The 40,919-nt window shown below is 64.2% G+C and carries 41 protein-coding genes; 13 read left to right on the forward strand and 28 right to left on the reverse strand.

Annotation, left to right across the window (positions count from 1 at the left end):
* Positions 1 to 330 precede the first annotated feature (330 nt).
* From AUJ55_08955 to AUJ55_08965, 3 genes are all read right to left on the reverse strand, one after another.
* Entirely contained in the window at positions 331 to 2,811 is a 2,481-nt protein-coding gene (locus AUJ55_08955; GenBank protein OIO56121.1) for a hypothetical protein, read from the reverse strand.
* A gap of 39 nt (positions 2,812 to 2,850) precedes the next feature.
* On the reverse strand, positions 2,851 to 3,252 hold the full coding sequence (locus tag AUJ55_08960; GenBank protein OIO56122.1) for a hypothetical protein: 402 nt from the start codon (positions 3,250 to 3,252) through the stop codon (positions 2,851 to 2,853).
* Positions 3,253 to 3,453: 201 nt separating this feature from the next.
* Positions 3,454 to 4,512, reverse strand: a complete 1,059-nt coding sequence (locus AUJ55_08965) for a hypothetical protein (protein ID OIO56156.1) — start codon at positions 4,510 to 4,512, stop codon at positions 3,454 to 3,456.
* Positions 4,513 to 4,681: 169 nt separating this feature from the next.
* On the opposite strand from AUJ55_08965, the gene AUJ55_08970 reads away from it, so the two are divergent.
* The 3 genes from AUJ55_08970 to AUJ55_08980 all read left to right on the forward strand — a co-directional run bounded on the left by AUJ55_08970 (position 4,682) and on the right by AUJ55_08980 (position 7,530).
* The gene (locus AUJ55_08970; GenBank protein ID OIO56123.1) at positions 4,682 to 5,896 is read left to right on the forward strand and encodes a hypothetical protein; all 1,215 of its coding nucleotides are present in this window, start codon (positions 4,682 to 4,684) and stop codon (positions 5,894 to 5,896) included.
* A complete protein-coding gene (locus AUJ55_08975; protein ID OIO56124.1) occupies positions 5,785 to 6,237 on the forward strand; it encodes a hypothetical protein in 453 nt (150 codons plus the stop codon). Before AUJ55_08970 ends, AUJ55_08975 begins: the two co-directional genes overlap by 112 nt.
* A gap of 141 nt (positions 6,238 to 6,378) precedes the next feature.
* Positions 6,379 to 7,530 carry a cell filamentation protein Fic gene (locus AUJ55_08980; GenBank protein OIO56125.1) on the forward strand — a complete coding sequence of 384 codons (1,152 nt, stop codon included), beginning with the start codon at positions 6,379 to 6,381 and terminating at the stop codon, positions 7,528 to 7,530.
* Between the two features lie 12 nt (positions 7,531 to 7,542).
* On the opposite strand, the gene AUJ55_08985 is transcribed toward AUJ55_08980, so the two are convergent.
* From AUJ55_08985 to AUJ55_09055, 15 genes are all read right to left on the reverse strand, one after another.
* Entirely contained in the window at positions 7,543 to 8,376 is an 834-nt protein-coding gene (locus AUJ55_08985) for a mechanosensitive ion channel protein (protein ID OIO56126.1), read from the reverse strand.
* A gap of 9 nt (positions 8,377 to 8,385) precedes the next feature.
* Entirely contained in the window at positions 8,386 to 9,198 is an 813-nt protein-coding gene (locus AUJ55_08990; GenBank protein ID OIO56157.1) for a hypothetical protein, read from the reverse strand.
* 157 nt (positions 9,199 to 9,355) lie between these two features.
* The gene (locus AUJ55_08995) at positions 9,356 to 10,531 is read right to left on the reverse strand and encodes a hypothetical protein (protein ID OIO56127.1); all 1,176 of its coding nucleotides are present in this window, start codon (positions 10,529 to 10,531) and stop codon (positions 9,356 to 9,358) included.
* 17 nt (positions 10,532 to 10,548) lie between these two features.
* Positions 10,549 to 11,409 (reverse strand): hypothetical protein, encoded by an 861-nt coding sequence (locus AUJ55_09000; protein OIO56128.1) that lies wholly within the window; start codon positions 11,407 to 11,409, stop codon positions 10,549 to 10,551.
* A 9-nt stretch (positions 11,410 to 11,418) separates the two neighbouring features.
* Positions 11,419 to 12,450 (reverse strand): hypothetical protein, encoded by a 1,032-nt coding sequence (locus AUJ55_09005; GenBank protein ID OIO56129.1) that lies wholly within the window; start codon positions 12,448 to 12,450, stop codon positions 11,419 to 11,421.
* A gap of 434 nt (positions 12,451 to 12,884) precedes the next feature.
* Positions 12,885 to 13,658 (reverse strand): imidazole glycerol phosphate synthase subunit HisF, encoded by a 774-nt coding sequence (locus AUJ55_09010; GenBank protein OIO56130.1) that lies wholly within the window; start codon positions 13,656 to 13,658, stop codon positions 12,885 to 12,887.
* Positions 13,659 to 13,782: 124 nt separating this feature from the next.
* The gene (locus tag AUJ55_09015) at positions 13,783 to 14,508 is read right to left on the reverse strand and encodes a 1-(5-phosphoribosyl)-5-[(5-phosphoribosylamino)methylideneamino]imidazole-4-carboxamide isomerase (GenBank protein ID OIO56131.1); all 726 of its coding nucleotides are present in this window, start codon (positions 14,506 to 14,508) and stop codon (positions 13,783 to 13,785) included.
* A 5-nt stretch (positions 14,509 to 14,513) separates the two neighbouring features.
* Positions 14,514 to 15,299: a DNA polymerase III subunit epsilon gene (locus AUJ55_09020; protein ID OIO56132.1), complete on the reverse strand. Its 786-nt coding sequence runs from the start codon at positions 15,297 to 15,299 to the stop codon at positions 14,514 to 14,516.
* Between the two features lie 6 nt (positions 15,300 to 15,305).
* Positions 15,306 to 16,307, reverse strand: a complete 1,002-nt coding sequence (locus AUJ55_09025; protein ID OIO56158.1) for a sodium:proton exchanger — start codon at positions 16,305 to 16,307, stop codon at positions 15,306 to 15,308.
* A gap of 11 nt (positions 16,308 to 16,318) precedes the next feature.
* Complete coding sequence (locus AUJ55_09030; GenBank protein OIO56133.1) at positions 16,319 to 17,422, reverse strand: hypothetical protein; 1,104 nt, start codon at positions 17,420 to 17,422, stop codon at positions 16,319 to 16,321.
* A gap of 42 nt (positions 17,423 to 17,464) precedes the next feature.
* Complete coding sequence (locus AUJ55_09035) at positions 17,465 to 18,100, reverse strand: imidazole glycerol phosphate synthase subunit HisH (protein OIO56159.1); 636 nt, start codon at positions 18,098 to 18,100, stop codon at positions 17,465 to 17,467.
* Between the two features lie 18 nt (positions 18,101 to 18,118).
* Entirely contained in the window at positions 18,119 to 18,706 is a 588-nt protein-coding gene (locus tag AUJ55_09040) for an imidazoleglycerol-phosphate dehydratase (GenBank protein ID OIO56134.1), read from the reverse strand.
* A 129-nt stretch (positions 18,707 to 18,835) separates the two neighbouring features.
* Complete coding sequence (locus tag AUJ55_09045; GenBank protein ID OIO56135.1) at positions 18,836 to 20,125, reverse strand: histidinol dehydrogenase; 1,290 nt, start codon at positions 20,123 to 20,125, stop codon at positions 18,836 to 18,838.
* Between the two features lie 20 nt (positions 20,126 to 20,145).
* Positions 20,146 to 20,790, reverse strand: coding sequence for an ATP phosphoribosyltransferase (locus AUJ55_09050; GenBank protein ID OIO56136.1), 645 nt, complete (start codon positions 20,788 to 20,790; stop codon positions 20,146 to 20,148).
* A gap of 70 nt (positions 20,791 to 20,860) precedes the next feature.
* Positions 20,861 to 22,120 carry a UDP-N-acetylglucosamine 1-carboxyvinyltransferase gene (locus tag AUJ55_09055; GenBank protein ID OIO56137.1) on the reverse strand — a complete coding sequence of 420 codons (1,260 nt, stop codon included), beginning with the start codon at positions 22,118 to 22,120 and terminating at the stop codon, positions 20,861 to 20,863.
* 296 nt (positions 22,121 to 22,416) lie between these two features.
* Here AUJ55_09055 and AUJ55_09060 point away from each other — a divergent pair, with 296 nt between their 5' ends.
* The 5 genes from AUJ55_09060 to AUJ55_09080 all read left to right on the forward strand — a co-directional run bounded on the left by AUJ55_09060 (position 22,417) and on the right by AUJ55_09080 (position 26,248).
* Entirely contained in the window at positions 22,417 to 23,415 is a 999-nt protein-coding gene (locus AUJ55_09060; protein OIO56138.1) for a type I glyceraldehyde-3-phosphate dehydrogenase, read from the forward strand.
* A 165-nt stretch (positions 23,416 to 23,580) separates the two neighbouring features.
* Positions 23,581 to 24,789 (forward strand): phosphoglycerate kinase, encoded by a 1,209-nt coding sequence (locus tag AUJ55_09065; protein OIO56139.1) that lies wholly within the window; start codon positions 23,581 to 23,583, stop codon positions 24,787 to 24,789.
* A 4-nt stretch (positions 24,790 to 24,793) separates the two neighbouring features.
* Positions 24,794 to 25,564 (forward strand): triose-phosphate isomerase, encoded by a 771-nt coding sequence (locus AUJ55_09070; GenBank protein ID OIO56140.1) that lies wholly within the window; start codon positions 24,794 to 24,796, stop codon positions 25,562 to 25,564.
* Positions 25,565 to 25,590: 26 nt separating this feature from the next.
* Positions 25,591 to 25,815: a hypothetical protein gene (locus tag AUJ55_09075; GenBank protein OIO56141.1), complete on the forward strand. Its 225-nt coding sequence runs from the start codon at positions 25,591 to 25,593 to the stop codon at positions 25,813 to 25,815.
* Between the two features lie 85 nt (positions 25,816 to 25,900).
* Positions 25,901 to 26,248, forward strand: coding sequence for a preprotein translocase subunit SecG (locus AUJ55_09080; GenBank protein OIO56142.1), 348 nt, complete (start codon positions 25,901 to 25,903; stop codon positions 26,246 to 26,248).
* A 213-nt stretch (positions 26,249 to 26,461) separates the two neighbouring features.
* On the opposite strand, the gene AUJ55_09085 is transcribed toward AUJ55_09080, so the two are convergent.
* Positions 26,462 to 28,405, reverse strand: a complete 1,944-nt coding sequence (locus AUJ55_09085; GenBank protein OIO56143.1) for a hypothetical protein — start codon at positions 28,403 to 28,405, stop codon at positions 26,462 to 26,464.
* Positions 28,406 to 28,552: 147 nt separating this feature from the next.
* Here AUJ55_09085 and AUJ55_09090 point away from each other — a divergent pair, with 147 nt between their 5' ends.
* Entirely contained in the window at positions 28,553 to 28,969 is a 417-nt protein-coding gene (locus tag AUJ55_09090; protein OIO56160.1) for a hypothetical protein, read from the forward strand.
* Between the two features lie 41 nt (positions 28,970 to 29,010).
* On the opposite strand, the gene AUJ55_09095 is transcribed toward AUJ55_09090, so the two are convergent.
* Entirely contained in the window at positions 29,011 to 29,637 is a 627-nt protein-coding gene (locus tag AUJ55_09095) for a hypothetical protein (GenBank protein OIO56144.1), read from the reverse strand.
* Here AUJ55_09095 and AUJ55_09100 point away from each other — a divergent pair.
* Entirely contained in the window at positions 29,609 to 30,307 is a 699-nt protein-coding gene (locus AUJ55_09100) for a hypothetical protein (protein ID OIO56161.1), read from the forward strand. The two genes, AUJ55_09095 and AUJ55_09100, sit on opposite strands and share 29 nt — an antisense overlap.
* Before the next feature lie 21 nt (positions 30,308 to 30,328).
* On the opposite strand, the gene AUJ55_09105 is transcribed toward AUJ55_09100, so the two are convergent.
* The 5 genes from AUJ55_09105 to AUJ55_09125 all read right to left on the reverse strand — a co-directional run bounded on the left by AUJ55_09105 (position 30,329) and on the right by AUJ55_09125 (position 36,831).
* Entirely contained in the window at positions 30,329 to 31,675 is a 1,347-nt protein-coding gene (locus AUJ55_09105; GenBank protein OIO56145.1) for a hypothetical protein, read from the reverse strand.
* A 101-nt stretch (positions 31,676 to 31,776) separates the two neighbouring features.
* A complete protein-coding gene (locus AUJ55_09110) occupies positions 31,777 to 32,649 on the reverse strand; it encodes a hypothetical protein (protein ID OIO56146.1) in 873 nt (290 codons plus the stop codon).
* Between the two features lie 9 nt (positions 32,650 to 32,658).
* On the reverse strand, positions 32,659 to 33,399 hold the full coding sequence (locus AUJ55_09115; GenBank protein ID OIO56147.1) for a hypothetical protein: 741 nt from the start codon (positions 33,397 to 33,399) through the stop codon (positions 32,659 to 32,661).
* 285 nt (positions 33,400 to 33,684) lie between these two features.
* Positions 33,685 to 34,926: a hypothetical protein gene (locus AUJ55_09120; protein OIO56148.1), complete on the reverse strand. Its 1,242-nt coding sequence runs from the start codon at positions 34,924 to 34,926 to the stop codon at positions 33,685 to 33,687.
* Between the two features lie 549 nt (positions 34,927 to 35,475).
* A complete protein-coding gene (locus AUJ55_09125) occupies positions 35,476 to 36,831 on the reverse strand; it encodes a hypothetical protein (protein ID OIO56149.1) in 1,356 nt (451 codons plus the stop codon).
* Positions 36,832 to 37,174: 343 nt separating this feature from the next.
* Between AUJ55_09125 and AUJ55_09130 the strand changes: the two genes are divergently transcribed.
* Positions 37,175 to 37,891 carry a sugar fermentation stimulation protein SfsA gene (locus AUJ55_09130; protein ID OIO56150.1) on the forward strand — a complete coding sequence of 239 codons (717 nt, stop codon included), beginning with the start codon at positions 37,175 to 37,177 and terminating at the stop codon, positions 37,889 to 37,891.
* A gap of 286 nt (positions 37,892 to 38,177) precedes the next feature.
* On the opposite strand, the gene AUJ55_09135 is transcribed toward AUJ55_09130, so the two are convergent.
* A complete protein-coding gene (locus tag AUJ55_09135) occupies positions 38,178 to 38,516 on the reverse strand; it encodes an alkylphosphonate utilization protein (GenBank protein OIO56151.1) in 339 nt (112 codons plus the stop codon).
* A gap of 169 nt (positions 38,517 to 38,685) precedes the next feature.
* Positions 38,686 to 39,027, reverse strand: coding sequence for a hypothetical protein (locus tag AUJ55_09140; protein ID OIO56152.1), 342 nt, complete (start codon positions 39,025 to 39,027; stop codon positions 38,686 to 38,688).
* A 175-nt stretch (positions 39,028 to 39,202) separates the two neighbouring features.
* Between AUJ55_09140 and AUJ55_09145 the strand changes: the two genes are divergently transcribed.
* Positions 39,203 to 39,796, forward strand: a complete 594-nt coding sequence (locus AUJ55_09145) for an RNA polymerase subunit sigma-24 (protein ID OIO56153.1) — start codon at positions 39,203 to 39,205, stop codon at positions 39,794 to 39,796.
* A 2-nt stretch (positions 39,797 to 39,798) separates the two neighbouring features.
* Positions 39,799 to 40,164, forward strand: coding sequence for a hypothetical protein (locus AUJ55_09150; protein OIO56154.1), 366 nt, complete (start codon positions 39,799 to 39,801; stop codon positions 40,162 to 40,164).
* A 124-nt stretch (positions 40,165 to 40,288) separates the two neighbouring features.
* Here AUJ55_09150 and AUJ55_09155 read toward each other — a convergent pair whose 3' ends face one another.
* The gene (locus tag AUJ55_09155; protein ID OIO56155.1) at positions 40,289 to 40,639 is read right to left on the reverse strand and encodes a hypothetical protein; all 351 of its coding nucleotides are present in this window, start codon (positions 40,637 to 40,639) and stop codon (positions 40,289 to 40,291) included.
* Positions 40,640 to 40,919: the final 280 nt, after the last annotated feature.

Raw genomic sequence — 40,919 nt, forward strand, 5'->3', positions numbered from 1 at the left:
CGGGTAATCGGTCCAAATTCCCCCGGTTTTTCGTCACATAGCCACCACTATGATCCTCAAAACCGTGAAAATTTGGCCTCGATTCCCCACTCGGCTCGCTACGGACGCTCAAGCCCGACAGACTCCTAGACAAGCGCTGATTGATTAAGGAAACGTTGATTAAAGACCTCCTGCCTTGAATCGGCACGCTGCGCCAAAAAAGCCGCATCGAGACGTCTGGGTTTTTCAGCCTAACCCGGATTTTTCAGCAATGTGCTCAATGATCGCGTAGGAGCTTGTTCGCACTGAGGCGAGAAGCGCGGGCGGAACAATATTGATGAGAAATCCGGGCTAAGCCCCCTCCCGCAGCAATGCCACTGGCGGGGTGCGCAGGGCGTGACGGCTGCCCCATAGCCCCACCAGCACCGTCAGCGCCACCGCCATCACCCCCCCCAGCAGCAACACCCCCATGTCGGGCAGGTAGTCGACCCCCAGAATCGCCCGGCTTACCCCCCAGGCGGCCACCCCCGCCCCCGTACTTCCCAACCCCGCCGCTGCCAACCCGAGCAGGGTTAGGCGCAGCGCCGCAAGCGACACAATCCGCCGTCGTGAGGCGCCCAGGGTGCGTAGCAGCGCGGTCTCTCGGGCGGTGCGGGCATGTTCGGCGGCGACCACCGCCACCAGCACCGCCAGCGACGAAGCCAATGCAAACCCGGCCAGCAGGGTCGCCGCTCCGGTCAGCCGCCCGACCAACTCTTGCAGGGTGGTCGCCACCGCCGCCACGTCGATCAAGGTGACATTGGGGTACTGGGCCACCAGCTCTTGTTCGATGGCGGCCTCCTTGCCGGGGGGCAGGCGCAGGGCGGCGATGAAGGTGGCGGGGCGATCCTGTAAGGCGGGGGCCGAGAAGATGGCGAAGAAGTTGGTCCGCATCGTCCCCCAGTCGACCTTGCGGATAGAGGTGACCTCCCCCTGCACCGCAAAACCCTGGGCGTCGAAGGTGAGTTGGCTGCCGAGCTTGAGCCCCAAGGTCTGCGCCCACCCCTCCTCCACCGAGATCTCTTGAACCTCGCTTCCGGCCTGCCACCACCGCCCGGCAATCAGATCCTCCCGCAGGTCGGGGGCGTCGAGCCAAGTCAGGTTGGTCTCCCGCTCGGCCATGCGCTGCGCTCGATCGGAAGAAAAGCTCTGGGCATCGATCGGCTGGCCGTCGATGGCGGTGAGCCGCGCCCGCACCACCGGGCGCAGATCGGGATCCACCACCCCTTCGCGGCGCAGCAGGGCAGAGATTCCCGCGACCTGATCGGGCTGCGCGTCGACCAGAAAGCGGTCGGGGGCGTTGGGGGGGACCTGGGCCTCCAGATGGCGGACCAGATCGGCCCGGGTCAGGGTCAGCACCAGCACCGCCATCAATCCCAACGCCAGGCAGGCGACCGCCAGCACCGGACCGCTCCCCCCCCGCACCAGACTGCCCACCGCATGGGCGGTCCACACCCGGCGGATTGGGATGCGGGCGGCCAGATTGCGCATCAGCAAACCACCCCCGGCAAAGAAGAGGATCGCACCGCTTAAACCGGCCAGGGTTGGCCAGGCAAGCTCGGGGGATCCGGCTACCAGGGCGGTCAGCGCGGCGATCAGCAGCGTCGCAACACCGCTGGCAGCCCACACCGCCTTATCGCCTCGTTGATCGGTTGCTCCTTGGCGCAACACCTGCACCGGGGCGACCCGGCGTAGCTGGAGTAGGGGAGGAAGGGCGAAGGCGAGGGTCACGGTCAGCGCCGCCAGCACCCCCCAGAGGGCGGGAAGCAGGGTGGGTGGGGGAAGGTCGGTGGGGACCAGTCCGGCCAGCAACCAGGGAAGCGCCATTTGAATCGCATAGCCCAAGGCGGCGCCGAGCAGGCCGCCGATCAGCGCCACCCCCAGCGCCAGCCAGAGCTGCATTCCCAACACCACCGAGCCCGAGGCCCCCAGGCAGCGGAAGATGGCAGCGACCGGCACCTTGGCCCGTGCCTGACTGCCCGCCGCCACCGCCACCGCGCCGCCTGCGATGAGCAGCCCCGCCAGCGCCCCCAAACGCATAAAGTCGGCCGCCTGCTGCAAGATGCCTGCGGTCTGGCGCAGGCCATCTTTGGCGGTGGCGACATTGGCCCATTGCGGCACCTTCGGGGTGAGCGCCTGCACCAACCGGTTCGGCTCAGCACTGCGGTAGAGCAGGGTAAAACGGGCGACCGAACCGGGCTGAATCAACTTGGCGCGCTCCAAATCGGCCAGATTCATCAGCACCCGGGGTCCGAGGGCGAAGGCATCGGCAACCCGATCGGGCTCCTCGACCAGCACCCCCCCGACCTTCAAGGTCGCCCAGCCCACCTCGATGGGGTCGCCAACCGCAATACCCAGGTTATCGAGCAGCGCCCGCTGCACCCAGACCTGTCCTGAGGGGGGGATTGTGGGATCGCTGATGGCTTCCGCCCCGGCGACCGTCACCTTGCCGAGCAGGGGGTAGCCCTCCCCCGCCGCCTTGAGTTCGACCAGACGCAGACGGTCACCCGCCACCGCCATGGTGCGCAGTTCAACCACCGTGGTTTGGGGATGGAGTGCAGGCGGGAGGCTCTGCGCCAGGGGGCGCAGGTCGCGCCCCGCAGAGATGCGCACGTCGCCCCCCAGCAGTTGGGCCGAGCGCTGTTGCAGCGCCAGATCGACCCGCTCGGCAAACCCAGCCACGGCGGTTAGCGCCGCTACCCCCACCGTCACGGCGAGCATCATCACCCGCAAAGAGCGGCCGGGGCGGCGCAGTTCGCGCAGGGTTAATTTGAGGGGAAGGGGGAGGTTCATGGGGCCGTCCAAGGGGTGGTTTGCCCCCCCAAAAGGGGGTTAAAGATCGTGAAACCCTTGGGGAATCGTCTCTTTTTGCGTAGGTTTGGTCGGGATGTGCCTCTCGATCTCGATGGGGTCGCCCTGTTTGCGCACCACCTGCAAGATCTTGTCGACCGGAACGATTACCTCGCCGGTGTCGTATTCGTCGGCGTAATCCTTGTAGTGATCGCTCTCCTCCTCGTAGTAGCGGCAGTTCTCGACTTTGACGAAGCGGAAGTTCAGTCGCATGCCGGTCAGTTCGTCGTAGACCGACCGCTCCATCTGACCGGTGATGTAGCCGCTGTCGCTGCCCAATCCGGCAACCTCGACCTCGACCCAAATTTTCTCACCCGCCCAGGCGGTGGGAAGCAGGAACAGGGTCGCCAACCCCCACACCAGCCGCATCATCGTTTTGTTCATCTGGCCTCCTCGGCAGGTTCATCCCCGCCGCCGTTGCTTGTGTTCATGATCCAGAAGCTGTTTCCCACCCTAAGGAGACGCTGATTAAAGGCTCCCGCCTTTTTCAGCAGGGCTTCGGCGACTTAGGTCGCCTCCTACGACGGCGCTATTTTGGCAACCCATCCCTGGATCGCTCGGAAGCGCTATTCAATCAGCGCTTCCCTAAATCAAATCCTCTTCCCGTGCGGCAATGATCTGCACCAGCCGCTCCATCCGGGCGGTCAGTCGACCCCGTTTGGCCTCGGCCTCCACTTTTTCGTCCCCCTCCATCGATTTGAGCGCATCCTGCAGCGCCTCGATTTGCTCTTTGAGGGCATCGAGGCGCAGCTTGAGCCGCTCCACCGACTCGGCCTCCTCCGCCTTGTCGAAGATCATCGCCTCGAATCTGCCGGAGTTTTCCTCCTCGACCCCGTTCACCCGCCGGGGGATGAAGCGCCGTTCGGGGGTGATGGCCCGGGTATTCATAAAGGTGGGGGAGACGATCTCGACCCCCCCCTCATGCAGGGCATCGAGCATCTGAGTCCGCAACCGGGAGCGGGCCGAGAGCAGCCCCTTGATTTCGGTCAGCACCCCAGCCACCCGGTAGATCACCGAAAAATCGCCCAGCTCGATGACCTGAACGAAGGGCTCTTGCAGATCGGCCTGCTCGGCGGCTTGCAACAGCAGCGCCTCAATCCGGGCATGGGGGATGTCGTAGCCCAGCGACACCGTGGCCGACATAACCGTCCCCGAGGTGCGGATGACACTCACAGGATTGGTGGCCAACAAGATGTTGGGCAGGGTGGTCAGATCGCGGTCCTCGGTCTGGATCTCAACGTGAAACAGACCCCGTTCCGAAACCCGGCCGAAGTGCTCCCCCACCTTAATGAAGTCACCCATGCGAAAACCCCGCACCGCCCGCAACATCAACCCCGCCAGGGCGTTACCGATCAGGGTGGTCGAGGCCAGGGCGATGGCGGCCGAGAGGAGCAAGCCGATCAGACTCAGCAGCTGACCCCGCATGCTGTCGCCGAGGGGGAGCACCAGAATCATCATCAATAACCCAGCCAGCGAGATCGCCGAAAGGGTGAGCTGGCGTCGGGTTCGGTCGGCGCTCAGTCCATGGGTCGAGGTTTCGAACCAACGCCGGGTGAGCCAATAGGCGCCCATGATGAGGGCCAAAACCAGGGCCGAGGGGAATAATCCGGTCAGGTGTTCAACGGCCTGAGCGAGCGAGTCCATGGGGAGCTCCAGATGAACTTCTGCGTGAAATCCGATGGGCCATCCTACGCCGAGCCGGTGGAATTCCGATAGCGCGACCATCCGTTTGACACCCAACCCAACCTCGGGAAGATGGAATTGGCCTTTTGTACGCAGGATTTCGTCGTCACCCCCGCAAAGGAAATGGACCATGACCGCCGATGCCCAAGCCGTTGATCTCCCGCCCGCCATCACCCCCGGGCCGACCCCCGACACCCCCACCCGCGACCCGATCGATCCCATGACCCTGGCCAAGCAGGCGCCGGGGGTGATCCTGAGCCTGCTCGGGTGGTGGGGGGGGATCGCCCAAGGGCAGGGGGGGTGGATCCTCAACCTGATCTTCCTTGCCGGATTGGGGCTGCTGCTCTACCGGCTCACCCTGGTTGGAGCGCTGCTGCAAGGAGGCGGAGCGCCGATTCCCCGGCTTTGGTTCAGCCTGCTGCTCCCCTTCACCCCCTTCGCCCCACCCCCCAACGCCACGATCCCACCCACCCCGCCGAGCCGGTGGACTTGGCTGCACACCCCCTATCTGGCGCTGGGCCTCATGGCGCTGGGGGCGGCCCTGTGGCTGGGATGGTCGGGGGGGCTCTCGACCTGGCTGGGACATGCCTTTCTCGATCAATGGGATGCCCAGGCGCGCCAATACCTACACGACGGTCGCAATACCGCGTTGGCGATCTTGGCGGTTGGGGAGCTGCTGCACGGCCTGCTGTCGGTGATTGAACACTTCACCCTCACCGTGGCCCCAATGGGGATGGGGGTCGATATCTCGCTCGGTCAGGTGGTCGCCCCCATCGACGAGGTGTTGGTCCGCTTCAACGACATCATGCTCGCCGCCACCGCCTCGTTGTGGATTCAGCAGATCTTGCTGGCGCTGGCTTTGGAGGGGCTCTTTGCGGTGGTGTTGCCGGTGGCGGCGGGGGTGTGGCTGGTCTCCCTCTTCCCCTCGGCATCGAGCCTGTTCTTGCGCCAGTTGGCGATGAAGATGGTGATGGTGACGTTGTTTGTGCGGCTGGCGATCCCCGCCATCGCCCAGGTCGGGATGCTGGCCGACCACTACGTCTTGGTGCCGCAACAAGATCTGACCACCTCGACCATCACCACCCTGGCCCGGCAGGTCGATCAAGGATCGATGCAATTCGCCGAAGAGCTCAGCCACATGGACGAAACAAAGCCGCCCCAACCCAGGACGAAGGGGTGTGGTCGACCATCAGCCATTGGTGGGTCAAAAAACGGGATGCGGCGACCAGCAAGGTGCTCCAAGCCAAAGACATCGCGGCGGCCCAGATCGACCACGCCATCGCCAACACCAAAACGGCGGCCCAATCGCTCCAAGAGCGGCTCGACACCGCCTCGGCTTCGCTGAGCAAAGCGGCCTCGGCCTTCAGTCCCACCCACTTTTTCGATTGGGCCAAGAACAAGAAAAAAGAGCTGTGGCATCGGGTTCAAACCCAATACACCGACCTCAAGCTCAAGATGGAGCAGATCAAGCAGCGGGTGCTGCACCTGATCGCCATCACCTTAATCCAGGTGATCGTGCTGCCGCTGCTCACCCTGTGGCTGATGAAGGTGCTCTTCGCCTGGGTGGCGGGGCCTGAGCAATACGCCCGCTTCGAAGAGGGGTTGCTGCGGCGCAAGCAAGAGGTAGATCGGATGCGGAATCAGTTGTGGGGAGGGGGCGCAAACAAAGTGGGGGCTACAGGGTGATCGCGCTACGTCAAACGAATCCAAATTCGGACATTTTTCAGGACAAAATAGCGGACTTAGTCAATCTAAGTATTTGTCGCGATTAACAGATTGGCCCTATATTGACCGGACATCCATTGGGACAAAACCGAGGTTTTTTGCATGGCTGAGTTTTTCCGTCGGGTCGATACCCAGCGCTTCGGCCCCTTCGATCTACAGCTGGGGGTCGATGCCGCCGCCCTTGAAACCTTGCTGTTGCGGGTCGAAGACGCCCACGCCCGCTTTCGCAGCTCCCCCCTGGCCCAAGTGGCCACCCGCTTGGAGCGCGAGGTGGTCGTCAGCAGCATCTTCGGCACCAACAGCATTGAAGGGGCGGCTCTGAGCGAGGCGGAGACGGAGCAGGCCCTTTTGCTGGACCCCGAGCAAATCCAGGGGATCGAACAGCGGCGGGCGCTGAATCTCAAAGCCGCCTATACCTACGCCCAAGAACAGGCGGCGCAACCGACATGGCAACCCGATGCCGCCTTTGTTGGCCATGTTCACGCCCTCATCACCGACCAACTCCCCCACGAACACAATCGCCCAGGCCTACTGCGTAACAATCCCAAGGAGGTTGCGACCTATGTGGGGGATGCCACGCATGGGGGACGCTACAAGCCCCCTCAATACGGCGGCGACGTTCGGCTTCTGCTCGATGCCTTGATGGTTTGGCAACGGGAACTGGCCGAGGCGGGGGTTTCGGTACTGCTGCGCGCCCCCCTCACCCACCTCTATTTCGAGTTGATTCACCCCTTCTGGGACGGCAACGGTCGGGTGGGGCGGGTGTTGGAGGCGACCTTGCTGCATACGGCGGGCTACCGCTACGCCCCCTTTGCTCAAGCCCGCTACTACTACGATCAAATCGACCGTTATTTCGCCCTGTTCAACCAATGTCGCAAACAATCGGCTGCCAAGAATCCGGCCCCCAACACCCCCTTCGTCCATTTTTTTTTAGAGGGGATGCTCGTCGGCATCAATGCCCTGCATGACCGGGTCAATCGCCTGATCCATGTGCTGCTTTTCGAAAACGATCTCAAAAGGCTACGTGACGACAAAACCCTCAATGCCCGGCAGTACGCGATTGCCACCCAAGTTTTGGAGGCCGGAGCCCCCATTCCCCTGGGGGAGTTGCGGAAAAAACCTTGGTATTTGGCCCTCTACCCCAAACTGACCGACAAAACCAAACAACGCGACCTGGGACAGCTAAGGGGGCTGGGGCTGATCGTCGTGGCCGCCGATAACCGGGTGTGGCCCGGCTGCTTCAACCCCGAATAGCCCCGACCCCCCCTATTCCACCACCCGCACCGGGAACGGCTTGCTCGCCTCCCCCGCATAGAGGCTGCGGTGGGGGAAGGGGATCTCAATCCCGGCGGCGTCGAAGGCGATCTTGATCTCTTGGTAGATGGTGTTGCGCAGGTCGAGGTACCGCTCCCGGGTGGCCCAAACCGAAAACTGAATGTCGAGGGAGGAGTCGCCGAATCCCTGAAAGATGTAGAGCGGTTTGGGCTCCTCAAGACACAGGGGATTGCGCTGCGCAACCTGCTCCAAAATCGCCCGCACCTTGTCTAGATCCTCTTTATAGGCGACCCCCACCTTCACATCGAGGCGGCGGATCGGGAACTGGGTCAGGTTGGTCACCTCGCTCTTGATCAAGGTCTCGTTGGGAATGCGCACGTAAAGGTTGTCGAAGGTGCGCAATTTGACCGAGAGCAGGTCGATGGCCAGCACCTCGCCGGTGGTCTCCCCCACTTTAATGACATCCCCCACCCCGAAGGGCTTTTCCCCCAGCAAAAACAGGCCGCTGATGAGGTTTGAGGCCGAGGTCTGGGAGGCAAAACCGATGGCGACCGTCAAGATCCCCGCCGCCCCCAGCAGCACGTCAAGGCTGAACCCCAGCTCCCGCAACGCCGAGATCAGGAACAGCAGCAGCACCAGGTAATAGCTGCCCTTGCGCAGCAACATGGCGTGGTGGGTGGTGAATTTCTTGCCGAACGCACGGTCGAGGGTGGCGCTCACCCCGCGGGCAATCAGCCACCCAGACACGATCAGCAACGCCGCCCGCATCATGGTCATCGCCTGCTCGCCTTGCAGGGCGGCGGCGAGTTCTTGCCAGAATTCCATGGTTGCCTCCTACCCAAATAGGGCCGAAAAAGCTCGGGCCAGAATCCGATGTCCCGCCTCATGCCGTGGAGGAGCGACGCGCTCGGCCTGCCCCGCATGTTGGGGGGGGCCCTTGCCGATGTGCAGGCTGGCCATATCACCGTCCCCCTCCCGCACCAGGGTCAGCCCCTCACTCCATAGCCGTCCCTGCTGGTCGGCAAAAAGCGACAGCAACGGTACCGGCAGGTTGATCCGCTCCAGCAGCATCTCCTGCCTGGATTCGTTGCGTACCAAGGTGGGGATGGTGGCCCGCTCGGGGGGGTGGGGGGGTGGGTCGAGGGCCAGGGTCGCCCGGGTTCGCCCGGCGTAGCAAACCTCCCCCTCCAGGGTCGAGGGGCCGAACCAGGTGTCGGAGGGGCGGACGATGGGCAGATCTTTGAGCAAGCGGCCCTCCTCCCCGACCTCAAACGCGACCCACAGCGGCGAGCTAATGAAAACGACCACCTGCTCCCCCGCCGGGATGTGCAACGGCGTAATGGGGCGGCTGACCACGGGTCGGTCGGCCAAACGGGGGCGCAGGGTTAAACGCTTGGGGGTATGAGAAAAGACAAACCGCTCAAGGTTGGCCTCGGTTTCACTGCCATGATCGACGACTGCAAGCTCGGCCTTTGCGACCCCATCCTCAAAGGTGTCGTCCCGATTCCAGGCGATGCGCCACTCGTGGGGGTTGCGTTGAGCGGTCAGATCAAGGGGGCCGATGCGTAGGTGTAGATGCCCCCCCTCGGGCACGGCATGACTTCCCCACCAGCGCGCCGCGACGGGTAAGGGGTGGTCGGGTGGCACCACCACCTCCTGGGGCGACGCCTCGCTGGGTTCGAGAGGGGATGCGGGCTTCTCGGACTCGCTCCAGCGGTTCCACCAATGGGGGGGCTTTGGGGTCGGGCTCATGGTTGGCCTCCTTTGCGGGTCACCTTGAGGGTGGCAAGGGTGGCAGAAGGTTTCAAGGGGGAGGGTTGCCTCCCCTATCGAGCAAACGTTCAAGTAGGGGGGCGATCAGGGTCAACCCAAGACGACTCAGGTGGTTGTCATCGCGGTAGAGAGGCTCCCCCCCTTGTTCAACCGGACAGATCTCGCCGGGGCAGAGGAGCGGCGTCGGATCGACAAGGTGGACCGGGAAACGGCTCGACAACGTCTGCAACCCTTGAAAGAGCGGCTCCTGTCGCTCCAGATGTTCGAAATGGGTGGGGCCTGAGGGTAGGTCGCCGCCCCAGCTCTCGGCCCGGGCCATCAACCGGGGCACATCGAAGCCGGGATCGGGATTGTCGGCCAGCCAGATGACCTCGGCGCCGTGCTCGGTGAAAAACCTTGCGGTCTGCTCCAGCCCATTCTGAAAGAGGCGGGGGTTGTCGGCGGTGTCGGCGCCCGGCACCAAAGGGCTGGGGCGCAGGGGGGCTTCCCGGTAACGGGTCGGTTCTGTGTAAAAACCCCAATGGGCGGTTAGAACCACCCTCTGGATGGAGGGGGTGGCTCTGATCCAATCGGCCACCTTTCGGTTGAAAGCCAAACATCTAGCCCCGTCGCTACCTTCGCTGGATCCGGTCCCCAACAGGGGGGCACACCCCGACATCTCCAGAATGGTGAGGCCATGGATGAGGGGATCGGGCAAAGCCTCGAAGGGAGCCAGAAGATTGCCCGCGTGGGAGTCGCCCCACACCACGATACGTGGAGGCTCCTCCTCCCCACCGAAGGCGATACGGCTCCCGGCGCCGAAGGCTTCGTACTTGAACTTGGGGGCGGGAGAGCTCTGCTGGCGATGCTTCGCCCCCCAAAAAGCCCTGGCTTCGGGAAAAAGCTTCCGTACATAACCCCTCCACGGCGTTGGCGGCAGGGCCTCGTGTTGCAGGTCGATCACCCGCTGGGTCACCCGTTGGGGGAATCCCCCCCCCACCTCGACCGAAACGGCAACCGCTACCAGCAAAGCTGCCGCCCCTGCGGCGAAGCCCAGCAGGACGCGGCGGGTTAGCACGCCGCTCTTGCCCCGGAAGGGGCGCTCGACCCAGCGCCAGGTCGCGGCGGCTAACACAAACGCGGCGACCAGGATCGCCGCCTGCTGCCCCACCCCCGGCGGTTGCAGGGTGACGTAGCGGGTGAAGACAAGCAGGGGCCAGTGCCACAAATACAGGGAATAGGAGATCAGGCCAACGAAAACCAGGGGGCGCCACGACAGCGCCCGACCACCCCGATACCCCCCCCCGCCCCGGCGTGAAGGATCAACCCCGCCCCCACCACCGGAACGAGCGCCCGCCAACCGGGAAAGGGGGTCAGATCGTCGAGCAAAAAGACCGAACCGAGAATGAGCACAAGCCCCACGCCCCCGACCCAATCGCGCTGGGTTTTGCCTTCCAAGGCTGGGAGCGCACCCAGCGCCAACAATGCTCCAACCAAAAACTCCCAGGCCCGGAACACCGGCAGATAGAAGGCCCCCTTGGGCCACCCCCCCACCACCCACATCCCCAAGCCGAAACTGGCCAGCGCCAAGATCCCCAACCCAAATCGCACCCCCCCCTTGGCGTAGCGTAGAAGCAACCATAACAGGAGGGGAAAAACCAAATAGAACTGCTCTTCGAGCGACAGCGACCAGATGTGCAGCAGCGGCTTGGTCAGACTGGGGCCAGCGAAATAGCCGAATCCCTCCAAGAACCGAATGTTGACCAACCCCAAAGCAGACGCCGCCAGGGAGCGCCCGAATTCGATCAGGTCGTAGGGAAGCAGCAACACCGAGGCGGCAACGGCGCTGACGATAAGGACCAAAATCAGCGCTGGGACGATGCGTCGCACCCGCCGCTCGAAAAAGGCCGGAAATGAAAACCGCCCCTCGACCATCTCGCGGTGGATGATCGCGGTAATCAAATAGCCCGAGATGACGAAGAAGATGTCGACCCCGACAAAGCCCCCCCCGAACCCCGCGACCCCCAGGTGAAACAGCATCACCGGCAGGATCGCCAAGGCCCGCAGGCCGTCGATGTCGGGGCGGTGGGGGAAAGGAGCGGTCATGGACAAGCTCTACCGCGCCACCCCCTTCGCCGTCGAATAGACATGCTTGTAGGCCTGATCGGGGTGGATCTGCTTCCAGGCGTCGGTCACCGCCAGCGCCGCCTCGGCGAACCCCGCCAAAATCAGCTTGAGTTTGCCGGGGTAGCTGGCCATATCGCCAATGACGTAAAGCAAGGGTTGATCGGTCGCCATGGTGGTGGGGTGGACGTCGATCCCCCCCTTCCCCGCACCGATCCCCCACCCCTCGATGGGGCCGAGGCTCTTTTCAAACCCGAGCATGGGAATCAAGGCGTCGGCCTCGATGGCGACCCGCTCCTTGGGGTTCCCGATCATCACCGTCAAAACGTCACAGCAACCTTCGAGCGCCTTGATCTCGAAGGGGGTATGAATCTGCACCTTTCCCTCGGCGGCGAGCCGCTCCATTTTGCCGATGGAGGCGGGGTGGGCGGCGAAGCTGGCGCGGCGGTGGACCACGTGGGTCTGCGCCGCAATGCCCGAGAGCATCACCGTCCAATCGACCGCCGAATCGCCCCCCCCAAGAATCACCACCCGTTTGCCCTCGAACGAGGTGGGATCGGCGATGCGGTAGTGCACCGCCCCCCCCTCCTCGAAGGCGGCCAGCCCCTCGACCACCGGACGGCGGGGCGAAAAGGCCCCTACCCCGGCGGCGATGACGACTGCGCGGGCATGCACCAGGGTGGTGCCGTTGCCGACCCGCCAGAGCCGATCTTCCCCCCGCTCCAACCGTTCAACCTGCTGCCCCAGGCACCACAGGGGATTGAAGGGACGTACCTGCTCCACCAGCCGGGCTGCCAGCTCCTTGGCCAGGATCGAGGGGAACCCAGGGATGTCGTAGATCGGCTTTTCGGGGTAGAGCGCCGTGAGCTGACCGCCGGGACGGGGCAGGGCGTCGAAGATGGCGGCGCTCATTTCGTGCAGCCCCGCCTCGAAGGCGGCAAATAGGCCGCTGGGTCCGGCGCCGATGATGGCCAGATCGACCGTGGTTTCTTGGCAAGGGCTTGAAGAGGCAAGGTCCGTCATGGCAACTCCTGAACAATCACGGTTTTGGATCAATGGGGATTGCAAACCACAACAAGATAACCTGGGGCGGGGGTGATCGGGTGGGATCGGGGCAAACCCAGCCGCCCCCCTACCGCGTCACGTCGGGCAGGTTGGCCCCCCCCGGTCAGACGATGGGGAGGGCGCATTGCTTCCAGCGGAGGAAGGGACACCGGGCGGCACGCCGGGGCGAGAATCGCGGGGTGGTTCCTGTTCATGGGCACCTCGAAAACCCTTCGAGGTTGCGCCGCCCCCCCAGGGAGCGCTGATTGAATCGCCGCTTCCTGGAGGAAACGCTAAAAAAGGCCTCCTGCCTTTTTCAACGGCGCTTCGGCGACGGGGTCGCCTCCTACGACAGTGGCCATTTTGGCGGCCGTCCTTGGGCTGCTCGCAAGCGCTTCATAAATCAGCGCTCCTTAGCCTACGAAAGGCTCGCGCACCGGCACCCCGTGGGCCGCCAGGTATTTCTTGGCCTCGGGGATCGTGTGCTGCCTAAAGTGAAAGATCGAGGCGGCCAATACTGCGTCGGCTCCCCCCTCGATCAATCCCTCGCGCAGGTGCTCCAGCCCCCCGACCCCCCCCGAGGCGATCACCGGCACCCCGACGTGGTCGACCACGGCGCGGGTCAGGGCTATGTCGTAACCGGCGCGGGTGCCGTCCCGGTCCATCGAGGTGAGCAGGATCTCCCCCGCCCCCAGGTCGGCCATGCGGGCGCACCAGGCGACCGCGTCGATGCCGGTGGGGGTGCGCCCGCCGTGGATGTAGACCTCCCAGCCGTTGCCGTCGGCTTTTCGTTTGGCATCGACCGCCACCACGATGCACTGCGCCCCGAAGGCCTGGGCGCCTCGGTAGACCAGGTCGGGATTGTTCACCGCAGCGGTGTTGATCCCGACCTTGTCGGCCCCGGCCCGCAACAGCTCGCGGATGTCCTCCACCGAGCGGACCCCTCCCCCCACGGTCAGCGGCATGAAGACCTGCTCGGCGGTGCGGGTGACCACGTCGAGCAGGGTGCCGCGCCGCTCATGGCTGGCGGTGATGTCGAGAAAGGTGAGCTCGTCGGCCCCCTCCAGGTCGTAGCGCTTGGCCGCTTCGACCGGATCACCGGCGTCGATCAACCCCTCGAACTGGACCCCTTTAACCACCCGTCCGTCTTTGACGTCGAGGCAGGGAATGATCCGTTTCTTGAGCATGGTGGCCTTTCGGTGTGTTCTGGGAGGGATGTTGGAGTGATTTCCCTGGAACGGCTCGTCCCTCGACAGGCTCGGGATGAGCGGAGGTTAAAAACCCCGCTCACCCTGAGTCCCACGAAGAGCCTTACCCCTTGGTCAGCGCAATCGCCTGGGCCAAATCGACCTTACCTTCGTAAATCGCCTTACCGACGATCACCCCTTCGATCCCCTCGTCGGCGACCGCCAGCAGCGCCCTGATGTCGTCGAGGCAGGAGACCCCCCCCGAGGCGATCACCGGAATGGTGAGGGCGCGTGCCATCTCGACGATCTGCTCGATGTTCGGCCCTTGCAGCATGCCGTCACGGGCGATGTCGGTGTAGATGATGGCGGCGGCGTCCATGTCCTCCATGTGGCGGGCCAGGTCGATCGCCTTGGTTTTGGTGACATCCTTCCAGCCGTTGATCGCCACCATGCCGTTCATGGCGTCGATGCCGACGATGATCTTGCCGGGGTAGGCGGTGGTCGCCTCGCGCACGATCTGGGGCCGCTTCTGGGCCACGGTGCCGAGGATGAGCTGATCGACCCCCGCCTCGATCCAAGCGTCGACCCCGTCCATGTCACGGATCCCCCCCCCGAGCTCGATGACGCCAGGGTAGGCGGCCCGGATGGCGGCAACCGCCTGGGGGTTGAGCGACTTGCCCTTGAAGGCGCCGTCCAGATCGACCACATGGAGCTTGTCGGCACCGGCAGCGGCGAAGCGACGGGCGGGGGCCGCCGGGTCGTCGTCGTAGACGGTGTCTTGCTCCATTCGGCCTTGCACCAGGCGTACACAACGCCCTGCTTTAAGGTCGATGGCGGGGATGATCTGCATGGTGTTCAAGCCTCCTCGGCAAGGGGGGTTGGGGTAACAACATCAAGGGTTGGGGTAACAACATCGAAAACGGGGGTGATCCCCTTCTTACGCATGGTGGTTTCGAGCCACAACTCGTGGGCCTGCTCCTCGTCCGGGGTCGGCTGCCGAACCAAATCGTTGCCTTTAACCCGGACAATCACCCGCTTGCTTTCATCCTCTAGGCCATCGGCGACGTAATCGGCAAACAGGATCGCCCGTTTGCGCCGCCCGATCAGGTGCAAAAACACCTCGGCGAGCAACTCTGAGTCGAGCAGCGCCCCGTGCTGGGTGCGGCGGGAGCGGTCGACCTCGAAGCGGTCGCACAGGGCGTCCAAGGTGTTGGATCGGGTCGGGAATTTCTTGCGGGCCAGCAGCAGGGTATCGATCACCCGCAGCCCCTCGGAAAACGGGGGGCGGTTCAAAAACCGGGTGAATTCATGATCGAGAAAGCCGACGTCGAAGGCGGCGTTGTGAATCACCAAGGGGCTGTCGCCGATGAAGGCGAGCAGCTCGTCGGCCACCTTGTCGATCTTCGGCTCGTTCCTCACATCGTCGTCGGTGATGCCATGGACGTTGGTCGAGGCGGGGGGGATGGGGCGACCGGGGTTGATGAGACGGCGAAAGTTAACCCCGGTGACCTTGTTGCCGATCACCTCGACCGCGCCGATCTCGATCACCCGATCCCCCTGGTCGTAACGTAGACCGGTGGTTTCGGTGTCGAGGGCGACCACCCGTTCGGGGATCTCTTCTTCCAGATCGATTTCGGACATGGTTTTTTAGTGGTCTGCGATCACGTAACCGATAAAACCGACATAACAGAGCAGCGGAAAGAGCAGCACCACCGGGGTCAACACCCGCTGATTGATGAAGAGCCACGCCGCCGCCGCCAAGGTCAACCCGGCGGCGACCAGTACATCGGTGGTCGCCTGCCAGCCGGTCAAGGCGATGCCGATGGCGGGAAGCAGCGAACCCTGAAAGACCATGGCGCCGCTGATGTTGCCAAAGGCGAGCGTATCTTTGCCGCGCCGGACCCACAGCACCGAATTGACCTTCTCGGGCAGCTCGGTGGCAATGGGGATGATGAGCAGGGAGAGGATCAGCGGCGACATGCCGATCACCCCGCTCAACCCCGAAACCCCGTCGACGAAGAGGTGGGCCCCGGCGAGCAACCCACCCAGCGCCACCAGCAGTTGCAACCCGGTCACCAGATTGCCGTCCCCCAACCCCAGCTTCGAGGCCATCAAGGGGTGCTCCGCCTCGGTCTCGTGCCCCATCTCGACCAACTGCGCCGAGGCAGCAAAGGTCTGCACCAGATAGACGACGTAGAGCACCGGCAACGCAAAAGCAACCGCCCAGCGCAGCGGATTGCCCGGCTCCAACAACGAAGCGCCCACCGCAGGGACAAAGGCTAAAAAGAAGAAGATCAGATCGCGGCGCAAGCCGGTCGGTTCGGGGTGAAAATCGCCCCGCCAACCCCGGCTCTTGTAGGTCGCCAGCGCCAACAACCCCAGGGCAACGGTCGCCAACATGAAGGGGGCGCCCAAAATGGCGCCGATGCCGATCGCCTCGTTGACCTCTGCGGCGGCCCCCCCCGCCAAAATCGCGTAGAGGGGGACGATGGTTTCGGGCATGGCGGTGCCGACGGCGGCAAAAACCGACCCGGTCACCCCCTCGGAAAGCCCCATCCGGTCGCCCATATGTTCGAGCGCGTTGGTGAAGAGTTCGGCCATCGCCAAAATCAGCACCAGGGCCGCCAGCAGCAGCCCAACATCCCCCATCACTTCCGACGTCATGATTGATTGCTCCCCAACAGCTCGATGCGTAAACGTTTTTTTCCCCCCAGGGTGGTTTCGGCCTGAATTCGCACCGGGGTGGCAACCTCGCGCCCCGCCTCCCCCTTGATGGGCAGCTGTGTCTCCAGCCAGTCGGAGGAACCCAGCAACACCGTCGCCGCCTGCCACAAGGTGGCGGGAATCGTCTTTTCGATGCTGGAGGGGAGCCCCTTCCAACCGAGCAGCCCCCGGGCCGCCTGATTGGCGTCGATCACCGCCCCACCCCGCCACTCGACCCACAGCGCGGGATGGCCCACCGCATCGGGGGCCAGGGTGGCACCGTTGCCGATCTGGGCGCCGAAAACCAACCCGAGCAGATGGGAGAGGTTGAACATCCCCTTGAGCCGCCCCAGGTCGTCGATCACCGCCAGGCGACGGTGGCCGCTGCCCAGGAATTGATCGAGCGCCGCCTTAACCGGCTCGGTGTCGTGAATCTGCGTAACCGGCTGGGACATGATCGCTTGGGCAGGCACATTAAGGTGTCCCTGTTTGGCCAGCAGCCGGACCAAATCCCGCTCGGTCACCAACCCATGAGGGCGCCCCTGGGCGTCGACCATGAAGACGCAGCCGCTGCGCAGTCGCAGCAGGTCGCCCAGCAGATCGCGGCACGTGGCGTCGAGGGGAGCGGTGGCGATGTCGGTGCGCATCAGGCTGGCGACCCGCTCTTTGTCGATCAGGTGGTTGCCCGCAAACTCGCCGAACAGCTCCTTTTCGGTGATGCCGCCGACCAGGTAGCCGTCCCGGTCGATGACCGGAAAACGGCGTAGCCGCCGGGTGGTGTACTGGTGCACCACCTCGGCCAGGGAGTCGTCGACCGTCACCACCTTGGGGGTGGGGAGGTCGAGGTCGGCCAAACGGGTGGTGGCCAGATCACTCCCCTTGGCGTAGAGGCCAAGCAAATCGTAATCGACGATCAACCCCACCGGGCGTTGGTTGTCGACCACCACCGCCATGCCGATGCGGGTTCCGGCGATCTCTTGAATCACCGAGGCCAGCGTCGCCTCGCGGGTGACCGAGGTCAGTCGGCTGTCCATCACCTCGTAGACCTGCTTGTGGTTCATCAATGGACTGCTCCGCTTAAGTTCAAGAGGGATCGCGAGGGGTCAACCCCGGCCCATCCCCAAAAAGTTGTGGATCAACCGCTGCCCCGCCCCCTGGCTTTTTTCGGGGTGGAACTGCACCGCCATGACGTTATCGCGGGCCAGCGCCGCACAATAAGGGCCGGTGTAGTCGCAGGTGGCGATGACGTCGGCGGCATCGGTGGGGCGGCAATAAAAGGAGTGCACGAAGTAAAAATCGGTCCCCGAGGGGATCCCGGCAAACAGGGGATGCCCCTTCCCCTGCCAGTGGATCGAATTCCAGCCCATGTGGGGGATTTTCAGCAGGGTCGACTCGTCAGGCAGCTCGTTCACCGGGAAGGGAAGCACCTCGCCGGGAAGGATCCCCAGCCCCTGGGTCACCCCGAACTCAAACGAGCGCTCCAGCAACAGCTGCATCCCCAGACAGATCCCCAAAAAGGGTTTGCCGCTGGCAATGAACGCGGCGACCGGATCCTGCAACCCGGTGGCGACGAAGGTCTCCATGCAATCTTTGTAGGCCCCCACCCCCGGCAGCACCACGTGGCTCGCCCTTTTCAGTTCGTCTGCGGTTTTGGCCAGGTGGACCGTCGCTCCGGCCGCCTCGAAGGCGCGCACGACCGAGTGCAGGTTGCCTCGGTCGTAATCGATGACCGCCACAATCGGCTTGGAAGAACTCACTTACAGAACCCCTTTGGTGGAGGGAATGCCGTCCCCATCCAGGATCACCGCTTGCCGCAGCGCCCGCCCCAACGCCTTGAAGGCCGACTCGATGACATGGTGGTTGTTGTGCCCCTGGATCGAATCGAGGTGCAGGGTCAGGCGGCCATGGTTGACCAACCCTTGAAAAAATTCGTGAAAGACCTCGATGTCGCGCCCCCCCAACACCGGGGAGGGGAAGTCGAGGCGATTGAACAAACCAGGACGGCCCGACAGGTCGATCACCACCCGGGTGAGCGCCTCGTCGAGCGGCACCGTTGCCTCACCGTAGCGACCGATTCCCTTGCGCCCGGAAAGCGCCTGATCGAGCGCCTGCCCCAGAGTGATCCCCACATCCTCGGTGGTGTGGTGGGCGTCGATTTCCCAGTCACCCACTGCGGTGACGGTCAGGTCGAAGCGGCCGTGCCGGGCGATCTGATCGAGCATGTGGTCGAGGAAGGGCCAGCCGGTGGCCCTGGTTCCAGCCCCTGTGCCGTCCAGGGTCAGCTCGACCTTGATGTCGGTTTCGGCGGTTTTGCGATGGACCGATGCGGCGCGAGCGACCGTCATGGGGTGCCTCCTGAGCGATCAATGCTGGTGATGGTAGGAGCGCCGCCTCGGCGCGATGCTTTGGGGTCTCGTCCGACCATCGGTCTGGGACTGGGCAATCGCGCCGAGGGCGGCGCTCCTACACGTTTTTTAGATCCGCAGCGCCGCCGAGGCGCCGTGCGCCGTCAGCCCCTCCGACTTGGCCAACCGCTCGGCGACCGGGGCCAGGGTGCGACACCCCGCCGCCGACATTTCGATCAGGCTGGTGCGGCGCAAAAAGACCTCGCACCCCAGGGGAGACGAAAACCGCGCCGTGCCCGAGGTCGGCAGCACATGGTTGGGTCCGGCGACGTAATCGCCCAGCGCCTCGGGGGTGTGATGCCCCATGAAGATCGCCCCCGCCGCCCCGATCTTGGGCAGCAAGGCGCGGGGATCGGCCACCGCCAGCTCAAGGTGCTCGGGGGCGATGGAATGGGCGATTTCGGCGGCCCCCTCAAGATCGCGAGCGATCACCACCAAACCCCGGGTATTCCAGCTCTGCGCCGCGATGGCCGACCGGCTCAAGGTGGGCAACGCCGCCTCGACCGCCTTGATGGTCGCCTCGGCGAGGGCCCGGCTGGGGGTGATGAGGACCGACTGGGCATCCTCGTCGTGTTCCGCCTGGCTGAGCAGATCGACCGCCAGCCACTCGGGGTTGGCGCTCTCGTCGGCAATAATCAGGATCTCGCTGGGTCCGGCGACCATGTCGATGCCGACCCGGCCAAACATCTGCCTTTTCGCCGAGGCGACATAGGCGTTGCCGGGACCGACGATGACGTCGACCTGGGGCACCGTCGCGGTCCCCAATGCCAGCGCCGCAATCGCCTGGGCGCCGCCGATGCGAAAAACCCGGTCGACCCCGGCAATCGCGGCGGCGGCCAGCACCACGTCGAGCACCTCACCGCCGGGGGTGGGGACGACCATGATGATCTCGCGTACCCCGGCGACCTGGGCCGGAATCACGTTCATCAACACCGACGACGGATAGGCCGCCTTGCCCCCCGGCACGTAGACCCCGGCCCGGTCGACCGGGGCAATCCGCTGCCCCAATTTGCTGCCATCCGCCTCTTCGTATTCCCAAGATTTGGGCAGCCCGTGCTCGTGGTAGCGGCGGATCCGCTGCGCGGCCAGCTCTAGGTCGGCCCGAAGCTGGGGATCGAGCCGGAACAAGGCGGCCATGATCTCTTCGGTGGGGATCTCCAGCTCGGCGGGTGAGGCAAGCGTCATCCGGTCCCACTGGGCGGTGAAGTGAAGCAGTGCCTCGTCCCCGGCGCTGGCGACCGCGTCGATCACCTGGCGCACGGTGGCATCCACATCGCTCTGACGCCCCTCGAAGTGGGCGGTGTACTGGGCAAAACGCTCGGCGAAATCGGGGCTGTTTTGATCGAGCAAGTGGGCCATGGGGGTGTCCGTCTCTGGGGTCAGGCGGCCCGGCGAGCAATCTGCGCGCGCAGGGCTTGAATGATCGGCTCGATGCGGTTGGTCTTCAGACGCATGGCGGCCCGATTGACCACCAACCGGCTGGAGATGGCCATGATCCGCTCCACCTCTTTCAGGCCGTTTTCCCGCATGGTGGCACCGGTCGAAACCAGGTCGACGATGTGGTCGGCCAGTCCCACCAGGGGGGCAAGCTCCATCGAGCCGTAAAGCTTGATGATCTCGGCCTGGACCCCCCGCCCCTCGTAATGGGCGCGGGTGATGCGGGGGTATTTGGTGGCGACCTTGACGAAGGTGGCATCAACATCGAAAGGGATCGCCGCCGGGGTGGCGACCGCCATGTGGCACTTGCCGATCCCCAGGTCGAGCGGCTCCAACAGGTCGGCCCCCGATTCGATCAGGGTGTCGAGCCCGACAATCCCCATGTCGGCGGCGCCGAAGGCGACATAGGTGGGGACGTCGGTGGCCCGCACCACGATGTAGCGCAAATCGGGATGCTGACTGGGGACCACCAGCTTGCGCCCGATGTCGGGGTCGGCGAGGCCAAAGCCGATAGGAGCCAGGATCTCCAGCGCCTCTTCGAGGATGCGCCCTTTGGGCAGCGCCAGGGTCAGGGGTTGATTGGGCACGGCAGGTCTCAACGTTGGGTCGAAAAAACTCGAAAAAATCGAGGCGGCGAGCGGTCGGTCGGCGCCGACGTCACACAGGAGAATCGCGGCGGATGGCGGCCCCGAGGCCGGTGAATTTCTCTTCGATGCGCTCGTAGCCGCGGTCGATGTGGTAAACCCGGGAGATCGTGGTCTCACCCTCGGCGACCAGTCCGGCCAGCACCAGCGATGCCGAGGCGCGCAGATCGGTCGCCATCACCGGGGCGCCCGCCAGTTGGGATCCGGTGACCACGGCGGTGTTGCCGTCGAGCACAATATTGGCCCCCATGCGCTGGAGTTCCAAGACGTGCATGAAGCGGTTTTCGAAGATCGTTTCGGTCACCACCGAGGTCCCCTTGGCCTGGGTCGCCACCACCATCATCTGGGCCTGCATGTCGGTGGGAAAACCGGGGAAGGGCTGGGTCTGCACCCGGGTCACTTCAAGCGGACCGCTGCGCACCAGGTGAATCGCCCCGGTTTCGTCCTCCTCGATGGTCACCCCCATCTTCATCAGCTTCTGGGCCAGGGAGTCGCAATGGGCCAAACGCCCCCCCCGGATGGTGATCGCCCCCCCCACCGCCGCCACGGCGGTCATGAAGGTGCCGGTTTCGATCCGATCAGGCAGGATGGTGTGCTCCACCCCGATCAACTCGTCGACCCCCTCGATGGTGATGCAATCGCTCCCCGCCCCGTGAATCTTGGCCCCCATGCGGATGAGGAACTCGGCCAGATCGACCACCTCGGGCTCCCGTGCGGCGTTTTCGAGCACCGTCGTCCCCTTGGCGAGGACGGCGGCCATCATCAGGTTTTCGGTCCCGGTCACGGTGGGCAGGTCGAGGGTGATCCGCGCCCCCTTGAGCCGCTTAGCCTTGGCGTGGATGTAGCCGTGTTCGAGCCGAATATCAGCCCCCATCGCCTTGAGCCCCTCAAGATGCAGGTTGACCGGACGGGCGCCGATGGCGCAGCCGCCGGGCAGACTGACCACCGCCTCGCCGAAGCGCGACAGCAGCGGTCCGAGCACCATGATCGAGGCCCGCATGGTGCTAACCAGTTCGTAGGGGGCGGTGAAGTCGTGGACGAAGTCGCTGGTGATTTCGACCGAATGGGTGTCGGTCAGGGTGATCTCGCAGCCGACCTGACGCAGCAGGGTCAGGGTCGTGGAGACGTCGCGCAGATGGGGGACATTCTTCAAACGGCAGGTGCCGCGGGCGAGCAGGGTCGCGAACAGGGCGGGAAGGGCGGCGTTTTTGGCGCCGCTGATGGCGACCTCGCCGGTAAGGGGCAGGCCGCCCTGAATGACGATGCGATCCACTGAGCTTGATCCGATCGTGGCAGGTGGCGGCTTGAGGGCAGGAATACCCATGCTGCGCCGCATTTGAAAAAATGGGGTGAATCATGAAATCAACCGCCCGGCGCGGCAAGGTTCGCTGTGCTTGGAGCGGAGACGGGGTGCGGTTACCATGCGCGGCTTTTGCGGTAGCCTAATACCGCAAAGTTTGCTTTGTAAGTCTTTCAAAGCCCCGTATTTACAGGGTTTTGTGCCTTCTGAGTCGGCGTTTGTTCTACGCCGCACCCGACCTATCTACCTTGAAAGGAGCCCGTGGAGCGATGACCACGAAAGTCGCCATCAACGGTTTTGGACGTATTGGCCGCAACGCCTTCCGCATCATGTTGGGCCGCCCCAGCATCGAAGTGGTCGCCATCAACGACCTGACCGACGCCGCCACCCTGGCCCACCTGCTCAAGTACGACTCGGTCCACGGCACCCTCGACGCCGAGATTGCCTACGAGGGCTGCAACCTGATCGTCAACGGCAAGAAGATTCAGGTGCTGGCCGAACGCGATCCGGCCAACCTGCCTTGGGGCGCCCTTGGGGTCGATGTTGTGGTCGAATCGACCGGCATCTTCACCAAGCGTGAAGGGGCCTCCAAGCATCTGGCCGCCGGCGCCAAAAAGGTGGTGATTTCGGCCCCCGCCACCGATCCCGACATCACCGTGGTGATGGGGGTGAACGAGGGCGATCTGGACCGCGACAACCACAAGATCGTTTCGAATGCCTCATGCACCACCAACTGCCTGGCCCCCTTGGCCAAGGTGCTCGACGCCGAATTCGGCATCGAGCAGGGGTTGATGACCACCATCCACTCCTACACCAACGATCAACAGATCCTCGATCTGCCCCATAAAGATCTGCGCCGGGCCCGGGCTGCGGCGGTCTCGATGATCCCGACCTCCACCGGCGCCGCCAAAGCGGTCGCCCTGGTGTTGCCCCAACTCAAGGGGCGGCTCGACGGTCTGGCGGTTCGGGTTCCCACCCCCAACGTTTCGGTGGTCGACCTGACCTTCATGCCCAAGAAAAAAGCGAGCATCGCCGAGATCAACGCGGCGGTGAAGGCGGCTGCCGAAGGGCCCTTGAAGGGGATTCTCAACTACATCGAGGCACCGCTGGTTTCCTGCGATTTCAATGGCGACCCCGCCTCCAGCAGCTTCGACTCCCAGCTCACCAAGGTGACTGAGGGGGGGCTGGTTAAGGTCTTCTCGTGGTACGACAACGAGTGGGGCTACTCCAACCGGGTTGTCGATCTGATCGAGTACATGGCTGGGTAATTGGATACGCAAACCGGGCTCCTGCCCGGTTGCTTCACGCCCTGCCAAAAATGTGATTTTGGCGGGGCTTACAAAATCGAGTCGCTTCGCTCCTGATTTCGCTTCAGGGCGCCTACTTTTGGTGGCGGCCCATCCCTGGGCCGCAGGCTCCGCCGGAGAGAGAAAATGCCGTACGAAGGGTTTTCAAAGCTCACCATCAACGACGTCCCCCTCAAGGGAAAACGGGTCTTCGTCCGGGTCGACTTCAATGTGCCGCTGGACGACCACGGCAACATCACCGACGACACTCGCATCCGGGCGGCGCTGCCCACCATCAACAAGATCCTCGACGAGGGGGCGGCGGTGATCGTCGCCTCTCACTTGGGCCGCCCCAAGGGGTTCGATCCCAAGCAGTCGCTTGAGCCCGCCGCAGCCCGTTTGGGCCGCCTGCTCGGCATTGAGGTCAAGATGGCCCCCGATTGCGTCGGCCCCGAGGTCGAGGCGATGGCCAAGGCGCTCAAGCCCGGCGAGGTGATGCTGCTTGAGAACCTGCGTTTTCATGCGGGCGAATCGCGCAACGACCCCGAGTTTGCTGCCCAGCTGGCCGCTTTGGGCGAGGTCTTCGTCAACGACGCCTTTGCCACCGCCCACCGAGCCCACGCCAGCAACGTCGGCATCACCACCAACCTTCAGCCCGCCGTGGCGGGCATGTTGATGGTGCGCGAGATCCAGTATTTCGAGCGCTCCATGCTCAAGCCGATCCGCCCCCTGGCGGCGATCCTGGGCGGCGCCAAGGTTTCGTCGAAGATCGGGGTGGTCAACGCCCTGCTCGAAAAGGTCGACAAACTCTTCATCGGCGGGGCGATGTCGTTCACCTTCCTGCGGGCGATGGGGTACGAAAACCTGGGCGCCTCGATGATCGAGGAGGACTGGATCGACACCGCCCGCGAGGCAATCGCCAAGGCCAAAACGCGTGGCGTGAAGCTCTACGTGCCGGTCGACGTGGTGGCCGCCAGCCGCTACGCCGCCGACGCCGAAACCAAGGTGGTCCCCTGCGACGAGATCCCCCCCAACTGGATGGGGCTTGACGTCGGTCCCGCCACCACCCTGCTCTTTCAAGAGGCGCTGGCCGATGCCAAGACCATCGTCTGGAACGGCCCCATGGGGGTCTTCGAGATGGACGCCTTCTCGCGCGGCACCTACGCCATGGTTCATGCGGTGGCCAACGCCCACGCCCTGACCATCGTCGGCGGGGGGGACACCGATGTGGCGGTCCACCGTTCGGGGGAGCAGAGCAAGTTTTCGTACATGTCGACCGGCGGCGGCGCCTTCTTGGAACTGCTTGAAGGCAAACAGCTCCCCGGCCTGACCGCCCTGACCAATTCGGAAGGTTGATCCCATGCGCACCCCCCTGATTCTCGGCAACTGGAAGATGAACGGTCTGAAAAACGAGACCGACGCCCTGCTGCGCGAGTTGATGGTGGAGCTGCGTGGGGTGGAGTCGTCCGAGGTTGGGGTCGGGGTGATCCCCCCCTTCACCGTGCTGGAGCGGGCGCGGCAGATTTTAGAGGAGTCCCCCATCGCCGTGGGGGGTCAGGATCTTTTCTGGGCGACCGGAGCGGGCGCCTTCACCGGTGAAATCAGCGGCGGGATGCTGCGCGACATCGGCTGCCACTACGTACTGACCGGCCATTCGGAGCGGCGCGCCATTTTGGGTGAAGGGGATGAGATCGTCGCCCGCAAAACCCAGGCGGCCCTGACCTGCGGCTTGATCCCGGTGCTGTGTGTGGGTGAAAGCCTTGAGGAACGGGAATCGGGTCGGGCCGAGGCGGTGGTGCTGGAGCAACTCGACGCGGTTTTCGAGGCGCTGACCCCGATGCAGGCCAAGAAGGTGGTGGTCGCCTACGAACCGGTCTGGGCCATCGGCACCGGTCGCACCGCCTCCCCCGCCGACGCCCAGGCGATGCACCACGCCATCCGTGGCCGCATCGACCACCATGTGCCGGGGCAGGGGCGCAAAACCAAGATTCTTTACGGCGGTTCGGTGAAGTCCGACAACGCCGCGCAGTTGCTGGCCCAAGAGGACATCGACGGCGCCCTGGTCGGCGGCGCCTCTTTGAGCGCCGCCCAGTTTGCCGCCATTGTTCGCGCCGCACGAACTGGGCGCTGATTCACGCATCGAGGTTGATTGGCATCATGTTGTCTGAGTATCAAAACGAAGTGCACGCGCTCAAGATCGGCAACACCCATTTCGCCCGACTGTTTGACGAGGCCCATCAGATCGACAAAGAGATCCACCGCATCGAAATCGAGGCCGAATCGGCCTGCGACGAACGGGTGGAGGAGCTCAAAAAACAGCGTTTGCTGCTGAAGGACAACCTGCTGGCCATGATTTTGGAATACCGCAACAGCCCATCCTAAGGGGGGCCTATGGCCCCTCCCTTTTGTACGAAACGCCCAAGCCGTTCACGGCGTTTCCTTAACGTTTTCACCTGGTAGAACCAACATGGAAACCTTTTTACTCGTCCTGTTCGTCATCATCGCCTTCACCCTGGTCATCGTCGTCCTGCTGCAGCAGGGCAAGGGGGCCGACATGGGGGTTTCGTTCGGTGGTGGCGGTTCGCAAACCGTGTTTGGCGCCGCCGGATCCGGCAACTTCATGACCAAGCTGACTGGCTGGCTCGCCGCCGCCTTCATGGTCATCGCCTTGATGCTGGCCGGGATCGCCAAGGACCACCAAAAGGGGACCAGCGTGATGCAGCAGGAGGGCGGCGTCGCCACCTCCCCCATCATCCCCCCCGCCCCCACGGCGGCCGAAGATGGCGCCATGCCAACCACCCCCCCGGCGCAGTAACGGCCTGAGGTGGGCGAACATCAAAAAAGGCGGCCATCAGGCCGCCTTTTTTGATCTAAACCCAAGTCAAAGACGGCGCACGCGAACCCGCTAAGACACAAAGAGAAACAAGAAAAACCTTTTTAATTTCTTAGCAGGGCTTCGGCGACGGGGTCGCCTCCTACGAGCGACCCAGCCCTGGGCCGCTCGGAAGCGCACTAGATCGGCGCTTCCTTAGCGTTGGCTGGCAGGTTTTTGCGACCTCGCCCCACGCTGTCGCAGCACCCACCAGGCCGCCACCGCCGCCAGAATCATCGCCCCCTGCGCCCCCAGGGTTTGCAGGGAGGGGAAGATCCCGAGCACATCGACGCGGATGAACGCGACCGGGGTCAGGTCGATCCAGCCCGCCTCTTGCAGGCTCTTGATCCCCTGACCCGACAGGATGATCGCCAGCGCGTAGAGCAGCCCCGAACTGATCTGGAAAAAGCTGCGGATTGGAATGCGCAGCCCCAGCCGCGACATCCCCCACACCAGCCCCACCAAAATTGCCACCCCGAGAGCGATGCCGCTTAGGATTGACTGGTGCAGCGCCTCCTCACCTTGCACCCAAAGCGCCTGGAAGAAGAGCACCGTCTCTAGGATTTCGCGGTAGACCGCGATGAAGGCGATGAAGGTCATCGTCCACAAGGAACCCTGCGACAGAGCCGAGTCGATCTTGCCTTGCAGGTATTTCTGCCAGCGGGCGACCTCGGTTTTGGTAATCAACCAGTAGCTCACATAAAAGAGAATCGCCATTGCCAGCAGAGCGGCGACCCCCTCGATCACCTCGCGCTGGGCGCCGCTGACCGCCACCGCCTCGCGGGTCAGCCACCAGGTCAGCCCCCCCAGCAGCAGCGCCAACACCCAGCCACCGTGCAACCAAGGCAGCGCCCGGCGTTGCCCCGAGCGGACCAGCAGGGTCGCCAGCGCCCCCACCACCAGCACCGCCTCCAGCCCCTCACGCAGCAAGATGAACAGCGCACTGAGCAGCCCGGCGGTGGGCGAGATCGTCTCTTGCCCCAGGGCGCGGTCGGCGGCCTCTAAATCCTCTTTAAGCTGCGCCGCCATGGGCTGCAATTGCGCCACCGTAGCGCCCCCATCCAGGGCGGCCCTGAAACCGAGCATCCCGGTTTCGATGCGAATGCGCAGGTCGTGGTTGATGACATCCAAGGGGGGCTCTACGTGCTCGAAACCGTCCAGGTAGGCCGAGACCGCCAAGGCCAAGGCTTGGGAACGATCCCCCCGCTTCAACGCCTCTAGGGAGCGGTCGAGCAGCAGGCGGGCCCGCAGCAGCGGCAAGGTTCCCTGCTCGATCTGCTCGGGATGCTGGCGCAGGTAGGCCAGCACCAAACGTTGGGGGGGCTCCCGAACCCATTCCGACTCGGAACGGGTGGTCAGTGCCTCAAGGGAGTCGACCCAATCGGCCCACTTGCGCCGCTGCCCCTCCAGCAGAATCCGCCCCTCTTCGATTTGCTGCGTGCTGTAGGGGAGCGAGCCGACGTAGAAGGCCAGATTCCAGCGCTCATCGGGCTGCAAGGAATCGGCAAAGCCGCGCATGGCGGTGCCGTCGACCCCCAAGGTAATGGTGTTGTAGAGGGCGAAAGGACTTAAGACCGCCATGCGGGTCGCGTTGGTGAAGTTGGCCGGTTTGGGATCGAGCCCCTCACCGTCGGGGCCGTCGCCCATTCCGCTGGGGCCGTGGCAACCGGCGCAGCGCTGCACAAAGAGCTGCTGCCCTTTATTGAGATCGGGGATTTGCTCAGGGGCGGCACTTACCTTGAAGCGGGCCCGCACCGCTTGGCTTAGAGCCTGGGTTTGGGCGGAGATCACCGGGGGGTCGGCCCGCTGGGCGATGGACTGTTGAAGCACCGCGAGCGCCTGGGCAATCGGCTCGCCGGGCTGTAGCCCCGCTTTGGCGAGCAACCCGTCCAACCGGGTGGCAAACTCCCGCTGCTCGGCATACTCCGAGGGACTTTTGATCTGGCCGTTTTCGACCGCGCCGGGGTAATCGGCGGCGAGATACTCCAGAATATGGATCGCACGGCGCGGACCGTCGGCCTGGGTGGAGGGGGTCGCCTGGGCAGCCCAGGGGATCGAAACCAGCAACAACACCGCCCAAAGCGGGCGAAATAGGGACATTGTGCACTCCGTCGAGCCGGACCCAGCGTTTGGTCCGGGTACATTGAGATTCATTATCATAATGCAACCACGAGGGCATGGGACTGTAAAGCACGGCGTCGGTTCACCCCCTATAAAGTCTCTTATTGGAGTTCCGCTATGAACACCATGGACGGCCCCCTCTGGGGTCTGTTTGCCAGTGCGCTGATCTCCTCAACCTTGCTACCGGGGGGCTCCGAAGCGCTGCTCGCCTACCTTGCCCACACCGGAGAACACCCGTTGCCCTGGCTGGTGGCGGTGGCAACCGTGGGCAATACCCTGGGGGCTACCATCACCTTCGGTATGGGGTGGTGGATCGCCCGGCGTTGGCCGGTCGAGGCATGGAACGAGCCCAAACGGGCGGCGGCGCTGGAGCGGGTGCGGCGCTGGGGGGCGCCGGTGTTGGTGCTGTCGTGGCTGCCGGTGGTGGGCGATCCGCTGTGTTTGGCGGCGGGGTGGCTGCGGCTGCATCCACTGTCGGCCTTGATTTGGATCGCGGCGGGCAAAACGGCGCGGTATGCGGTGGTGGCCTATGCGGCGGGATGAGGGAGCGTTCCACGGAGGTGGATGCGCTACGCTTATCCACCCTACGGGGCCTTAAACGCCCTCACCAACGCCCGATAGACGGTCTCAACCACCACCTCTTGCCCCCGCGCATTGGGGTGCATGCCATCGGGCAGGGTTAAGGCGGGATCCCCCGCCGCCCCCTCCAGCAAAAAAGGGATTGAAGGCAGGTGGTAGGCTTGGGCCAGCTTGGGGTAGAGCCCTTCAAAGGCTTCGGTGTAGCGCCGTCCTAAGTTGGGGGGGATCTTTTGTCCGGCCAGCAGAATCTCGGCCCCCGAGGCTTGAATCGCCTCGATCAGCGCCCGCAGCCGCGCTTCGATTTGGGCAGGCGGCATACCACGCAGCCCATCGTTGGCCCCCAGGGCGAGGATGACGAGCACCGGATGGTGGGTTTCGAGCAGCTCGGGCAACCGGGTCAGCCCCCCGGCGGTGGTATCGCCCGATACCCCGGCGTTCACCACCCGCCACGGCAGCCCCTCGCTGCTCAAACGGGCGTCGAGCAGGGTGCTCCAGCGCTGCTCGACCGACAGTTCATACCCCGCCGTCAGGCTGTCGCCCAACACCAGGATGGTTCCGATCGGGAGCGGCGCCGGGGCGGCGTGGGCGCTCCAACCCAAAGAGATGGCAACGAGAAAGGTTAAAAAACGCATGGTCAAAGCCCGGAATTTAAGCAAAACGGTGCGCAGTGAGGGGGGCGACCTGACGATCCTGCACCCCTTGGACATAACGGTCGAGCGGGGGCGGACGGTGGCAGTGGTGGGTCCGTCGGGCAGCGGCAAATCGACCCTGCTGGCGCTGCTGGCCGGACTCGACACCCCGAGCAGCGGGGAGGTGTGGCTTGACGGGCAACCGCTGTTCGAGCACGACGAAGAGGGTCGGGCGGCGCTGCGCCGCAGTCATGTCGGCTTCGTGTTTCAAAATTTTCAGCTTATTCCCAGCCTGACCGCCCTCGAAAACGTGGTGCTGCCGTTGGAGTTGATCGGCAGCCCCAACCCCCAGGAGCGGGCAAAAATCCTGCTCGATCAGGTGGGGCTGGCCCACAGAACCCACCACTTCCCGGACCGACTCTCAGGGGGGGAGCAACAACGGGTTGCCATCGCCCGCGCCTTCGCCCACCAGCCCTCGATCCTCTTTGCCGACGAACCGACCGGCAACCTCGACACCGAAAGCGGACGGCGGATCGTCGAGCTGATGTGGCAACTCAATCGGGAGCACGGCACCACCCTGGTGCTGGTCACCCACGACCCCGCCCTGGCCGACAGGGCCGACCAGGTACTGCGACTGGAAGAGGGGCGGTGGGTTGGGCCGACGGCGGGTTGACGTCGGACTCGTCCGCCCTCTTCAGCCCCCGATCTTCTGCGCCACCTTATGCGCCGCGATCAGCAGCGGATCCCACACCGGCGATTGAGGAGGGCAGTAAGCCAGGTCGGTGTCACCCAGGTCGGTCACCGTTCCCCCCACCCCGAGCAGCGCCGCCACCGTATCGATCCGCCCCTTGACCCCCTCGTCGCCGTAGATCTCGGCCCCGAGCAGACGACCGGAGCGGTCGGCGATCAAGGTGACCGAGGTTCGTCCAGGGTGGGGCATGCCGTGGGCCTGGGTCGCCCCCAGCACCGTGGCAGCGACCGGATCGAATCCCGCCTCTTGGGCCTGAGCCACCGAAAGCCCCGTGGTGGCGAAGACCTGCCCGCAGGTTTCGAAAATCGCGGTGCCGACAATCCCGGCAAACCCCGCCTCCTGCCCCGCCATCGCCTCGCCCGCTGTTTTGCCCTGTTTGTTGGCGGTCGAACCCAGGGGGATCCAGGCAGGCTGGCCGGTGATACGGTGGGGAGCGGTGGCGCAGTCGCCGGCGGCAAAGATGTGGGCGTCGCTGGTGCGACAGGCGTGGTCGGTGATGATCGCCCCCGCCGGACCCAGGGTCAGCCCCGCATCGGCCGCCAGCTCGCTGTTGGGGCGCACCCCAATGGCCAAGAGCACCCGGTCGGCAAGCAGCCGCTCCCCCCCCGAGAGCACCACCGCCTCGACTTTGCCCTCCCCTTCGATGGCGGCGACCGAAACGTCGCAGCGCACCTTGATCCCCCGCCCCTCCAACGCCCGCAGCGCCGCTGTCGAGGCGGCCTCGGACCAACGGGCGATCAAACGGGGCGCCTGTTCGACCACGGTGACGCTCAGCCCCCGAGCTTGCAACGCCTGCGCCATCTCCAACCCGATGTAGCCGCCGCCGACGATGACCACCCGTTGCGCTTCGCGAATTTGGGCGGACCACCAGCGACCGTCCTCCAGCGCTTTGAGGGGACGGACCCCCGGTAGGTCGATGCCGGGCAAAGGGGGGATCACCGGACGGGCGCCGGTAGCGATCAGCAGTTGGTCGTAGGGGAATGCTGCTTCGCCGTTGGGGGTTTGGGCGGTAACCACCTGAACCAGACGGTCGATCTTGAGGGCGCGGGTGTGCAGCCGCACATCGATGTGGCGCTCCTGCCGGAATTGCTCGGCGGTAACCACAATTTGCGATTCCATGTCGCCACGGTTTTCTAAAACGTAGGGCATGCCGCAGGCGCCATAGGAGACATCCCCCCCCGCTTCCAACACCGTCACCTCAACCTCGGGGCGCAGCCGCTTGAGCTGGCTGGCCGCCGACATTCCGGCGGCTACCCCACCGATCACCACCACCCGGCTGTTCTGAGACATGTTGTTTCCTCTCCGGCCCGAGTCCGACGGCTCACCCTTCGACAAGCTCAGGGGGAACGGGGTTGGTTTTATTGGGGGGATAAAGCCGCTGATCCCGCGCCTCATCCCCCCTTCGATTTACCCCACACCTTGCTCCACAACGCCTGCGCCCCCTCCACCACCATCGCCCAGAGCTCCAGCACGTAGCTGAAGAGCAGCGCCCGCGCCCGCTGCAAGAAGTCTTGATAGGCCTCCCCTTCGCGGAACATCAAGGTGTAGAAGTGGTGCAGAAACTCAAGATCGTGGGGAGCGCGGCCATCGGCGATGCCGTCCTCCAGGTCGATCATGTCGACCACCGCCAGATAGGCGGTGCGCCGGTCGGGGCTCCCCCCCAGGATCTTCTGGATTCGCGCCAGCATCGGGTCGGAGGTCTGGGCCAGGGAGCCGCTCTCCATCGAGTGGATCAACCGCCCAATGGCCTTCTTGGCCCGGTGGTTCAGGGCGACCCGGCGCAGCAGCATCCAGATCAAAATCAGGGGACCGATGGTGAAGGTCACCACCCAGGGGACGACGATCACCATCAGCAGCATAAAGAAGAGGGTCGCGGCGACCGCCCGCCACAGCAGGTAGCGGGTGGCGTTGCGGTGGTTGGTGAGCACTTCGCGCAGCGCCGCCTCGGCCCAGGCCTCCCCCATGGCGCCGGGGACCCGCAGCGACAGGCTGCGCCCCGGTTCGACGTGGGCCAGAACCCCCTCTAGGTGGGCGGCGGCGGGGCCGATTTCGAGGTTGCGGAAGTCCTGCCAGAGGCGGCGGTCGACCTTGGTGTATCCCGCTTCGATGTCGGGGATTTGCTGGTCTTCGCGCTTGGCCAACGACCAGGACAACCCCGGCTCCAAGGGGTGGAGCGGCAGCAGATAGAGTTCGACCCGCTCCTCCCCAATACCGGGGTTGGGGGCGGACGAATTGGACTCCGGCGGGGCGACGGGTTGGGTCATGACGGCTCTTTATTCGGCGGAATCGCTGGCGGCGGGATCGATCAACGGGCGGATGGCTGGGGGCCAATCATCACCGGGTGGGGGGAAGGGCTCAAGGTGCGTGTCGCCCCCCCCCTGCCAAACCCGCACCCCCCCCTGGCGCAGCAGAGGGACGATTCGGTCGCGCCACTGAGAGGGCCAGTCGCGTCCAGCGAGGACGACATCCTCGAAACCAAGCTCGGTGATCGCCTCGGGGTCGGACTCGTCGAAGGGGCCGCCAAAGGAGCCATCCTCCCGCAGCACCATCGCCTGACCATGACGGTCGCAGCGCAGCACCAGTTTCAGCTCGCCTGCCTCCCCCAGCTCCATCTGCGCCGCATGGCGCAGCCCCCCTAGGTAGGATTCGAGCCGCCGCTCCAACCAAACGATGGCCTGGGGCAGATCGCGTAGCGGCAGATCGGGCCAAACCTTGCGGCGGACTGCGTTCAAGGGACCGGCGTGGGGGTCAACGGTGTGGCCGAACAGCAGCACCAGGTCGGCCTCGGCGGGGGCTTGGACAGCAGGGGGGAGTCGGGCGGGGCAGGGCCAGCCGCGCAGCTTCGTCAAGGTGTGCAGCGCCGCCGAGACCGGCTGGGGGCGCAGCCCCTGAGCACCGATGGCGACCGCCCGGCACCACGCCCCACCCCGGCTGGCCAGGTAGGGGGGTGCCCAGGCGGCCAACCCCCAAGGGTCGTCGCTGCACACAATGAGGCGGGCGGTCCGTTTAAGCATGGCGGTTGTGGGCCGGTGTGGGTCGGTGTTTGGGGAAAGGTGGATGCGCTGCGTTATCCACCCTACTCGGGAAGTGTGTGGTTCCAAAGCTTTGGGGAAAACGCTGATTCATAGGCAGGAGGCCTTGAATCAGCGGCGCCAGGCAAAAACCAAAAGCGGCAGGCTTCGGCGACGGGGTCGCCTCCTACGACAGCGCGCCTCTTCCCCCATTGATTCGGCGTCCGAACAGCCCCCTTGCGTCGGGTGGACTGGCGAAAGCCGCATTCATCGCCTTGTTCGTGGAGCTCACCCCACTGACAAAAACAGCCCCATCCCCCCAAGCATCCCTAGCGAAGCCAGGGTAATCCACACTCGGAAGGGGCCGCGACCGATGGTGATGGCCATCCCGGCTTTCACGACGGTATTGGCCATCACCGCCACCACGATCAACTCCGCAGCCCGGTTCGGGTCGAGGGTTCCGGCCACCGCCATCCGGGCCAGGGCCAGGTTGATCGGGTCGACGTCGGTCAGCCCCGAGACGGCGGCCAGCAACAGCAACCCCTCCTCCCCGTAATGGGCCTTCAGAAAGGCGGCGGCCAGGGTGACGGCGGCGAAGAGGAGTCCGAACTTGAGCCCTTCGATCATCGAAAAGGGGTTGGTTGGGGACTGCGCCCCATCGTCCTCCACCTCTTCCCGATTTCCCCAATGCAGCCCGAACCAAACCAGGGCCGCAGCGAAGAGGGCCAGCACCACCATCAACTGCACCAGAACGGTACCGACGGCGGGGGCGATGAGGTAGGCGACCGCCGCCACCCGCACCGCCATCACCGCCCAGGCCCCCAAAATGCCGAGCAGCGCCTGGGTCGGGTAGCGCTCCGACAGGCGCGACAGCGACAGGGTCACGGCGGTGGAGGAGATCAAACCCCCGACGATCCCGGTCGCGCCGATCCCCTTGCCGGGGCCGAGCACCCGCACCGCCACGAAGCCGACCAGCCCGATGGCGGCGATCAGCACCACCATCCAGGTGATTTCAAAGGGGTTGAGGGCAGCGTAGGGGCCGAAGCCCTGGTCGGGTAGGGCGGGCAGAAGAATCAGAGCCAGCGCCCCGAATTGCAGAACCGCGTTGATTTCGGCGGGGGTCAAGGCGCGGGTCAGACGGGTTAATGCGGTCTTGGATTCGAGCAAAATCAAGACAATTACCGCGATCCCCGCCGCCCGAATGTAGAGCTCCGATCCGGCCAACATCCCCAAAAAGAAGGTGACCACCGCGACCATCTCGGTGGTGATCCCCAGGTCTTTGCGGTCGATGTTGGTGAGGTAATAACTGACCAGCAGCAGCGCCCCGACGACGAGCAGCCCCGCAGCGGGGAGCCACACTGAACCAGCGCCAATGTCGGCCACCATCGCCCCGATCAGGGCGATCAGGGGGAAGGTGCGTGCTCCCAGAATCACCTCTTGCCCCGGCTCCACCCCCCGTTGGCGCTGCATACCGATCAGCAGCCCCACCCCCACCGCCACCAAGTAACTCACCATGACCAATGGACCCATCACCTTGCCTCCTATTGAGAACGTTCGGATGCATCCAAGCGGGGTCGGAAAGCTCGATCACGTTAGGGAAACGCTGATTCAAGGCCTCCTGCCTTGAATCAGCGCGCCTGGCAAAAACCAAAAGCAGAGCTTCGGCCACGGGGTCGCCTCCTGCGCGCAATGGCTCCTGCGTCGGTCCAGGCCTTGAAGCCCCCATCCCGGCGTCATCCCCGCGCAGGTGGGGATCCCGCGGTCGCAGGGGCGACAGCGCTGGGTGGGATGGGGCCGCTGGGGGGAGAGGCCGCCCCGGTGAGCCCACCGTGCCTTCGGGCGCCTCAACCGCCATCGCGCCGGGGGCGGCGCTCCTACCACGTCGCCTCAGGGCGACTATTTTTGGTTTTTGCCAAACGTCGCTGAAAAAGGCAGGTGGCCTTGAATCACCACGCTACGCAAAAACCAAAAGCAGAGCTTCGGCGACGGGGTCGCCTCCTACGTTTCTGATTTTGGCGACCCATCCCTGAGTTGCTCGGAAGCGCCGATTAAATCAGCGCTTCCTTAGGGGTCGGCAGCTTATGGATTCACCCGCTGCCACACCGAAACCGACTCTACATGGGGGGTCATCGGGAACATATCGACCGGCACCACCTTGTCGATCCGGTACCCCGCTTCGATCAACATCGCGGCGTCGCGGGCCATACTTTCGGGGTGACACGAAATCATGACGACCCTTCCGGGACGGTCGGGACGATCCTTAAGGTGGGTCAGCAGGGTCTTGGCCCCCTCCCTTGGGGGGTCGAGCAGCAGGGCATCCCAGGGACCTTGCCCCCAGAGCGCCGCAACCGCCGCCCCATCCTCTAAATCGCAGGGCTGGGCACTCAACCCCACCCCCTCCCCCAGACCTTGGGCCGCCTCGGCCAACTGCGCCACTGCAGGGGCAACCCAATCGACCGCCGTCACCGCCCCCCCACCAAGTCGCGCCAACCGGGCGATGAGCGGCAGGGTCAAATTGCCGGAACCGGCAAAGGCCTCCAGTACCCGGTCGCCGGACTTGAGGTCCAAGCCGTCCAGGGCCAGCCGCACCAACTCAGGATTAAGCCCCTGATTGGCCTGGCGAAAAGCGCCAGGGGGCGGACTTAAAACGCACCCCTCGACCGTATCGGCAAACGCGACGGGGCGAAACACTTCACCCGAGCTCAAGGCAATCCCCACATTCAAGCCCTCCCCCCAGGCGATCAAGGTTGTTTGGTCAACGCGGGAGAGCGGCTCCAGGGTTTTGAACACGGCGCGACAACGGCCCGCGCCATCACTTTCGATACGCACCTTGGGCAGCCGGATCCCCCCCTCAAGTTGGGGAAGCAACTCGCGTAGCGGATCGAGCAGGCGATTGAGCGCAGGAACCAGAACGGCGCACCCATCAGGGGGCAGCGGGACCATCCGGTGGGTTCCAGAGGCGAGAAATCCAACCTCGGCCACACCATCGTGCAGACGCAGCCGCACATCGGCGCGGGTGCGATAACCCAGGGGTTCACCGGCCAACAGGGGTTCCAGGGGGGGGCTTTCGATGCGGGCGATGTGGATCAGGGCGCGGCCGATCCGCTCGGTTTTCCAGGCGTGTTGCAGGGCAGGGTTCCAAGCGATCAGGGCGCAGCCGCCGCAGGCCTCACTGATGGCGCAGGGGGAGGGCACCCGACCGGGACCGTCGTCCAACCGGGCTACTGCCACCCCGGCATCGAAGCTTTTGCCTTGCCGTTCGATCCGCACCCGCACCCGGTCGCCGGGCAAAGCGCCCGCCACAAACAGCGCCTTACCCCCGGGAAGCCGACCGACGCCCCGACCATCGGAGGCCAAATCGTGGATGTCGACCTCCACCAGCGGAGGTGGAGCCGAGGAGCGGGTTTTGCGGCGAGGGCGGGGGCGTCGATTCATGAGGGGATGGTATCCTGTTTGTCCCCTTTTGTAGGAGCGGTCCCCGACCTCGATCTTTTGTCCTCTCGCCCCTCGGGGGGGAGGGCGAGGGAAGCGCTGATTGATTCGGTGCTTCCGAGCAGCCCAAGGATGGGTCGCCAAAATGGTGCGCTGTCGTAAGAGGCGACCTAAGTCGCCGAAGCTCTTCTGATTTTGCACGAGAAGCCAAAACCATCGCCGCCTCAGGGCGCCTACTTTTGGTTTTGGCGCAGCGTGATGATTAAAGTGACCCGAACGCCTCCCGTGAGCGTTCCCCCCCCTTGTTAAAGGGGAGATGGGGGGGATTTTTTGATTTGGAGCCCCCATGCGCCTGCCCCCCTTGACCCGCGCCACCCTCATCCATCGCTACAAGCGCTTTCTGGCCGATGTGATCCTCCCCGACGGCACCCAGGTCACCGCCCACTGCCCCAACACCGGCTCGATGAAAACCTGCTGGAGGGAGGGGGCGCCGGTTCAGTTGAGTCACAGCGACGATCCCAAGCGCAAGCTGGCCTGGACCCTGGAGCGGGTCGACATGGGGGCGGGTTGGGTGGGGATTCATACCGGGCGGACCAACACGGTGATCGCCGAGGGGATCGCAGCCGGGGCGATCCCCGAGCTTGCCGGGTACGGCGCCCTGAAGCGGGAGGCCACCGTCGACCTGCCGGGTCACCCCCGCTCCCGGCTCGATCTTTTGTTAACCGAGGGGGATCGCCCCGACGCCTATGTCGAGGTCAAAAACACCACCCTGTATGACGAAGCGGCAGGCGGAATCCTCTTCCCCGATGCGGTCACCACTCGGGGGACCAAACACCTGTTGGCGCTGGCGGCGTTGGTGAAACAGGGAAAACGGGGGGTCATCCTTTACGCGGTCAACCGTCCCGAGGGGGCGTTTTTCGCCCCGGCGGCAACCATCGACCCGGTTTACGCCCAAACCTTGAAGCAGGTGATGAACCAAGGGGTCGAGGCGATTGCGGTGCGGATCGAACACTTTGAACAGGGGATGCGGGTGGTGGGGAGGATTCCGGTGCGGGTGGAGTAACTCCCCCCTAAAGCCCCCCGCCCCTCCATCCAGCTCGTAGGCGCAGGCCACACAATCAATTTGTAGGAGCGCCGCCCCTGGCGCGATGCAGGCCACGCAATCCATCGTAGGAGCGCCGCCCCGGCGCGATGCAGGCCGCACAATCCATCGTAGGAGCGCCGCCCCGGCGCGATTGAAGAGGCAAGGCCATCCCCCCTCTTCAACCTCCCCCGACGCCGCCCCCGCCGTCATTCCGGGAGCGCTTCCGCGCACCCGGAATTCACCCGCAATCCCAGCCCCCCCAACATCACGACTTCTTCACAAACTCCGACTTGAGCTTCATGGCCCCGATACCATCGATTTTGCAGTCGATGTCGTGATCTCCCTCGACCAAGCGGATGTTCTTCACTTTGGTTCCGACCTTCACCACCAGCGAGGAGCCTTTGACCTTGAGATCCTTGATGACGGTGACGCTGTCGCCGTCCTGAAGGATGTTGCCGTTGGCATCTTTGTAGACGGGACCGGCGGCGGCCGCCTCGGCCTCGGCTTGGCTCCATTCATGGCCGCATTCGGGGCAGGCGAGCAAAACGCCGTTGTCGTAGGTGTATTCGGAGCCGCACTTGGGGCAGGGGGGTAATGTGGTCATACGTGCAATCCTATCGGTGTCGAAAGGCCAACAATGGCTTAGGGGGCGAGTCTAACATCCGACCCCTCTCCCGGCACGGCCAGAGCGACCGGCGCCGCCCATCCCCCGACACCGCAGCAAAAAGGGGGATCCGAAGATCTCCCCCGATGCCTCCCGCCGTCCCACCGGGTCAATCACCCAGCTCGATGTAGGCGATTTGGTTGGATCGCTCGGTCTGCTTGCTGGTGTTCACAGCGATGTTCACCGTTTTTTTGCCCTCCTTGACCGCCAGAGCAATGGCCAAGAATCCATCGAATGCAGGGTGATTGAGCCCCGCGTGCATGTAGGTCTTGCCGCCGCACTGCCCGTTCAACACCACGATCAACTTATTCTGGAACTCGAACCCATCGTCACGGACCCCCTCGACCGTCACCGCCTTGAAGGTGAGCCCCTTGCACTGCACCGTTTCGGCCTGAGCAACCCCCGAAGCCGAAAACAACGCCGCCGCCAGCAACCATCCGATGCGTTTCATGATGCCTCCAAAATTGATGCGACATGGGAGGTGGCCATCCAGGGACGCTACCCGGAGCCACTGAGCGGGCCATCATCCCACCAGTGGGCCGATCCGCAAGAAAGAGTCCCATGGGGCCGCCCAACTTTTTTCGCCCCCCATGCAATATTCCCCAGCGTGATCCGTCTTCATAGGTATGGACACCACACTCACCCCCCTGGACGCCATGACCCAGCGCAACCAAGCCATCACCGAGACCGTCGCAAACCAGCGCGAGGGGCTGCTGCGTTTCATTCGCAGCCGGGTTCCGGAGCCGACCGAGGCCGAAGACATTCTGCAGGATGTCTTCTTCGAGTTCGTCAACGCCTACCGGCTGCCCCAGCCGATCGAGCAGGTCGGCGCCTGGCTCTACCGAGTGGCGCGCAATCGCATCGTCGACCGCTTTCGGCGCAAGCGGCCCGATCACTCGCTGTCGGAGCCGGTGGCGGGCCTGTCGGACGACGGACCCACCCTCCTCGAAGAGCTCCTCCCCTCTTCCGAGGGGGGGCCGGAGGCGCTCTTTGCCCGGCAGCGGTTGATGGAGGCGGTGCTGGCGGCGTTGGAGGAGCTGCCCGAAGAACAGAGGGAGGTGTTCATCGCCCACGAGCTGGAGGGGCGCAGTTTCAAAACTCTGGCCGACCAATGGGGCGTAAGCCTCAACACCCTACTGTCGCGCAAGCGCTATGCGGTGCTGCATTTGCGCAAACGCTTGCGGACGATCTACGACGAATTCTTGGACGAGGAGGTTTAACCATGTGCGGACACCATCACGCTGGGCACCACCCCTGCGGCAAAAGCTGGCTCAAATTCGGACTCATGGCGCTGGTCGGCATCGCGGTCGCCGGCGGGGTCGTCATGGCGCTGTGGAACTGGCTGATCCCCCCGGTCATCGGCTGGCAGCCGATCGGCTTTATCCAGGCGCTGGGGCTGTTGATCCTGACCCGACTGCTGTTCGGAGGATTTCGCGGCCACCACCACGGCATGCATCGCCATTGGCACCATCAGCAGGCCGAAAAAATGTGGGAGATGACCCCCGAGGAGCGGGAGAAATTCAAAGCGGGGATGAAGGGGCGGTGCGGGTGGCATCGAAAAACGCAAGAGACGACCCACGAACCCTGAGCCTCAATAAAAAAAGCCCCCATTCTGGCCGGAATGGGGGCTTTTTTCGGGTTGTTATGTCTGACGCCCAAACTCATCTGCGCCCAAGGGGCGATAGCATTTTTGACGTCCAATGGGGCGAAGGTTATACGCTCCCATGGACGTACGTCCCAATACCCAAGGCTGCCACGATGGCTAAAAGTACGAGCGCGCCGTATTGATGTTGCTTGTGGTCAAGACGTGCAAACTCTTCCCAATGACCTGCTTGTGCGGCTCCCGCTCGCCGAAAGACGAGCCATACGCAATACGCGTTTGCAGCTACCGCAAGAAGTCCTAACGCGATCTTGGCGTGAATCAGGCCACTTAGGGTTGCAAATGGATACATCAGGGCGCCTGTGATCAGGACCGCAGTAAAAGCCGGGATTTCCACGACCAAATCTACGCGCTTGTGAAGTGCGGCAAGCGTAAGCTCTTGCGCTCTACCCTTTCCAAGCAACGCCCGCTCAAATAACGTGAAGTGGACCCCAAAAACTGGACAGTAGGTTTTGTTAAGACCGAGGGGGCATGATTGGCGGTTAGTGCAACCTTCATTCTGTAATTTCTGCCTTCCCTGTTGGCCGGGGTCTTAGGTTCTTCTTTGATGCCGCTTTTCACTCACCCTTGAAGGAGAAACGTCATGGCCGTACACGTAGACCCCAGCCACCCCTTGGAGGGGGCTTTTTCGGCGTTGTTGAATCAGGGCCTGGATGGCGCCGGAGAGGCGCTTCGAATTCTGA

It is taken from the genome of Proteobacteria bacterium CG1_02_64_396 (assembly GCA_001872725.1).
GTDB lineage: Bacteria > Pseudomonadota > MNWR01 > CG1-02-64-396 > CG1-02-64-396 > CG1-02-64-396.

What these genes read in the sequence shown, in the direction of transcription:
- AUJ55_08955 (OIO56121.1), bottom strand. Translation starts at nt 2,811, where the DNA reads ATGAACCTCCCCCTTCCCCTCAAATTAACCCTGCGCGAACTGCGCCGC.
- AUJ55_08960 (OIO56122.1), bottom strand. Translation starts at nt 3,252, where the DNA reads ATGAACAAAACGATGATGCGGCTGGTGTGGGGGTTGGCGACCCTGTTC.
- AUJ55_08965 (OIO56156.1), bottom strand. Translation starts at nt 4,512, where the DNA reads ATGGACTCGCTCGCTCAGGCCGTTGAACACCTGACCGGATTATTCCCC.
- AUJ55_08970 (OIO56123.1), top strand. Translation starts at nt 4,682, where the DNA reads ATGACCGCCGATGCCCAAGCCGTTGATCTCCCGCCCGCCATCACCCCC.
- AUJ55_08980 (OIO56125.1), top strand. Translation starts at nt 6,379, where the DNA reads ATGGCTGAGTTTTTCCGTCGGGTCGATACCCAGCGCTTCGGCCCCTTC.
- AUJ55_08985 (OIO56126.1), bottom strand. Translation starts at nt 8,376, where the DNA reads ATGGAATTCTGGCAAGAACTCGCCGCCGCCCTGCAAGGCGAGCAGGCG.
- AUJ55_09000 (OIO56128.1), bottom strand. Translation starts at nt 11,409, where the DNA reads ATGACCGCTCCTTTCCCCCACCGCCCCGACATCGACGGCCTGCGGGCC.
- AUJ55_09005 (OIO56129.1), bottom strand. Translation starts at nt 12,450, where the DNA reads ATGACGGACCTTGCCTCTTCAAGCCCTTGCCAAGAAACCACGGTCGAT.
- AUJ55_09010 (OIO56130.1), bottom strand. Translation starts at nt 13,658, where the DNA reads ATGCTCAAGAAACGGATCATTCCCTGCCTCGACGTCAAAGACGGACGG.
- AUJ55_09015 (OIO56131.1), bottom strand. Translation starts at nt 14,508, where the DNA reads ATGCAGATCATCCCCGCCATCGACCTTAAAGCAGGGCGTTGTGTACGC.
- AUJ55_09020 (OIO56132.1), bottom strand. Translation starts at nt 15,299, where the DNA reads ATGTCCGAAATCGATCTGGAAGAAGAGATCCCCGAACGGGTGGTCGCC.
- AUJ55_09025 (OIO56158.1), bottom strand. Translation starts at nt 16,307, where the DNA reads ATGGGGGATGTTGGGCTGCTGCTGGCGGCCCTGGTGCTGATTTTGGCG.
- AUJ55_09030 (OIO56133.1), bottom strand. Translation starts at nt 17,422, where the DNA reads ATGAACCACAAGCAGGTCTACGAGGTGATGGACAGCCGACTGACCTCG.
- AUJ55_09040 (OIO56134.1), bottom strand. Translation starts at nt 18,706, where the DNA reads ATGACGGTCGCTCGCGCCGCATCGGTCCATCGCAAAACCGCCGAAACC.
- AUJ55_09045 (OIO56135.1), bottom strand. Translation starts at nt 20,125, where the DNA reads ATGGCCCACTTGCTCGATCAAAACAGCCCCGATTTCGCCGAGCGTTTT.
- AUJ55_09060 (OIO56138.1), top strand. Translation starts at nt 22,417, where the DNA reads ATGACCACGAAAGTCGCCATCAACGGTTTTGGACGTATTGGCCGCAAC.
- AUJ55_09065 (OIO56139.1), top strand. Translation starts at nt 23,581, where the DNA reads ATGCCGTACGAAGGGTTTTCAAAGCTCACCATCAACGACGTCCCCCTC.
- AUJ55_09070 (OIO56140.1), top strand. Translation starts at nt 24,794, where the DNA reads ATGCGCACCCCCCTGATTCTCGGCAACTGGAAGATGAACGGTCTGAAA.
- AUJ55_09075 (OIO56141.1), top strand. Translation starts at nt 25,591, where the DNA reads ATGTTGTCTGAGTATCAAAACGAAGTGCACGCGCTCAAGATCGGCAAC.
- AUJ55_09080 (OIO56142.1), top strand. Translation starts at nt 25,901, where the DNA reads ATGGAAACCTTTTTACTCGTCCTGTTCGTCATCATCGCCTTCACCCTG.
- AUJ55_09085 (OIO56143.1), bottom strand. Translation starts at nt 28,405, where the DNA reads ATGTCCCTATTTCGCCCGCTTTGGGCGGTGTTGTTGCTGGTTTCGATC.
- AUJ55_09090 (OIO56160.1), top strand. Translation starts at nt 28,553, where the DNA reads ATGGACGGCCCCCTCTGGGGTCTGTTTGCCAGTGCGCTGATCTCCTCA.
- AUJ55_09100 (OIO56161.1), top strand. Translation starts at nt 29,609, where the DNA reads ATGGCAACGAGAAAGGTTAAAAAACGCATGGTCAAAGCCCGGAATTTA.
- AUJ55_09095 (OIO56144.1), bottom strand. Translation starts at nt 29,637, where the DNA reads ATGCGTTTTTTAACCTTTCTCGTTGCCATCTCTTTGGGTTGGAGCGCC.
- AUJ55_09105 (OIO56145.1), bottom strand. Translation starts at nt 31,675, where the DNA reads ATGTCTCAGAACAGCCGGGTGGTGGTGATCGGTGGGGTAGCCGCCGGA.
- AUJ55_09110 (OIO56146.1), bottom strand. Translation starts at nt 32,649, where the DNA reads ATGACCCAACCCGTCGCCCCGCCGGAGTCCAATTCGTCCGCCCCCAAC.
- AUJ55_09115 (OIO56147.1), bottom strand. Translation starts at nt 33,399, where the DNA reads ATGCTTAAACGGACCGCCCGCCTCATTGTGTGCAGCGACGACCCTTGG.
- AUJ55_09120 (OIO56148.1), bottom strand. Translation starts at nt 34,926, where the DNA reads ATGGGTCCATTGGTCATGGTGAGTTACTTGGTGGCGGTGGGGGTGGGG.
- AUJ55_09125 (OIO56149.1), bottom strand. Translation starts at nt 36,831, where the DNA reads ATGAATCGACGCCCCCGCCCTCGCCGCAAAACCCGCTCCTCGGCTCCA.
- AUJ55_09130 (OIO56150.1), top strand. Translation starts at nt 37,175, where the DNA reads ATGCGCCTGCCCCCCTTGACCCGCGCCACCCTCATCCATCGCTACAAG.
- AUJ55_09135 (OIO56151.1), bottom strand. Translation starts at nt 38,516, where the DNA reads ATGACCACATTACCCCCCTGCCCCAAGTGCGGCTCCGAATACACCTAC.
- AUJ55_09140 (OIO56152.1), bottom strand. Translation starts at nt 39,027, where the DNA reads ATGAAACGCATCGGATGGTTGCTGGCGGCGGCGTTGTTTTCGGCTTCG.
- AUJ55_09145 (OIO56153.1), top strand. Translation starts at nt 39,203, where the DNA reads ATGGACACCACACTCACCCCCCTGGACGCCATGACCCAGCGCAACCAA.
- AUJ55_09150 (OIO56154.1), top strand. Translation starts at nt 39,799, where the DNA reads ATGTGCGGACACCATCACGCTGGGCACCACCCCTGCGGCAAAAGCTGG.